This window comes from Novosphingobium chloroacetimidivorans, assembly GCF_014204535.1.
Taxonomy (GTDB): Bacteria; Pseudomonadota; Alphaproteobacteria; order Sphingomonadales; family Sphingomonadaceae; genus Novosphingobium; species Novosphingobium chloroacetimidivorans.
Window position 1 is genome coordinate 1 of sequence record NZ_JACHLR010000025.1, and the last position, 41813, is coordinate 41813.

General features: G+C 64.1%; 37 protein-coding genes and 2 pseudogenes. 21 read left to right on the top strand and 18 right to left on the bottom strand.

The genetic code is table 11. From position 1 onward, the window contains the following. The 5 genes from HNO88_RS19145 to HNO88_RS19165 form a co-directional block, all read right to left on the bottom strand. A partial coding sequence (locus HNO88_RS19145; RefSeq protein WP_184249617.1) for a glycosyltransferase family 4 protein occupies nucleotides 1-1194 on the bottom strand: 1194 nt, incomplete at its 3' end. Beyond that, complete coding sequence (locus tag HNO88_RS19150; RefSeq protein ID WP_184249620.1) at nucleotides 1191-2867, bottom strand: capsular polysaccharide export protein, LipB/KpsS family; 1677 nt, start codon at nucleotides 2865-2867, stop codon at nucleotides 1191-1193. The genes HNO88_RS19150 and HNO88_RS19145, both read right to left, overlap by 4 nt. Then, the gene (locus HNO88_RS19155) at nucleotides 2864-3469 is read right to left on the bottom strand and encodes a histidine phosphatase family protein (protein WP_184249623.1); all 606 of its coding nucleotides are present in this window, start codon (nucleotides 3467-3469) and stop codon (nucleotides 2864-2866) included. Before HNO88_RS19155 ends, HNO88_RS19150 begins: the two co-directional genes overlap by 4 nt. Nucleotides 3470-3512: 43 nt before the next feature. Continuing rightward, complete coding sequence (locus tag HNO88_RS19160) at nucleotides 3513-4334, bottom strand: 3-deoxy-manno-octulosonate cytidylyltransferase (RefSeq protein ID WP_184249626.1); 822 nt, start codon at nucleotides 4332-4334, stop codon at nucleotides 3513-3515. Next, complete coding sequence (locus HNO88_RS19165; protein ID WP_184249629.1) at nucleotides 4327-5319, bottom strand: KpsF/GutQ family sugar-phosphate isomerase; 993 nt, start codon at nucleotides 5317-5319, stop codon at nucleotides 4327-4329. The genes HNO88_RS19160 and HNO88_RS19165 overlap by 8 nt, the downstream gene beginning before the upstream one ends. A gap of 199 nt (nucleotides 5320-5518) precedes the next feature. Here HNO88_RS19165 and kdsA point away from each other — a divergent pair, with 199 nt between their 5' ends. The 3 genes from kdsA (at nucleotide 5519) to HNO88_RS19180 (ending at nucleotide 7810) form a co-directional block, all read left to right on the top strand. Then, nucleotides 5519-6355, top strand: coding sequence for a 3-deoxy-8-phosphooctulonate synthase (gene kdsA / locus HNO88_RS19170; protein WP_184249633.1), 837 nt, complete (start codon nucleotides 5519-5521; stop codon nucleotides 6353-6355). A gap of 60 nt (nucleotides 6356-6415) precedes the next feature. Continuing rightward, nucleotides 6416-7444, top strand: a complete 1029-nt coding sequence (locus HNO88_RS19175) for a phytanoyl-CoA dioxygenase family protein (RefSeq protein WP_184249636.1) — start codon at nucleotides 6416-6418, stop codon at nucleotides 7442-7444. 75 nt (nucleotides 7445-7519) lie between these two features. Continuing rightward, nucleotides 7520-7810, top strand: coding sequence for a hypothetical protein (locus tag HNO88_RS19180; protein WP_184249639.1), 291 nt, complete (start codon nucleotides 7520-7522; stop codon nucleotides 7808-7810). Nucleotides 7811-7855: 45 nt separating this feature from the next. Here the strand turns inward: HNO88_RS19180 and HNO88_RS19185 are convergent, their stop codons facing one another. After that, nucleotides 7856-8482 carry an outer membrane protein gene (locus tag HNO88_RS19185; RefSeq protein ID WP_184249642.1) on the bottom strand — a complete coding sequence of 209 codons (627 nt, stop codon included), beginning with the start codon at nucleotides 8480-8482 and terminating at the stop codon, nucleotides 7856-7858. Nucleotides 8483-8894: 412 nt separating this feature from the next. Between HNO88_RS19185 and HNO88_RS19190 the strand changes: the two genes are divergently transcribed. Together HNO88_RS19190 and HNO88_RS19195 are read left to right on the top strand one after the other, a co-directional pair. After that, nucleotides 8895-9251 carry a type II toxin-antitoxin system TacA family antitoxin gene (locus HNO88_RS19190; RefSeq protein ID WP_246382085.1) on the top strand — a complete coding sequence of 119 codons (357 nt, stop codon included), beginning with the start codon at nucleotides 8895-8897 and terminating at the stop codon, nucleotides 9249-9251. Continuing rightward, nucleotides 9248-9808, top strand: coding sequence for a GNAT family N-acetyltransferase (locus tag HNO88_RS19195; protein ID WP_312857126.1), 561 nt, complete (start codon nucleotides 9248-9250; stop codon nucleotides 9806-9808). Before HNO88_RS19190 ends, HNO88_RS19195 begins: the two co-directional genes overlap by 4 nt. Nucleotides 9809-9981: 173 nt before the next feature. Here the strand turns inward: HNO88_RS19195 and HNO88_RS19200 are convergent, their stop codons facing one another. From HNO88_RS19200 to HNO88_RS19215, 4 genes and pseudogenes are all read right to left on the bottom strand, one after another. Next, on the bottom strand, nucleotides 9982-10380 hold the full coding sequence (locus tag HNO88_RS19200; RefSeq protein WP_221420115.1) for a transposase: 399 nt from the start codon (nucleotides 10378-10380) through the stop codon (nucleotides 9982-9984). Nucleotides 10381-10498: 118 nt separating this feature from the next. Next, a pseudogene (locus HNO88_RS19205) lies at nucleotides 10499-11240 on the bottom strand (IS5 family transposase); the annotation flags it as partial. A 495-nt stretch (nucleotides 11241-11735) separates the two neighbouring features. Further along, nucleotides 11736-11912, bottom strand: a pseudogene (locus tag HNO88_RS19210) (Tn3 family transposase); the annotation flags it as partial. A gap of 223 nt (nucleotides 11913-12135) precedes the next feature. Then, nucleotides 12136-12321, bottom strand: coding sequence for a hypothetical protein (locus tag HNO88_RS19215; protein WP_184249648.1), 186 nt, complete (start codon nucleotides 12319-12321; stop codon nucleotides 12136-12138). Between the two features lie 136 nt (nucleotides 12322-12457). On the opposite strand from HNO88_RS19215, the gene HNO88_RS19220 reads away from it, so the two are divergent. The 3 genes from HNO88_RS19220 to HNO88_RS19230 all read left to right on the top strand — a co-directional run bounded on the left by HNO88_RS19220 (nucleotide 12458) and on the right by HNO88_RS19230 (nucleotide 15557). After that, on the top strand, nucleotides 12458-13090 hold the full coding sequence (locus tag HNO88_RS19220) for a recombinase family protein (protein WP_184249651.1): 633 nt from the start codon (nucleotides 12458-12460) through the stop codon (nucleotides 13088-13090). Between the two features lie 219 nt (nucleotides 13091-13309). Further along, entirely contained in the window at nucleotides 13310-14452 is a 1143-nt protein-coding gene (locus HNO88_RS19225) for a hypothetical protein (RefSeq protein WP_184249654.1), read from the top strand. A gap of 160 nt (nucleotides 14453-14612) precedes the next feature. Continuing rightward, nucleotides 14613-15557, top strand: a complete 945-nt coding sequence (locus tag HNO88_RS19230; protein ID WP_312857127.1) for a phytanoyl-CoA dioxygenase family protein — start codon at nucleotides 14613-14615, stop codon at nucleotides 15555-15557. A 70-nt stretch (nucleotides 15558-15627) separates the two neighbouring features. Here HNO88_RS19230 and HNO88_RS19235 read toward each other — a convergent pair whose 3' ends face one another. Beyond that, nucleotides 15628-18468 carry a glycosyltransferase gene (locus HNO88_RS19235; RefSeq protein WP_184249660.1) on the bottom strand — a complete coding sequence of 947 codons (2841 nt, stop codon included), beginning with the start codon at nucleotides 18466-18468 and terminating at the stop codon, nucleotides 15628-15630. Nucleotides 18469-18645: 177 nt separating this feature from the next. On the opposite strand from HNO88_RS19235, the gene HNO88_RS19240 reads away from it, so the two are divergent. From HNO88_RS19240 to HNO88_RS19250, 3 genes are all read left to right on the top strand, one after another. Further along, a complete protein-coding gene (locus HNO88_RS19240) occupies nucleotides 18646-19917 on the top strand; it encodes a hypothetical protein (protein WP_184249663.1) in 1272 nt (423 codons plus the stop codon). 31 nt (nucleotides 19918-19948) lie between these two features. Next, on the top strand, nucleotides 19949-20902 hold the full coding sequence (locus HNO88_RS19245) for an NAD-dependent epimerase/dehydratase family protein (RefSeq protein ID WP_184249666.1): 954 nt from the start codon (nucleotides 19949-19951) through the stop codon (nucleotides 20900-20902). A gap of 144 nt (nucleotides 20903-21046) precedes the next feature. Beyond that, a complete protein-coding gene (locus HNO88_RS19250; protein WP_184249669.1) occupies nucleotides 21047-22915 on the top strand; it encodes a class I SAM-dependent methyltransferase in 1869 nt (622 codons plus the stop codon). 53 nt (nucleotides 22916-22968) lie between these two features. On the opposite strand, the gene HNO88_RS19255 is transcribed toward HNO88_RS19250, so the two are convergent. The 3 genes from HNO88_RS19255 to HNO88_RS19265 are packed head-to-tail and all read right to left on the bottom strand — an operon-like array spanning nucleotide 22969 to nucleotide 25504. After that, nucleotides 22969-23616, bottom strand: coding sequence for an ABC transporter ATP-binding protein (locus tag HNO88_RS19255; protein ID WP_184249712.1), 648 nt, complete (start codon nucleotides 23614-23616; stop codon nucleotides 22969-22971). Further along, nucleotides 23613-24410: an ABC transporter permease gene (locus tag HNO88_RS19260; RefSeq protein ID WP_184249672.1), complete on the bottom strand. Its 798-nt coding sequence runs from the start codon at nucleotides 24408-24410 to the stop codon at nucleotides 23613-23615. The genes HNO88_RS19255 and HNO88_RS19260 overlap by 4 nt, the downstream gene beginning before the upstream one ends. Nucleotides 24411-24412: 2 nt before the next feature. Then, nucleotides 24413-25504 (bottom strand): KpsE/RkpR family capsule polysaccharide export protein, encoded by a 1092-nt coding sequence (locus HNO88_RS19265; RefSeq protein ID WP_246382087.1) that lies wholly within the window; start codon nucleotides 25502-25504, stop codon nucleotides 24413-24415. A 279-nt stretch (nucleotides 25505-25783) separates the two neighbouring features. On the opposite strand from HNO88_RS19265, the gene HNO88_RS19270 reads away from it, so the two are divergent. The 5 genes from HNO88_RS19270 (at nucleotide 25784) to rfbA (ending at nucleotide 30429) form a co-directional block, all read left to right on the top strand. Next, on the top strand, nucleotides 25784-26959 hold the full coding sequence (locus tag HNO88_RS19270) for a polysaccharide biosynthesis/export family protein (RefSeq protein WP_246382089.1): 1176 nt from the start codon (nucleotides 25784-25786) through the stop codon (nucleotides 26957-26959). A 61-nt stretch (nucleotides 26960-27020) separates the two neighbouring features. After that, nucleotides 27021-27584 (top strand): dTDP-4-dehydrorhamnose 3,5-epimerase, encoded by a 564-nt coding sequence (gene rfbC, locus HNO88_RS19275; RefSeq protein ID WP_184249678.1) that lies wholly within the window; start codon nucleotides 27021-27023, stop codon nucleotides 27582-27584. Between the two features lie 5 nt (nucleotides 27585-27589). Beyond that, entirely contained in the window at nucleotides 27590-28654 is a 1065-nt protein-coding gene (gene rfbB / locus HNO88_RS19280; RefSeq protein WP_184249681.1) for a dTDP-glucose 4,6-dehydratase, read from the top strand. Continuing rightward, nucleotides 28651-29535, top strand: coding sequence for a dTDP-4-dehydrorhamnose reductase (gene rfbD / locus HNO88_RS19285; protein ID WP_184249684.1), 885 nt, complete (start codon nucleotides 28651-28653; stop codon nucleotides 29533-29535). The genes rfbB and rfbD overlap by 4 nt, the downstream gene beginning before the upstream one ends. A gap of 24 nt (nucleotides 29536-29559) precedes the next feature. Further along, a complete protein-coding gene (gene rfbA / locus HNO88_RS19290) occupies nucleotides 29560-30429 on the top strand; it encodes a glucose-1-phosphate thymidylyltransferase RfbA (protein WP_184249687.1) in 870 nt (289 codons plus the stop codon). Here rfbA and HNO88_RS19295 read toward each other — a convergent pair. Together HNO88_RS19295 and HNO88_RS19300 are read right to left on the bottom strand one after the other, a co-directional pair. After that, entirely contained in the window at nucleotides 30399-31238 is an 840-nt protein-coding gene (locus HNO88_RS19295) for a DUF5672 family protein (protein WP_246382090.1), read from the bottom strand. The two genes, rfbA and HNO88_RS19295, sit on opposite strands and share 31 nt — an antisense overlap. A gap of 4 nt (nucleotides 31239-31242) precedes the next feature. Continuing rightward, on the bottom strand, nucleotides 31243-32904 hold the full coding sequence (locus HNO88_RS19300) for a glycosyltransferase family 2 protein (RefSeq protein WP_312857128.1): 1662 nt from the start codon (nucleotides 32902-32904) through the stop codon (nucleotides 31243-31245). 140 nt (nucleotides 32905-33044) lie between these two features. Between HNO88_RS19300 and HNO88_RS19305 the strand changes: the two genes are divergently transcribed. The 3 genes from HNO88_RS19305 to HNO88_RS19315 all read left to right on the top strand — a co-directional run bounded on the left by HNO88_RS19305 (nucleotide 33045) and on the right by HNO88_RS19315 (nucleotide 36811). Then, nucleotides 33045-34244 (top strand): AAA family ATPase, encoded by a 1200-nt coding sequence (locus tag HNO88_RS19305; RefSeq protein WP_184249691.1) that lies wholly within the window; start codon nucleotides 33045-33047, stop codon nucleotides 34242-34244. Between the two features lie 106 nt (nucleotides 34245-34350). Then, the gene (locus HNO88_RS19310) at nucleotides 34351-35415 is read left to right on the top strand and encodes a ParB/RepB/Spo0J family partition protein (RefSeq protein ID WP_184249694.1); all 1065 of its coding nucleotides are present in this window, start codon (nucleotides 34351-34353) and stop codon (nucleotides 35413-35415) included. A gap of 118 nt (nucleotides 35416-35533) precedes the next feature. Beyond that, entirely contained in the window at nucleotides 35534-36811 is a 1278-nt protein-coding gene (locus tag HNO88_RS19315) for a replication initiator protein A (protein ID WP_184249697.1), read from the top strand. A 445-nt stretch (nucleotides 36812-37256) separates the two neighbouring features. Here HNO88_RS19315 and HNO88_RS19320 read toward each other — a convergent pair whose 3' ends face one another. Then, on the bottom strand, nucleotides 37257-38516 hold the full coding sequence (locus HNO88_RS19320; RefSeq protein WP_184249700.1) for a capsule polysaccharide biogenesis protein: 1260 nt from the start codon (nucleotides 38514-38516) through the stop codon (nucleotides 37257-37259). Between the two features lie 243 nt (nucleotides 38517-38759). On the opposite strand from HNO88_RS19320, the gene HNO88_RS19325 reads away from it, so the two are divergent. Further along, a complete protein-coding gene (locus HNO88_RS19325) occupies nucleotides 38760-40256 on the top strand; it encodes an LTA synthase family protein (RefSeq protein ID WP_246382093.1) in 1497 nt (498 codons plus the stop codon). Between the two features lie 17 nt (nucleotides 40257-40273). Here the strand turns inward: HNO88_RS19325 and HNO88_RS19330 are convergent, their stop codons facing one another. Further along, complete coding sequence (locus HNO88_RS19330; protein ID WP_184249703.1) at nucleotides 40274-41083, bottom strand: SDR family NAD(P)-dependent oxidoreductase; 810 nt, start codon at nucleotides 41081-41083, stop codon at nucleotides 40274-40276. 150 nt (nucleotides 41084-41233) lie between these two features. On the opposite strand from HNO88_RS19330, the gene HNO88_RS19335 reads away from it, so the two are divergent. Then, complete coding sequence (locus tag HNO88_RS19335) at nucleotides 41234-41791, top strand: sterol desaturase family protein (RefSeq protein ID WP_246382098.1); 558 nt, start codon at nucleotides 41234-41236, stop codon at nucleotides 41789-41791. Nucleotides 41792-41813: the final 22 nt, after the last annotated feature.

Sequence of the window (41813 nt, forward strand, 5' to 3'; positions counted from 1 at the left end):
GCGACCGTGCAGCCGGGCGATGACGCCAGCGACGATCGCGACGTGCCCTTCCCAGGTCGGCGCTTGCCAACTCTCCAGGCGTGCCTTCTGCTCGCGATGTCCCGGACCCCGCGCGGTGTGATCCAGGATCGCGGCAGTCCACCCCGGCCCGTCGAGCGGATCGCGATAATCTGGCGCGTCGAGACCGACTTCACGATGCGCCGCGATGTCGCTGCAGATCACCGGCGTGCCGACCGACAGCGCCTCGGCCACCGGCATGCCGTAGCCTTCGGCGAAGGAGGGCATGAGCAAGGCCCGCGCGCCGCGCAGCAGGGCGGCCAGGCGTGCGTCGGAACAGCCGCTTAGCTCCTCGACATGATCGGCCAGGGCAGGGCATCGCTCCAGCATGTCGACGACCTGCTCGTTCTCCCACCCACGCCGGCCGACGACGACGAGGCGCGGCACTTCGCTGGGGGGCAGCGTTTTGGCGAACTGGCGCCACAGATGCAGCAGCAGGAGGTGGTTCTTGCGCGGCTCGATCGTGCCGAGGCAGATGAAGTAAGGCCGCCGATCGGCACTGGACGGCGCTTCGCCGGCAGCCAGGAGCTCGGTCCCCAGCAGGGCAACGTCGACGCTGGCTCGCCTCGCACCGCGATCGAGCCAGGGCTGCACCGAGCGGCCGGTCGCCGCCGAGTTGACGATCACCGCATCGGCGGTCACTGCAACCGTCTCGATACGCCGGCGGTGCAGTGCCGCGCCGCCCGGCCGGGCATACTCTGGAAACTCGATCGGGATCAGGTCGTGCACCATGCACAGGAACCGCGCCTGCTCGCGCGCCAGAATGCGCTGCACTTTGGTCAGGTTCGTCAGATGATGCGGCGAGGCCTGCACGTAGACGGCATTGGGCAGCACCGCCTTCCCGCGCGAGGGCAGCAGCCTTGCAAGCTGCGGCAGGATCGATGGCAGCGAGCGCTGGGGCGGATGATCCTCCTGGCTCGACCAGCGACGCTCCAGCTCGTCGAGGTAGGCCAGCGCAGCCTGGCGCGGCAGGCGGCCGTAAAGACCGGTCGGATGTACGGCGGCGAAGGTCAGCGCCTCGCCATAGTGCGCCAGCAATCCGCGCGCATAGGCCATCTCCACGCGGTCCACGCCCGACGGGGTCGAGTAGCGCACGCGCGAGATCAGGCGCGAGATGTCGAGGATGACGGCGCTCATCGCAGCGCTGCCGTGAGCCGGCCCTGCCAGCGGCGCAGGGGTTCGATCCAGCCCAGGCGATTGGGTGCCTGAGCTGTCGCCATGCGGGCGACCAGCACCTCGGGCGGGCAGGGCAGCGTGGTCACAGGGTCGAGATAGCGCGGGTACAGGATGAGCACTCCGGCCACCAAGGCGTCGAGGGACAGCGCGCGGCCGCGCCGGTCGGGTATCTGGCCAAGGTCGCGGGTCAGCCCCCAACCCGCATAGAACGGGGTTCCGTGGCAGGTGACAGCGCAGCCGCGCAGCAGCGCTTCGAAGCCGGTGAGCGAGGTGAGCACGTGCACCGCGTCGACCGCCTCCAGCAGCGCCGCCATGCTCGGCCCGCGCACTATCCGGTCGGCCAGGGTCAGCACCTCGGCGTCGGGCACCGATCCCTTGCGATGCCCTGCATCGACATCGGGGTGCGGGCGGAACCAGATCTCGGCGTTGGGCTCCAGCGCGCGGGCACGGCGCAGGACCTCCAGGTTCGAGGTCAACCCGCCGCCACCTGCCAGCACCGACATGTCGTCCTCCACTTGCGCAGCGACGAGCACGAGGCGACGGCCGGGCTGTCGCTGCGGCACCGGCTCGGTCGCACCGGCGGCGTACTTGCTGATGCCTGCCGTGACGATCGTCTCGCGTAGAGCCCGGGCGCGTTCGAGCAGGCGGTGGGAGAACTGGGTCGTCGCCAGAATCTGCTCGCAATCGCTGGGGCTGCGCGGATCGAAGTGAATGCCGGCGGCATCGACCACCACCGAGGAGGGTGGCACCAGATGCACGCCCAAGCCGACCGAGCGGACGAATCCATCCTCCACCCGCATCAGCGGCACGCGCTTGTCGCGGCTCTGGGCGATCAGCGCGCCCGACACGCGCGAGGGCCAGATCGCCAAGGCGCCGTGGCGACGGTCCGCGGTGGCGAGGGCCCGGCCAGCGCTGCGGAACAGGCGCAGCCGGCGCTGCGGATGCCACAGGAAGCGCCGGATCTCCGCGCGCTTCCACCAGGCCATGCCGCACACGGCGGCGATGGCGCGGTTCGCATCGAGCATCGTGCGCCACATGGCCAGCAACTCGATCGTCGCCTCGATCGAGGAGGGTGCGCCCGTGAACGGATCGCGCCAGTGAGCCGCCATGAGCGCTGCCGCGACGCGCCTGTCGAGTTCCGCGGCATCACTGTCGGGCGTGCCGAAGCGGCCTGGCGAGAGCACGCGGACCTCGATGCCGAGGATGCGGGCGATGGCCACCCACTCGTCATCGCCGTGCGCGACGAGGATCTGCGCTCCCTCCAGCGCGGACCAGGGATCGACGTCGCCGCGCCACGCGCCGTTTTCGGCTCGGACGAATTGGGCGAGCTTGCGGGCCATCCGGCGATCGGACGCAATCCACAGTGCCGATTGGCGCTGCTGCGGGGTCATCCCGGCAAGCTCAGACGCGATCTCGCCGTCGCCGCGTGGCTTCACGACGATGCCGGCCGGCGTCGCCAGCTTCGCGTGATCGGCCCAGAACCGTCCTCCGACGCGAGCCTCGCGCAGAAGTGCGAACAGGTCCGCTGGCGCCATCGGCTGCGGCTCGGGCGGTGTGTCGAGGGGCACGGACACGCGCGCATCGACGCTTGGAAAGGGCGGCGCGCGCAGCAGAGCGACGGGCGTGCCGGTCATGGCCGCAAGCCCCACGACTGCACGTTCAGCAGCCCGGCTGCATCACGCCGGATCACGCCATAGCCGCCGGTGGGCAGCTTCAGCGAGGGCAGCCGCGCGCTGGCCTCCATCAACGCAGGGTCCGCCATGAGCGCGAAGCGCGCCGCCCCGTTGCTGGTGACCACGAGCGTCGCGCCGTGCTGCGGCGCCGCGAACAGAGCGCGCCACGCCGCCAGGCGCGTCGGCGCATCGACGGTCCAGCCTTCCGGGGCGGTGGCGTGCCTGTCCCAAGCGTCGAGGGCGTCCTGGCCGATCCGACCCAAGACCGCCGCCTCGGACCTATCCTCGTCCGGACCATGATCGACCTCGCGCAGCCAGTCGCATGGCTCCGGCACAGGTTTGAGATCGAGATGCTTCAGGATCGCCTCGGCAGTCTGCCGAGTGCGCAGGAGCGGAGAGACCAGCACCCGCGTGAAGCGGTCACCCTGTTCGGCAAAGTGGCGGCCGAGCGCCTCGGCCTGCGTCACTCCGGCTCCGGTCAGCGGCAGGTCCGTGCGCGCGCCGATCCGCCGCGGCGGCTCGCCGGCTTCGAAGGTGTTTCCATGGCGCACGATGACGAACATGCCGCGCCATAGCCGCGCCGGCCCTCGAAAGGCCAGCCTCGGCTTAGCCGGGAAAGGGATCGCCCCATTGCGCGATAGCCGCTTCCGCAAGCGCAAGGTCGGCCGGGGTGTCGATGCCGGACATTGCATGAAGGGGTTGCTCGACCTCGATCGTGGCGATGGTCTTGCCGCCTTCCAGGAAGCGCAGCTGCTCCAGCCCCTCAAGCCGCTCGTACCGGCTCTGCGGAGCGGCAGCGAACCAGTCCAGCGCGCCCATCCGGTAGCCGTAGAGGCCGAGATGCTGCCAGACTGGGGAGAGGGGACCGGCCGCGCGCAGGGCGGCCTCGTCGCGGATCGCCGGCAGGATCGTCTTGGAGAACCACAGCGCCCGGCCATGCTCGTCCCGTACGCAGGTGGTGCCGCTGAACGGCGAGGTCTCCTTGTGCTGCCGCAAGCGGTCGAGCCGCTCCCAGCTGAGCCGATAGACGGGCGTGGCAACGTCGGCATCGCTGCTCCGCAACGTCGTGAGCAAGCCCGAGACCACCGCCGGTGGAACGAACGGTGCGTCGCCCTGCAGGTTGATCACGAATGCCGGAACGCTTGGGCGCGCACGCGCTGCCGCGCAGGCCCGGGCCGAGCCGGAGTTGAGCGCGGCCTCGGTCATGGCGACTTCGGAGCCGATGGCGCGCGCATGTTCGGCAATGCGCGCGTCGTCGGTGGCGACTACGACATCGCAACGGCCCACTTGGTCGGCCGCGGCGCGCGCCACCGCCACCACGCGCTCCAGCAAGCTGCGTCCGGCGATCGGCAGCAAGGGCTTGCCCGGAAGGCGGGTCGATCCGAACCGTGCGGGAACGACGATCAGGTCGTTCGCCACCTCAGGCAACGACACCTGCTCGAATGATGTCGTGCATATGGACGATCCCGGCGAGCCGGCCGCTATCTTCCACGACGAACAGCACCGACACCGCGTTCTCGTTCAGCAGCCGCAGGGCCTCGGACGCGAGCGTGCTCGCGCTCACCGTCACCGGACGAGGCGACATGTGCAGGCCGATCTTGTCGTTGAGGTCATGGACGGCGATGCAGCGGCGCAAGTCGCCGTCGGTGAAGGCGCCGACCAGCACGTCCGCCTCGTCGACCACGGCGGTGCAGCCGTAGCGCTTGAGGCTCATCTCGATCGTCGCGCTTTTGAGCGAGGCATCGCGATCGACACGCGGCACGGCTTCGCCCGTCCCCATGATTTGCCCCACCTCGCACAGCTGCGCGCCCAGGCGGCCGCCGGGATGGAAGGCGCGGAAGTCCGACGGCGTGAACCCGCGCGCCTCGATCAGCGCGACGGCCAGCGCATCGCCGAGAACCAGCTGGAGAGTCGTCGACGAGGTGGGCGCCAACTCGTTCGGGCAGGCTTCGCGCACTTGCGGCATGACCAGGCAGATGTCGGCGGCTCGCCCGGCAGTGCTGTCGACATGGGACGTCGCGACGATCAGCTTGACGCCGCGCTGCCGGCAATAGTGCAGGATGTCGCCCAGCTCGGCCGTCTCGCCAGACCAGGTGATGGCCAGCACGATGTCGTCGTCGGTGATGATGCCCAGATCGCCGTGACTAGCCTCGCTGGGATGGAGGTACAGCGCCGAGGTGCCGGTCGAGCGCATGGTCGCGGCGATCTTGGAGGCGATCTGCCCGCTCTTGCCGATGCCGGTGACGATCACGCGGCCGCGCACTTCGACGATGGCGTGGATGGCGGCTTCGATGGCGCGGCCGAGCTGCGGCGCCCGCATCGCGTCGCGCAACCGCTCCAGAGCCTTCATCTCGATGTCGAGGGTCTTGAGCGCCGATGCGGTCGAGCGGGACGATGACACTTCCGGGGACATTCGCAGGGTTCTTCGTGTTTCTAACAGCTTGCGCAAAGCTTATTACAGCCATCACGGATAATTGAAGGCGATCCTGATTGCCAGTCGTTTCATTTGGTTCCAAGGGGCGCGGCTGCATGCAAAGGTGTGCAGAACTTTGCCGAGGCCGGCAGGTTCTTCCATGTATCAACAACTTAGCCGACTGCGAGGGTGGCGAACGATGATCTTCCGCAACCGCGAAATAAGCGCCGATGCGCCGCTGTTCGTGATCGCCGGTCCCTGCGTCATCGAAAGCGAGCAATTGGTGCTCTCCATCGCGCACACCCTTGCCGAAGTGGCGCGGCGCCTGGACCTGCTGATCGTCTTCAAGAGCTCGTTCGACAAGGCGAACCGCAGTTCCGACCGCTCCTTCCGCGGGCCCGGCATGGACGAAGGCCTGCGCATCCTGGAGAAGGTGCGCGCCGAGACCGGCCTGCCGATCCTGACCGACGTGCACGATGCCTCGCAGGTCGCAGCGGTGGCGCAAGTGGTGGACGTGCTCCAGACCCCCGCGTTCCTGGCCCGCCAGACTGACTTCATCGCCGCGGTCGCCGCCTCCGGCAAGCCGGTGAACATCAAGAAGGCACAGTTCATGGCGCCTGCCGACATGGCGCAAGTCGTCGCCAAGGCACGCAATGCGGCCATCGCCGCGGGCCAGGACCCCGATGCCTTCATGGTCTGCGATCGGGGCACGTCGTTCGGCTACAACAATCTCGTCTCCGACATGCGCGGCCTCGCGATCATGGCGCAGACCGGGTGTCCGGTGGTGTTCGATGCCACGCATTCGGTGCAGCAGCCCGGCGCGCTGGGCGACAGCTCCGGCGGTCAGCGCGAGTTCGTGCCGCTGCTGGCCCGCGCTGCGGTCGCGGCTGGGGTCTCGGGCTTGTTCATGGAGACGCATCCCGATCCGGACACGGCTTTGTCGGACGGACCGAACGCCTTGCCGCTCGACCAGTTCGAGCCTCTCGTCGCGCGGCTCCTAGCGATCGATATGGTGGTGAAGTCTGCGACTTCCTGACGACAGCCGCAGGCGGGCGTGCGCCATCCGGTGCGCGTGGACCTTCGGTGGCGAACCACGATGAACATCAAGACGGCCTTGTTGGCGCCCGTGTGGACGCTGCAGCTGCTCACCTCGGCAAAGAGCTTCCTCGACAATCCCATCCTCGGTTCGCCGCGCTTCAACGCGCTGGGGCTTCATGTCGGCCGAGTCAGAGTGGCGGCGCGGATGACGGCCTGGCGCCGCCGCCGCCTGGCGCGAGCGGTGCCGGTCGCGTGGCGCGAGGCGTTCGATCGCGACGGCTTCGTCGTGATCCCGGACGTGGTCCCGCCTTCGCAGTTTGCCGCTCTGCGCGCGGCCGTCCTCTCCTACCGGGGTCCTGCGCGCGAGATGCGGCAAGGCGATGCGATCACGCGCAGGCTGGCGATCGACCCGGCCATGCTGGCGACCGTTCCGGCCTTGAGGGAGCTGCTCGACCGCAAGGACCTGGTCGCGCTATTCCACTACGTCGCCAGCTTCCGCACGACGCCGCTGCATTATGTGCAGACGATCGTCAGCCACGATGGGCCGCCCGATCCCGATCCGCAGGAAACACTCCATGCGGACAGCTTCCACTCGTCGATGAAGGCATGGCTGTTCCTCAACCCGGTGAGCGAGGAGCAGGGGCCGTTCACTTTCGTGCGCGGATCGCACCGCCTCACGCCCGAGCGGCTCGCCTGGGAGAAGCGACGCAGTCTGGCGGAGCCGGGAACGATCGATCGGCTGTCGGCGCGCGGTTCGCCTCGGGTCTCCGCACAGGATTTGGCGGCAATGAATCTGGCGAGCCCCGAACCTCTGGCGGTGGCGGGCAATACGCTGGTCGTTGCCGATACGCTTGGCTTCCATGCGCGCGGCGCCGCGGTGGAGGCCGGTGAGCGTGTCGAGCTATGGTCCTACGCCCGGCGCAATCCGTTCCTGCCTTGGCTGGGCGGGGACTTGCTCAGCGTTCGGGGTCTTGCCGAGCGGCGCGTCAACTGGCTGTGGAGCTTGCGCGACAGATGGGAGGCGCGGATCGGTCAACCCTGGCGAGCGGTAGGAATCCGTACGCCGGCGGACTTTGGCGCCGGATAGGCCAGGGCGCTGGCCGAACGTGAGCGCGCTCGCACGTACCATGCAGCCCGTGCCTGAGCTGCGGGTTCTATCGCGATGATGTATTTCGAGCATGCGCTTGTCGCGCTGGCGGTGCAGGCGATCGTCGGTCTGCTCACCGGTCGATGGTGGACCGGGGCCGCGCTGGCATCCGGCTACTTCATCGGGCGAGAGGCCGCGCAGGCAGAGTACCGCTGGATCGAAGTCTACGGCGCCGGGCTGCGCGCCAACATGCCATGGTGGGCTGTATTCGATGGCCGTGTCTGGCCGAAGTTGGACCAGACCATCGACTGGCTCGGTCCCGTGCTGGCGACCTGCGGCCTGGCCGCATTCGTCAGTCGGAAGTGAGGAGCCCGGCCGGCACCCTATGGCGCCGGCCGGGATCGACAAGGCTTACTTGAAGCGGATGCCCACGCCGCCCATGACGCGCTGCGCCGACGAGTGACCGTGGAAGTTCGAGTAGACGTACTGCGCGTTCACGTAGACCGGGGCACGGCCCTGCGTAAGGGTGTACTCGGCGCCGGCGCCCAGCTGATAGCCGTCGGCATTGTAGTGGTCATAGACCAGCTGACGGCCGGTCGGGCCGACGATGCGCTTGCGCTGCTCGCGGTTGACGTAGCCGCCCTTGCCGAAGATCAGCAGCTGCGGGCTGACCAGATAGCCCACGCGGAACGCCGCGCCGATTTCCTGGAAACCCTTGTGGCAGATGGAGTTGCGGTCGGCGAGGCCGGTGCAGTTCTCGTTGCCGTTGCCCGGACGCCAGTAGCTGCCCTCGGCGCCGATCACGACGCGCTCGCCGAGCGTACCGTCGAAGCCGAAGGTGCCGCCGTAGCCGAACTTGTCGTTATGCTCGCCTTCCGACATGAAGCGGTCGCCGCCGGCGTTGGCTTCGAGGCGGAAGCCGCGGAACGAGGTGCCGTTGGGTGCGAGATCGACGGTCGACGCGTCCTGCGCGAAAGCCGGCTGCGCGGCGAAGCCTGCGGCGACGATCGCTGCGAGTGTGAGAGCCTTGGTCTTCATAATTCCTCCTTGAACCTCGAATTTCGAGTGTCCGAACGGCCCTTGCACGAGGATGGTTGCTTTGGAAACGTCACAATCGGCCAAATTGCCTCCGCATGTGACCTTCTTGCAACAGCAAGGTCGCGCATCGCAGGGGGTTTCGCTGCCGATCTGGTCGCCGGCTGTCACACCGGCCAGGTTTCTGCAGGACGCCGATCGTGATGGCTCTACCTGGAACGAGAGCCTCCTGCTTGAAGTAGCTGTCCAGTGAGGGGGCACACATCACGCTATGGGTAGCACCGCGACTTCGAGCGGATTGGCGTGTGATATGAACGGCGTATCAGCGTAGCAGCGCCAGCGCGCGCCGCGCCAAAGCTGCCAGGCGACGTGCTACGCGGACGCTACGCGCGTACACCCACGGAGCTCTCTTGATATGTACGCCTATTCGGCGTACATATTGACCGAGCTGGAAGAGGTCGTCATGCTGGGTTTCGAAGATCAGGTCGGCGCGATTGCGGAGCGCAGCAGCGAGCGGATGCACTTTCGCACCAAGCCGCGGATCAAGCAGGCCATCCAGCGGGCGGCCGCGCTTGCGGGCGTGGACGACTCCGTCTTCACGATGAACGCCGCGTATCGCTCGGCCATGGAGACGATCGCGGCGCATGAGCGTACCAGCTTGCAGCCGGTCGACCATGAGGCGTTCTTCGCCGCCCTCGATGTGCCGCCGGCACCGACCGACCGGCTGCGCACGGCGTTCGCGCGCCATCGCGAGACGATCGCCAGCAGGTGACCGAGCCCGAAACCGTCGGGTCTTCGGAGCCGGGGCGCATGATCGTGGAGCCGCTCGATCCCGCCCTGCACGACCGCGCGGGGTTCTCCTGCGGGATCGACCAGGTCGACAACTTTTTCCGCCGCACCGCGAACAAGCTCGCCAAGGCGGACAACATCCGCACTTTCGTGATGACCGGCCCGGAAGGCGAACTGATCGGCTTCTACGCCCTCAACGCGCATGCGGTGGACTACGCCGAACTGCCCGACCGCTTCGCGCGCTCCCGCCCTGCGCACGGCAGTATTCCGGCGGCCTACATCTCGATGATCGGCGTCGATCGCCGGTTTCAGGGCCGCGGCTATGGCGGCGACTTGCTGGTCGACGCCCTGACCCGCCTCGCCCGCGCCGCCGACACCCTCGGCATCGCGGTCGTGATGCTCGACGTGCTCGACTGCGGCGACCCGGAGACAGTGGCCAAGCGCCTGGCGCTCTACACCAGCTACGGCTTCGCCCCCCTGGCGTCCCATCGCCTGCGGCTGTTCCTGCCGATGGCGACGGTCCGAACGCTCATCGGCTAGGGTCAGGATCTGTAATTGCAGAGCTAGGCGGTGCTGATCCCTTGAGGGTTTCATGGGTCTGTCTGTCCGTACTGGCCGAGCCGAAGCATGGTCGTGCTGTATCGGGTCTCACAAAGGCGAACGTTGCATTGACTCGAAGCGGGCGTTCTTGAGACCACGACGCTTGGCAATTCTCATGGCCCATGTCTTAAGGCGAACGTCTCCCGGCTGCGGGTGAGGACCGAGTTGGCGGCTTCGTACAGCAGCTTGCGCACACTCCCGTCGCGTTGTTTGGTGATCCGGCCTGTCCAGTCGAGCTCACCCGAGTTGTGGCGTCTGGGCAATAGGCAGAAATACGCGCCGGCATTGCGCGATTGTCGGAAGCGGCCCGCCTCATCCATTGCCGCGGCGAACGCAGCGGATGTCTGCACACCAACGCCCGGTATGGTCATGAGGATTTCGCAGGCCTGCGACTGGCTGACGATAATATAGCGCTCCAGCATCGCGGCAAACGCCTCCGGAGAGTTCTCGGCCTTTTCCGACACCAGCTTCCGACCGGTTTCGTCAACGATGCAGTCCTGCGTGCTTTCCATCGACAGGTCCAATCCGGCACAGTGCTTCATGGCTGCTTCCTTCCTTCAGGACTCGACAACCAGAAGTGTGCGCCTCAATCGAGGTCCGAGGCAAGCAGTCGCAATTACACAACTCATTGATCCAGAAGATGAAGGCTGCGGCGAAGGCGATAGCTGGCAGGAAGGTGTGAGCACATCGATCGTAGCAGGTGTGGATGCGCCGTCAGTCCTTGAGGCGGACGAACAGATTCTCAATCCTGTAGCGTTGTCGGTAGAGCATGCGATCGTAGGTATGCTGGGTATGGTGCTTGGCATGCGGGGGATGCACGGTGTTATGCCTCGCTCGTTCAATGCGCGGCGGAAGGCGAGAGAGCTGTACGCCTGATCGGCAAGGAGGAAGCGGGCGGGCGGCAGGTCGTTCAGAGCGGCGGCGGCAGTCTTGTGGTCGTGGTCTGTCCTTCCGACAGGTGCACAAGCAAGGGCCGTCCTTTCTCGTCGCACACGACCTGCAGCTTGGTGTTCAGGCCGCCCCGGATGCGCCCGATACATTGGGGTAAAGCCCCTTTTTTTAGCAGGTTGGCTGCCGTGCGATGTGCCTCCAGATGAGTGGCATCGATCATCAGCGTATCGACTTCACCGGCCTGCGCAGACAGTCTAGCCAGAATGCGGTTGAACACACCCCCCCGGCTTCGGTGGATGAAGCGATTGTAGATGGTCTTGTGCGGACCGTAGCCAGTAGGAGCATCCCGCCAGCGCAGGCCATTGCGGATCACGAACAGAATGCCGTTTAGCCCCCGTCAATCATCCGCCCGCGGCACTCTATGTGAAGGCGGAAAGAACGGCTCGATCCGCCGCATCTGCTCCGGCGTCAGCATCAGCATCGGTAGACCACTCAAGACGGCACCTCCTGCCACCTTGAAGCACCAACCGGCCGTCAGTTTAACCAGTTAAATGACGCCAGTGGCCGCATAGAACAGGTTAAGCTAATCGGGATCGTCGATGAACTTATACACTGCATAGCCCGCACCGATGACGAGCAAGATCACGATTGCGAAGATGACCAGCGATCAGAGCCCATATCGGCGGCGATAGAACTGAAGATACGTCACGAACTCTGCCGGGTTCTTGATCCCCATAACCTCGTTCGGCGCGTAGTGACGAGCCAGGATCGGAAGCAGGCCCACCGCGATCTTTCCTCCTTACTGTCGGTACTTGGACGCGCGATGAGTGTCCCCTCGATTTGTGCCCGCGCGGCATGGAAGGGCATTCCGGCCTGGGCGGACAAGGTTAGGACAGCGCCGAGCACTTCGAGCCGCGTGCTTGGCAGCACCAAGTTGTTGCCCTGATGGAAGATCTGCCGTGGCGTCTCAAGAATACCGGGCGAGGGCGTCGTGGGCCTCGCCCTTGTTGAGGTCGGCGATAGTGCGCCAGCGCAGTTCGACATCGTCTGGCCAGTCGAGCATGAACAGAGCGCGCTCCACGGAGTTCTGGCGCAGATAGCCGGGGGACTTGCGCAGCATCACTGATGCCCGAACAGTATCGGCATGGATAGCATCGCAGCACTTGGTCTATGCGGCACCCCGCTGGCGGTCGCAAGGACCACCCGCGATCAGCGCACTCGAAGGTGCGCAATCCGATCCGGCAATCGATCGCGGCGTCATGCTCGCACAGTGTCGTTCGCGTGCGGCATAGTCGGCGAAGGCGTCGGGCACGCAGCCGATCTGGGGCGGCCACAACCGTGGGAATTGCGGCAGGTGGCGCCTAGGGGTTTGATCGCTAGGCCGGCATAAGGGAGTAATTGAGTTGCACCGCATAGCCGATCCGGTTGGCGGAACGCATCGCCGGAACACCTTGACCAGAACGTTGGGGGCCGAACTTGTACAGCCGCTTGATCGTAGCGGGGTCCGATGGCGGATCGAACATTGTGACGCGCTGCGCTGGCGACAGGAACCGCGCAATCATCTTGACCCTGCTCCCTTGCTGTCACACAATCTTGCCATGAGAACGTTGGCGCGACACAGCGGGAGTGACTGGTTAAGTGACAGAAAGGTGCCGACTTGCGGCGCTGCTATCATCTGTCACGTGGACGCACGTTAAAGTGACGGCGCTGATCGGTTATGCGCGCGTATCGAAGGCTGACGGCAGCCAGGCCATCGACCTACAGCGCGACGCGCTGGCGAAGGCCGGGGTCGATCTGGAGCATCACCTCTATACCGATGCCGCATCGGGCAAGCGCGACGATCGGCTGGGGCTAGAGGCGTGTATCAAGGCGTTGCGCCATGGCGACACGCTGATCGTGTGGAAGCTCGACCGGTTGGGGCGCGACCTGCGCCACCTCGTCAACTTGGTCGGCGACCTTACGAAGCGCAATATCGGGCTGAAGGTACTCGCGGGCGAGGGCGCGTCGATCGACACCACCACCGCTAACGGCCGGCTCGTCTTCGCGATCTTCGCCGGTTTGGCCGAGTTCGAGCGCGATCTGATCGTCGAGCGGACCAAGGCGGGTCTCGCCGCCGCCCGCGCCCGTGGGCGGAGCGGCGGTCGCCCGTTCAAGATGACGCCGGCCAAGCTGCGCCTCGCCCAAGCGGCGATGGGCAAACCTGAAACTAAGGTCGCCGAGCTCTGTGCCGAACTCGGGATCACCCGCCAGACGCTCTACCGATTCGTTGGGCCCAAAGGCGAGTTGCGTATCGACGGGCAACGAATGCTCGATCGGCGGAAGGCGAAGTGAACCGCCTGTTCCGCCAGGATCGGCTGATCGCCTCGAACACGATCCGCGCGATGTTAGTGAGTTGGCATGATCGGGCGATTGCCTGCGATCAGGAGCAGCTACGCCGAAGACTTAGCCTACGCTTGGAAAGAGAATCTGCGATGAACCCATTGCCAATCTATATCTTGTACGTATTCCCACGGTAAAACTTAGACATGTGCGAGGCAATTACGATTATTCATGCACTACCTTGAGAAGCGCTGGCGCTTGCGCCATCAGCGAACGATCGTTCTGCACGCCGGGTTGCCCAAGACGGGCACTACCTACATTCAGAATGAGTTATTCGCCTTGCGCAAGGTGCTGCGGCAAGATCACCAGGTCCTGATGCCAAGCATCTCGCCCAACCTTACAGATGCGCTATGCAGCATGTTCCATGACGATCCGATGTTACACATCACGAACAAGATCCAGGGGAAGTCAAACGAGGACCTGCGGGATCAAATTGGCGCTTACTTCGCAAATATCGAAGGCGAACTGGACCGCCACGAGTGGAATATGCTGATCTTGTCGGCCGAAGGGGTGTACAATCTTGGCGAAAGCGAGATGCGAAGACTTCAAGTTTGGGGCAGGCAGTTCGGGCTCAGGTGGAAGATCGTCTTCGGCGTAAGGAATGGTCCCGACTGGGTGCGCAGTGTGATACAAGAAATGGTCAAGGGGGGCGACACCCTGAACCGTCTGTACGACGATCTTCCGATCCCGCTATACCGGGAACGTATCGGCACAGCGATCAAGCTGTTCGGGCGCAGCTCGGTCACGGTCTACTCCTACGAGGACGCGGCCGCCTACCCGCAGGGCATACTGTCGCACTTCCTTTCGGTCCTTGGTCTGCAGATCCCCGTCGGCGAACAGCAAGGTTCGCAGCAACAAAACAAGTGCATGTCGCATGAGGCTCTGACGCTCTTGAGCCGGATCAATGCGATGCGGCCGCTTCTCACCGCCGGCTCCATCCTTCCGGCGAGGCGCAATGGACGAGAAGCGCTCAACCTCCTTGGTGTTCGCGGCCGGCCCTTTCGGCTGCCACCCGGCATTCGCCGCCGGGTCATCGCCGCGGTTGCGGAGCAGGAACAATGGCTCGAGGATAACTTCGGCATTAGTTACCAGTACCCTGCGACTTGTAGGGTGTCGTACGGGTCGTCGGGCAGCAAGTCACGCGGGGACGGCGCAAAGATGGCGCGCAAGGGCGGGAGTGCCGTGCGAGCGGCATTGCCGAGTTCGCAGGGCGGATACGCCGAAAGTCATGGCGCTGCACTCGAATTGTCGTCGGAGGCTTTGGACGACCTTGCCGTCCTGATCTGCGATCTCGTCAATGGCCGCCCACGGTGATGCCGGTGCCCTCGGGGAGCCTGGGCGTTCGAACCGGCCCGGATCATGATCGGAAGATGGCATCCATGCGCCGCGTAAGTTACCATGCTTCGAAATTAGGGCGCTGAATGGCACGAGATCGCGTAGCGCCATGCGACGCAATCAAGGACGCCGCCAACTCGTGACAAACCCTCTCCCCGGCTTGCCGCTCGTCGAATCTCCGCTGCTGCCCGGCCAACTCGGCTCCATGGGCTTGACTGACAAGGAGCAGCGGCTCGCCAGCGAGCTGCATCATCGAGGTTATGGAGTCCTCGATTTCCCCGATGGCGATCTCGATGCCAGAATTGCCAGGATCAAGGCCAATCTGGGTCCCCACTATGGGATCGACTTCGATGATCCGCAAAGCGACAAGACGGCCGGCGAACGGCGCCTGCAGGATGCCTGGAGATACGACGAGGACGTGCGTGCCATCGCCGCGAACGAAATCGTCCTCGATCTGCTCGGGCGACTGTACGGGCGCCGGGCCTTTCCGTTCCAGACGCTGAACTTCCCCGTGGGGACAGAGCAGGAAGCGCACACCGACACCGTTCACTTCTCCAGCCTCCCCGAGCGCTTCATGTGCGGCGTGTGGCTGGCGATGGAGGATATCGGTCCGGAAGCCGGCCCGTTGTTCTACCTGCCCGGATCTCACCGCTGGCCGGTCCTGAGCAATTCCTTGATCGGACGCCGTGGCTTCGGGAGTGCGGCGGCATCGGCGCAGGATCCGTTCGCCCATGCCTGGCGCGCCTTGCGCGAGGCAACCGGCGCAATCGAAGAGCCCTTCCTGGCGCGCAAGGGGCAAGCGCTGATCTGGTCGGCGAACCTTCTCCATGGCGGCAGCCCGCAGAGCGACAACACGCTCACACGCTGGTCGCAGGTAACCCACTATTACTTCGAAGATTGCATCTACTACACGCCTGCCTTTTCCGACGAGGCGCTGGGGCAGCTCGACATGCGCGCCGTATCGTCGATCGCTGATGGCTTGCCGCGCGCCAACAGCTACCTGGGCGACGTGTTGCAATCACCCAGGCGCTCTCGCCCGCTGATGAAGAGATTGCGACAGCGGTGGCAGGGTTCGCGCAGTTGATCGCGGGCACCGGTATGGCGGTAGACGTCCTTGGTGGGGTTGACGCCGTGTTTACCGCGTAAACCTCAGCTCATGCGGCAACCGCGATGGACGCAGGATCAGACTGCACGATGGTCCGTGAGTAAAGGTCGCCGTAGATACCGACGAGTGGCGCCATGTCGTACTTGTGGCCGAGCTCCTGAGCGTTCTGCGCCAAGTCGTGACGCATGCGATCGTCCAGTATGGACTGCATGCCTTCGGCGAAGGCGTCGATGAAACGATCCGTGTCGCGCACCGCCTTGACGATGAGGCCGCCACGTACGCCCGCTTCATTCTCGATCATGTTGCTGATCTCGCCGACATCGGTGGCGACGACCGGAGTGCCGACCTGTAGGGCCTGTATGATGCACAGGGGATAGGATTCTCCTGCGAAGCGGGTGGGCACGATCGCCACGTCGCTCAGGCGATAGAGGCCATGTATCCGCGCCTGGTATCCCAGGAAGCTGATGTCCGGATCGTTGCCATGGACCATGCGATGCGCCGTCGGCTCGTCGCCCTCGCCAACGAGGCACAAGTGCATGGGTCGGCCCGGGTTGCGTTTCCGAAGCTTGCAGAACGCCTCGATCGCCGCGCGCCAGCCCTTGCGCTTGATCCCGCGCGCAACCAGCGTGAAGACGATCGCATCTTCGCTGATGCCCATTTCCTGCCGGGTCTGTGGAAAGGGCAGAGGGTCGATCGGCATTGCATTCGCCATCTTGGTAAAGCGATCGGCCGCGATACCCTGACCTTCAAGTGGCAACAGGTTCTTGTCCGCGGTGTACACGAAATGGTCGACGGATTCCGTGATCCGGACCATCATCTCGGGCGGAATGTCCGAGGCTTCATAAGAGCCGTGGAGGGTCACCAGATAGGGTATCTGGGGATCCAGATTCCACATGTGGTAGAAATGCATTTCGGCGCCAACGGTGTGCGAATGGATCAGCGATACGCCTGTCTCGCGAATGAACCGCTCGCAATTGTATTCGGTAACCCAGGCAGCGTCATAGACCGACACGGCGGGATTGAGCGAAGCGCGCATGTGCTCGTTCATCTCGTCGGACACGAAGATGAGCATGGAGACAATCCATCCGGCCTCGATCAGGCTATTGGCGAGTTGGATTGGGAAGTTCTCGCCACCACCTGGGACAAAGCCCAGCATCGCCAGGAGGATATGCCTGCGCTGGCGCGTGACGGCGAGCATCTTGTTCAGGTTGCAGTGCAGATCAAGGGACCCGTGGACCTCCTCGACACTGAAATAGCGATACTGCTCGAGAATGTTGTTGTAGAACTTGATGACCGTGGAGTGGGGAATGTCCCACGTCTTGCGCATCTCGATCATCACCCGCTCAAGTTCCGAATAGAACCTGGTGCCGTTGAACGAGCTTGACGACGTGTTCGAGCCATGGCGCCGGAAGTACGAGATCGCCTCCGGTTCCCAGGCGATCTGACCGCCGCCGGCAATCTGCAGGTACAGGTACCAATCGCCCACGACGCGGTACGTCGCGGCCTCTTGCCAGACGTGCAAGGGGATCGGGGAACGGCGGAACAGGCACCCGCCGACATTGGCGATCAGGTTGCTGACGCCGAAGCCATGGGCGAACCAGTCTGCTGCGGGGCGAACCAGGTGAGCACCCCAGATCCCTGCTTCGGCATGCTCACGGTAGGTATCCAGCCACAGGTTGGCCGCACCGTCGATGTCGGTTTCCAGGATGCGTCCGAACGCCATCTGCACGCTGTCGTCGGCGAAGTTCGGTACCAGCTTCTCCACGAAGTCAGGCTCGCAGAAATCGTCGCTCTCACAGATCCATACAAGTTCGCCGTCGACGCCGCTCACGCCCTTGCGCCACTGGTTGAAGACCCCGCCTGAGTTGGTCTCGTTGTACATCGTCCGGATACGCCCAGGGTATCGTTCGACATAGCCGTCGATGACCTCCCGGCTGTTGTCGCTCGAGCAGTCGTCCAGGACGGTGATCTCGATATTCGGATAGGTCTGCGAGAGAATGGAATCGAGGCGTTGCGCCAAAAACCGGCCATGGTTGTAGTTGGGGACGATGGCCGAGACCTTGGGCGAATAGTGCCGCTTCGCCATCTTCTGGCGGAAGGAGATCGCTGCGCGCAGTTCCTGCTTGCCATGAAGCGCCCAGTGAACGAACGGGTTCATCCCCGAAGCCGCGATGTCGGTATAAAGATCCAGATAGAACTTCGTCGAAAAGTCTGAGCTGGGATTGCGCCGCTCAAGCCACCCCAGAGTCATGTAGTGCATAAACGGATCGGTTTCCAAGATCCGCACATCGGGATACTGGGCAAGGTAGAACCCTGAGTCAAACTCCGCCTGAAGGCGAGCGATCTCTTCTTGCGACAAGCCGCGAAGTGCTTCTTCTTCGGAAAGAGGCTTGATGGCGCCGACATGCGGTGTCAGCTCGGCCTCTGCCCTGTGATGAGGCTGCGTGAGCACCGGAAGTTGCAGGTCTCCCGTTGCCTCATGCTGCGCCGCGTCGTGCTGCGTCGGCGCGAGGGCCCGGTCAACAACCTCGGCGAGGCTCTCTCCGAACAAATGATGTAGAAAAGGATGCTGGCCGCTGCTGATGAGGTGGGGGTGCGCGATCAGGTAATCTAAAGTACGGAAAAACCCATTGGGGTTGCGGCCCTGCCGCCAGCCTCGCGCCAGGTAGTGTTCAAACGCACTTTGAGATCGCAATTCGAGATCGCAATTGGAACTCAGGTAATAGTCGGTGTCGAAGCTTGCATACGCAGTCTCGATTTGGCGGGGGGTGAGCTGGTTCCATCCACCGTCACTGCGATCAATATGAAATTGCATGAATGCTCTAGGCCTTGTGCGACAGGGCAAGCGGTAGCCGTCCGCTGAACCTTCGTTGAATCTACGTATTTTCAATCGGTTTAACGGTCAACAGTTAGCAACGGCAGGTCGTTTTTGGCCACCTTCGCGGCACCGTGTCTCGCGGAAGGATCAGGTGCAACTGGAAGGCTTCGCAGCCGCAAGCTATCGCCCGCGCGGGTACCGTCCCAACACCCAATTCGCAATCGATTAACCACCAGGAGCGCTTGTTGCATGAAATTGTCCGCCGCGAAGACGTTGCAGAAGCGCTGGAGGGTGGTCTTGGAGGCAGCGGTGATCTGCGGGTTGCTGCTGACGGCACCCGGCGTGCATGCGCAATCGCGCGATGCGCCGCGCCCGCAATCGTCCGCGCCAGTCCAAGCCCCGAAAGATGATGGGCGAACTATGACGGTCGGCTTAGATGTTTTTCCCACCATCTCCAAGGGGACTGATCAGCCGCGCTTCGATCCCTCCAGCAACCTCCTGGTCAACACCTTGGGAGCGAGGACCGGCCTTTTTGGCGCGGCTGCCCGAGAGGGGCTGACATGGGCCAACAAGTACGTGCCAGGCACCGACCAGACCGGAATGGTTCAGCTCTACTCTCTGTCCACGACAGGCAATTACGGAGCATTCTTCGGCGTACGCTCCAGCGACAACCGCGCGCCCGGCGCTCAGAACGTTATCGGCAGCATCGATCTGGTGGTCGCGGATGGCGATCGCCCCCACTTGCATTGGGCGCGGTACGCGGAAGGGTACGTGCCGAAAGGCAGCACGGCGTTTCGGCTCCTCATCAACGACGAGAACTCGATCCAGAACGAAAGCGCCCGGGCGCCCACGGCGGACCCCTATGACTTCAACCCCCAACATCTGGTCAACAACCTGAGGGTGGATTGCGGCATCGGTATCGCAGGTGCGCAAAGCTGCACCAATCCGCTGTCCATCCTCAACAACGGTGCGGACTATCGGATTGGCATCGTATTCGGAGACAAGTCAATCGAGGTCGTGAACGGCACGGCGAGCGCAGTGGCATTTCCGGCGAACTACGCGCTTTCGTGGTTCGGGGCGCCCGGCACGCCGACGTGGCGGGTGTATTCGACAGCCCGCACGCGCGATGCTGGGAGGCTGATCATGGCGGATGATGCGGTATCGATCCAAGTTGGGAAAGGCGACAAGACGCCGGCATTGCGGGTCGAGAAAGACGCCATCGCCGCGCCCGCTGTCATCGCATCTGGGCAACCACCGGCGATGTCGGGCAGCTGCACGGTTCGCGATCAGATCGGGGGCAGCACGGCGGGCGCCTTCGTGCTAGCGCAGGACTGCGCGCAGGGCACTATCGTCATCGGCTTTTCCGCGGCCGCCCCCAATGGGTGGTCATGTTTCGGATCGGATCTGACGCGAAGCGAAGGGCTGGTGCGAGAGACGAAATACGACAGCAAAAGCGCCACTTTTGCCGTATCTGACGTTCGCCGATCAGACCGGATAGTGTTCTCTTGCACCGGCTTCTGAAATTGTCTTTGACGCGATTGATTGTGAGGGAATGATGGTAGTTGCAGGAGTATTCGGGGCCAACGGCTTCATCGGCCGCCATCTCACTCGATCCTTGGTAGCGCGGGGCCATCAGACGGTATGTTTCGGCCGCCACTTCCCGCTCGATTTCCAGAAGGAATTCGGCGACCAAGTGGAAATGCGGTTGGTAGATCTACAAGATGATATCGAGACGCACCGCAAGCTATTTGGCATCACTCACGTCATACAGCTCATTAACTCGTCCAATGCAGCGGTTGGCAACAATAAAGTTATTGCCGACATACATAGCAACATTATTCCGCATGTCAGCTTTATCAACTCGTGCATCCTGTCGGGCGTGCAGTCCTTCACCTTCCTGTCATCGGGCGGAACGGTATACGGGCAGCCACAGGCGGCTCTGCTTTCGGAGGATCACCCCACCTTCCCTCTTAACTCCTATGGCCTGACGAAGCTTTTCACCGAGCAGTATCTGCGCATGCTATGTCGCGGCTCCGCGATGGGCTTCAACATCCTGCGGGTGGCCAACCCCTTCGGCCCCGGGCAACTTGGCACCGGCGGGCAGGGGCTGGTGGGCACGATCCTGCAGAAGTTCAAGCAGCGTGAGCCCGTCACCATCTTCGGGGACGGTCTGAACCAACGCGATTACCTCTACGTCGACGACACCATCGACGCGATCGTGCGGGCCGTGGAACATGTGCCACTGAATGATGTGGTGAATATCGGTAGCGGTGAAGGACGCTCGATCCTGGCGGTCCTGGAGGCCATGGAAGAAGCACTAGGCCGCCCGATCGCCCGCGAGCATGTGCCTGATAGGGCGACGGACACACCGTCCAACGTCCTCGACCCTGCAAAGGCCGAAAAGCTTTTGGGCTGGAAGACGGTCACGCCATTCCCGATCGGAGTGTCGAAGACGGTGGAATGGAATCTGCAGCACGGCAGGCAGCAAACCGTGCCTAGCAAATGATCCGATTGCGTAGCGGCGCGGCGGTCCGATCTGCTCCATCGGGATCGCGGAGCCTTGCAAGATGAGGACGATTGGGCAAAGCGGCAAACGACTCTATACCGGCCCATCGACGCCGGCGGATGCTGACACTGGAGAGCGACATACATGCACGATTCTGCGTATCGGATCGGGGAACTGGTCATGCGCACGTACAGCGATCTTCCGAACGCGAAGATCCTGGAAGTGGGTTCGCTCAACGTCAACGGCTGCCTGCGCGATGCTGCATCACCAACAACGCACTTCGTCGGCCTCGATCTGGAGGAAGGGCCGTCCGTCGATTTCGTCATAGCGCCCGGCGGTGACTTGCCCGTCGAAGAAGCAAGCTTCGATCTCGTCATGGCATCCTCCGTCTTCGAGCACGACGTGCGTTTCTGGGATACCTTCGTGCGGATGTGCCGTGCGGCGCGTCCTGGTGGACACGTCTACGTAAATGCTCCTTCCAACGGCACGGTCCACCGCTACCCCATGGACTGCTGGCGGTTCTATCCCGATGCAGGCCTGGCTCTGGCCGAACACGCCCGGTCCGAAGGGATCGAGATCGACTTGGTGGAAAGCTTTATCGGCGACCGGCACAGCGACGTCTGGAACGATTTCGTGGCAGTGTTCCGGAAGGGACCAAGCGCGGAACCGCTGAACACGGCCTTCGTGTACCTCCGTTACCCCTCGCTCAATGCCCGGACGTGGCAATCGCGGACAATCTACAACGAGAGCGAGCAAACCGAAGACATGACGCTCATCGCCGACCTGCGGCGGCAGTGCGAGACGCTGTCGAACCAGGAAACAGCGGCTGAACTCGAGCAGGCTCAGGCTGCGCTCGCGGCCGAACATACACAGCGAGCCGCGCTGACACAAGAAGTGGACCGCCTTTCGAAGGCGGTGGCGGACTCGGAACTGCATAGCAGTCGTACCCGTACCGACAACGAGGCGCTGGCGGGTGAGGTGGCTTCGCTCGAAAGCAATCTGCGTCAGCGTCAGGAGGAAATCGAGCAGGCCTGGGCTCGGTCGGCGGAACTGACCGCGGAGCGTGATGAACTGTCCGAGCACATTGACAGACTGGAGACGGAGAAGGGACGTCTCGCGACCCGGCTTGTGGAAGCCGACGGATGGGTGTTCGATCTCGCAGGCGAACGGCGCAAGCTCCAGACGCGTCTGACAGCCGTCGAAGCGGACTTGTCGCGAACCAGGCAGATGGCCACGAAGGTCAAGGCGGCGGCCGAGGCCCAGCAGCGGCAGCTACAAGAATACCGCACCGTCCTTGGCGCGATCCGCGATGGCGTGGCGCGGTTGAAACGGCTCGAACTGTCGCCTGCGCGGCTCCGCGCCGAGACGGAACGGCTTCACGCCGAATGGAGCGAGGGAGCTCATCCCCTGGCCGACTTGGCGGTTCAACTTCATGCGATCGCGGGACTGCTGGTTCACCAGCATGAGGGAGAGGAACGGGAGAAATCCTCGCTCGGCGCGATGACTTCGCTGATCGAGCAGAAGGCGGCCCTGCATAAGGATGTCGAGATGCTGATGGGCAGCATCGAGGATCGCGAACGCGCGGCGGCCGGGGCGCAGGAGCGAATCGCGAGTCTGACCCAGACCGTGGCATCTCTGCGTTCCGAGGCGCTGAACTACCACGCGAAAGCGGCGTCGGCATTGGAGCAGTTGGAGCTGCTGCGTGCCGAGAACAAGCAGCAAGCCCGTACGGTGCGGTCGCTTGAAGATCGTGTCGCGCAAAAGGACCGTCAGCTCAGTTGGCTGCGGCGCCTCTATCAAGTCCTCGGCCGAACCGATGCGGGGTGGAACGGCGTGCTGCCCCCACAGATCCGACGCCAGAAACTGTCGCAGACCCTTAAACGCAACGGCCACTTCGACGGCGATGCCTACTTAGCCAAATACCAGGATGTCGCAGAGGCCGGCATGGACCCGCTGCGTCATTATGTCCTACACGGAATGGCGGAAGGGCGCTTCGTCGACAGTCAGGCCTAAACCGGACATCTTGTCGGGACTTGCGCGCAACAAGAGGCGGATCGCCGGTCGGCTCAAAGCGCGCTGTAGATCTCCACAGCCTGACCAACGTCATCGTAGGCAGTGCCTATGCCTTGGTCGATGATGTATGCGGCGGTGCAGAAGTGCCGCACCAGCTCGGTGCTGTGTGATGCCAGGATCATGGTGCGATCTTTGCGTTTTTCGAACAGCTCATGCTGGCATTTGCGCTGAAAATTCTGATCTCCGACCAGGATGATCTCGTCGATCAGGTAGCAATCGAATTCGATCGACAAGGAAAGTGCAAAGGCCAGGCGCGCGCGCATACCCGAGGAGTAGGTCTTGACCGGCATGGCAAGCTGCCGGCCCATCTCGGTGAAATCCTCGACGAAGGCCTTCGTGTCCTTGTAGTCCCGATCGTAAATCCGGGCGATGAAGCGGGCATTGTCGTACCCGGTCAGGCTGCCTTGGAAACCACCGGCGAAACCTAACGGCCAGGAGAGCGACATGCTGCGCGTGATCCGGCCGGACGTCGGCATCTCTACACCACCGATCAGCTTGATCAGCGTGCTCTTGCCCGCACCGTTGCGGCCAAGCAGCGCGATCCGATCGCCCCGCTCGACCGTGAGATTGACGTTCCTGAGAACCTCCTTGCGCGACGACCCGTGCTTGTACGATTTGCAGACGTTCTTGCAGATTATCATTCGACAGCCAGAATCCGCCGTACGTGGCGGCACAGGGCAAGCCCGAGAACCGTCGCCAACAACGAACATGCCAGCGGGTTCCAGATATTGTAGTAAGCCGTGATCTGGTCGCCCCAAATGCCTTTACGCATCATCTCCATGGCGTTCACGAAGGGAGACCATAGCAGGTATTCGCGCAGCTTAGGGGTCAGCCAGGAGGCCATCGTAAAAAGTCCCGAAAACGGGATCATCACGTAGGTCACCACCGGCATAAACTTTTCCAGCACTTCCGACATTTCGGAAAGCGGTGCGATCATGAAGCACAGCGATAGCACGAACAACGCATAGAGCCCCCAACCCGCAAGCAGCAGCCCCGGGTTCGCCGGTATGGGAAACTCGTCGAACAGGATCAGCACGGTGGCGATGAAGACATAGGCCATCATGCTGCCAAGAAGCTCGATCAGAAAGCGCACGAACACGAAATCGATGATCTTGACCTGGCGATGGTACATCAGGCTGCTGTTCGCCACGAAGATGCTCACGCTGCGCGATACACCGTGGCGAAACAGCGTGATGGGAATATAGCCGGTGATCACGAAGGCGATGATGCCGATCCCGTGTTCTTCAGGTCCTTTCATGAACCGCCAGATTATCGCCACCAGCCCGGCGAACAGCAGCGGCTCGACCATGATCCACAAGAATCCGATATTCTCGCGCCCGAACCGCGTGTGAAGCTCGCGGATCATCAAGGCATGGATCACCCGAAGTTGGATGCGCCATCCCTCTCGCAGCTTGCGCAAGGACGTGTCGAACATCGTCAATCTTCCGGCGCGTGCTCGAGTATGCCCACGATGAGCATCCACCCGACGAAGTACAGGCAGGTGAGGGCCGCGGCGATCACGATGACGCTCAGCAGGCGGCGTGGCAGCACCGGTGTATCAGGCTTGTTGGCCTCGACGATCCGCTCCAAGTAGAATTGCTGGCGCTGCGCCTCGTTGCGGGCCTGCACGAGAGCAGCGTTGGCGGCGTTGAGGTTTTCAGTCGCGAATTCCTGCTCGACGTACAGGTCCTCGTACCCGCCCATCTTCGAGGCGATGCCCTGGCCGGAGCCGACGACACGGCTATCCTGCGAAGCGATCTGGACCGAGATGGCGTTGATCTGGTTACGCAGAGCCGGGATTGAGGGGTTCTGCGGCGTCACTCGCTGCATGTTGTCGAGCTGCGCCTGTAGGGCTGCCCGTGTCGCGACCATGTTGTTCGAGATGTCGAGCACGCCGGCGGCTTGCTTGGCCGGGTCGATCACCTCCTGCGACGTCCGGAAACCGCCCAGCGCCGTGCGCGCCCGCCTGGCCCGATCGCTTGCGAGTTCGACTTGCTTCTGAGCCTCGGCGATAGCCTTGTTCTGGGCGCGGCTGTTGAGCCTGTTGACCAGGCCTTCGCTCAAGTTCAGCAAGGCATCGTTGATGACGAACGCGTCGTCGGGCGTGAATGCCTTTACCGTCAGGATCGCAGTGCCACTCTCGCTGTCGAGACGAGCATCCACCATCTTGCCGTAGTACTTGTAGAACTCCTCGAACGAATTGTCAGCGAACAGACCGGGAAACCGGGACAGCGGGTCACCATTTTCCGCGAACCGGCTACGAGCGCCGGCATTCTTCTCCAAAGCTCGCAATGCGTCGCGCGAACGGACGAATTCGAGCACTTCGTTGGCCTGCTCCTGGCCACTCGACAGGCCCGTGGTCTGGATGAGGTTGGCCAGTGTCGAGAGCTGAGGGCGCTTCTGGTCCGGGCTCTTGATCACGAAGCGGGCTTCGGACACATAGATGTCAGAGGCAATAAACCCGTAGTAGAGCGCCGCCAGCAGTGTCGGCAGAACAACGACGAGGACGAACCATCGGCGTTTTCTCAACCAAGCCGCCAGACCGAGTCCGCGGGTCCTTGTTTCTGCCTCTACCGGGAACGATTGCTCGACGTTCATATCTCTTCGTAGCGCCCGATAATCACAAGATCGTGGCCGTGTTCGACCGTGCCGTTCCGCTAGGCCAACACGGCGAGGCACGCAAGTGCGCCGCGGGTCCGCCTCCAGCGCCCTCACCGCCCACGCCCTTTCCGCGTGGCTGTTGCCCGCGTGGAGCGATGCTATTGTTCATTCCGAAAGCGCAATGCTAAGGCGGCGCCCGTCAGCCGTATGGCCTCCCGAGTTCGATCAGCGATGCAGTTCAGAAAACGTGTTTGTGTGTTGCTGCTCGCAGGTCTTGCCGGCTGTGCCTCTCTTCCCGCAAGCGGTCCGACCGGCAAGCAGATCGTAAGATCGGCCCTAGATCCGGAGGCGAGCACGCCAATCCGAGTGATCGAGCTTTCGGCCCTGGCCGATGTCCCCCAGTCCACCATCAGCGCGCTGCCAGCGGCTCTGAACGTGGATCTCGCTCCTCCGCCGACTGACATGATCGGCCCTGGAGATATCCTGGACATCAACATCTACGAAGCGGGGGTCACGCTTTTTTCTAGCGGCAGCCCTGCTGGCGAGAAGGCTGGGTCGATCGCGGTAAACGCCGGCGTGCAGGCGCAGAAGTTGCCGCCGACCCGCGTCAACGACGATGGCGACATCGCCATTCCCTATGCCGGCAAGCTTCACGTTGTCGGCCATACGATCGGCGAGGCGGAACAGATGATCCGGCGATCGCTGCGCGGACTGTCGCAGAACCCGCAGGTGATCGTGACGTTAAGCCAGGCGATTACCAACACCGTGATCGTCAGCGGCGAAGTAACGCGGCCAGGTCGCCTGGTGCTCCAGACCAATCGCGAGACCTTGTCCGACGTGGTTGCGTTGGCTGGAGGATACCGGGGCAGCGCGCGGGACCTCACCTTGCGCTTGGTGCGCCGGAACGAGAATATCGACTTGCGTCTGGAAGATCTGATCGATCAACCATCGCTCGATGTGCGGGCCTATCCCGGCGACCGGCTGATGCTGATCAATGCCCCTCGTTCGTTCTCAGTGATGGGCGCCCCGGGCAGGGTCGAACAGGTCCCGTTCAGCCGATCCAGAACATCGCTCGCTGCAGCAGTTGCTGCAGCCGGAGGGGTCAACCCTGGACTTGGAGATCCCGCAGCGATCTTCGTGTTCCGGTTCGTCGTCGACGCCAAAGGAAATCAAGAGCCAGTGGTGTATCACCTGAACATGATGCGGGCCGGCGCCTACTTCGTGGCGCAGCGATTCGACATGCGGGACGGTGACGTGCTTTACGTTGGCAATGCCGCGGCGAACCAGCCAAGCAAGGTCCTGCAGCTGGTCAGTCAGCTGTTCTCGCCGCTGATGACCGTGACCGCTGCAGTCCAGACGGTTCAGAACAGCAACAACAACTGATGCTCATCGTCGCGTCTGCTCTCCGAACCTGCGGCGATAGAGATTGTTGGAAAGGCACCTCATGGAGGTAGACACCTACCCTATCTCTGACCTTAAGCTGTTCACGCCGTCTCGCATCGGCGATGAGCGCGGCTATTTTGCAGAGACCTTCCGCGCCGATGTCTTTGCAAAGGCATGTGGCCCGCAGGTCTTCGTGCAGGACAACGAGTCTCTCAGCGCTCGCCCTGGCACGGTTCGCGGGCTTCATTTTCAGTCGGAGCCGAACGTGCAAGGCAAGCTGGTGCGCTGCACCGCCGGAGCCTTGTTCGACGTAGCCGTCGATATCCGGCATGGCTCTCCCACCTTTGGACAATGGATAGGGGAGATGCTAACGGCCCAGAATGGCCGACAGCTGTGGGTGCCGCCCGGCTTTGCGCACGGCTTCTGCTCGGTCGAGCCTCACACGGTCATCTCGTACAAGGTTACCGGATACTACAGCCCGGAATGCGACAAGGGTCTGGCGTGGGACGATCCGGAAATCGGCATCGTCTGGCCCGAGATCGCCACACCAGAGACTCTGTCGAACAAGGATCGTGCCCAACCACGTCTGGCCGATCTCCCCGCCTATTTCAGCTGGAGCGAGTAGACCTGATGCGCGTAATCGTGACCGGCGGCGCCGGATTTATCGGCTCTGCCCTAGTACGCTACCTGGTGCTGGAAAAGGGCTACGAGGTTCTGACCCTCGATGCCCTGACCTATGCCGGATGCGAGGCGTCGCTGAAGGCGGTGGAGGGCCGCTCCAACCATCGCTTCCTCAAGGCGGACATCTGCGATCGAGCAAGCATGGATGCCGCGATCGCCGAGTTCCGGCCGGATCGCATCATGCATCTGGCCGCAGAGAGCCACGTCGATCGCTCCATCACCGGAGCGGCAGACTTCATCCAGACCAACATCGTGGGCAGCTTCACTCTTCTGGAGGCGACGCGAGGCTATTGGAGTGCGCTGGAGTCCGAAGCCAAGGCCGCATTCCGGTTCCTGCACGTCTCGACCGACGAGGTCTATGGATCGCTTGGCGACGAGGGGCTGTTCGAGGAAACCACACCCTACGATCCCAGTTCACCCTACTCGGCCTCCAAAGCCGCCTCCGACCACCTCGCGAAGGCTTGGGAGCGGACCTACGGCTTGCCGATCGTGGTCTCGAACTGCTCGAACAACTATGGGCCTTATCACTTTCCCGAGAAGCTGATTCCGCTCACGATCCTCAACGCACTCGAAGGCCGCGCATTGCCCGTCTACGGCAAGGGTGAAAACGTGCGGGATTGGCTCTTTGTGGACGACCATGCCCGCGCGCTGGACATCATCGCCGAAAAGGGCCGCGTGGGCGAGACCTACAACGTCGGCGGGCGCAACGAGCGGCGCAACATCGACGTGGTGCGCCGGATCTGCGCCGTTCTCGACGAACTGGCACCGGGCACGACACCGCGCGAAAACCTGATCGAGTTCGTCACCGACCGGCCCGGCCACGATGCGCGTTATGCCATCGATGCCACCAAGCTGGAGGATGAGCTGCGATGGCGCGCGGCTGAGACTTTCGAGACCGGCATCGAAAAGACCGTGCGCTGGTATCTCGAGAACGAGTGGTGGTGGCGGCCGCTGCGCGACCGCTACGATGGCGAACGTCTCGGCCTTGCTAGTGCAGTCAAGGCTCTCGCGTGAAAATCGCGGTCACCGGCAACACAGGGCAAGTCGTCTCCGGCCTGATCGAGCGCGGAGCGATCGCCGGACACGTGGTGATCCCGCTGGGCCGGCCCGACCTGGATCTTGCCGATCCGAATACGGTGCTGCGTGTGCTTCAGGATGCCTCGCCGGACGCCATCGTCTCGGCCGCGGCCTACACCGCCGTCGACAAGGCTGAGGCTGAAGTCGAGCTTGCCCACGCCGTGAATGCCGAGGGCGCGGGCGCCGTCGCCCGGGCAGCCAAGGCGCTTGGCGTTCCGCTGGTGCACATCTCGACCGACTACGTCTTTAGCGGAACGCTGAACCGGCCCTACGTGGAGACCGATCCCACAGGGCCGACCGGCGTCTATGGCACGTCCAAGCTGGCGGGGGAGCAGGCGGTACTTGACGCCCACCCTACGGGCACCGCGGTGCTGCGGACTGCCTGGGTATACAGCCCGTTTGGCGGCAACTTCGTCAAGACCATGCTGCGCCTGGCGGAAGACCGCGACGAGGTGTCCGTGGTCGCCGACCAGGTGGGCAATCCGACTAGCGCGCTCGACATCGCCGATGGCGTGCTCAAGGTAGTTTCCAATCTCAAAGCTGATCGCGATGTGGCGCTTCGCGGCGTGTTTCACATGACCGCCCAAGGCACCGCCAGTTGGGCCGATCTTGCCACTGCCATCTTCTCGATTTCCACGGAAAAAGGCGGACCTTCGGCTAGGGTCAGACGTATCGCGACTGTCGACTATCCGACTCCTGCTACCAGACCGGCAAACTCGCGGCTCGACTGCAGCCTGATCCAACGCACTCACGGTATCACCCTGCCGCCATGGCAAAGCGCATTGGAAACGGTGATCGCGCGACTGCAGTCCGCCTGAACTCCGCCATAAGGACGACGACACATGAAGGGCATCATTCTTGCGGGCGGCAGCGGCTCGCGCCTTTACCCAATGACGCTTGCGACCTCCAAGCAGCTAATGTCCGTCTACGACAAGCCGATGATCTACTATCCGCTCAGCACCCTGATGCTGGCGGGCGTCCGTGAGGTTCTGATCATCTCCACGCCGCGCGACCTGCCTGCCTTCCGCTCGTTGCTCGGCGATGGCGCGCAATGGGGCATGCGCTTCGAATATGGCGAGCAGCCCAGCCCCGACGGGCTCGCGCAGGCTTACATCATCGGCGCTGACTTTGTGGGCGACCAGCCCTCGGCCCTGATCCTGGGCGACAACATCTTCCACGGCCATGGACTGCCAGAGCTTCTGGCGAGCGCGCGTGCCCGAACGACGGGTGCGAGCGTCTTCGCCTACCACGTCACTGACCCCGAGCGGTACGGCGTGGTCGCGTTCGATGCGGACAAGCGGGCGATCTCCATCGAGGAGAAGCCCGAGAACCCGCAGTCGAACAGTGCCGTGACCGGCCTGTACTTCTACGATGCCCAAGTGGTCGATATCGCCGCCAATCTCAAGCCTTCACCCCGTGGCGAGTTGGAGATTACCGACGTAAATCGCGTTTACCTTGAGCGTGGCCAGCTTTCGGTAGAGACGATGGGGCGCGGCTTTGCCTGGCTCGATACCGGAACTCCGGACAGTCTGCTGGATGCCGCAGTGTTCGTCCGCGTGCTGGAAAAACGTCAGGGCTTTAAGATCGCCAGCCCGGAAGAGATTGCCTATCGCCAGGGCTTCATCGATGCCAACCAACTCGAGCAGGTCATCGGCCGCCTCGGGAAGTCCGACTATGGCCGCTATCTACGCGGCATCCTGACGGAGGACTGAGCGTCTTCGACAGCTTTGCGGCGACGGGACGACACGTGATCAGCGAGCAAGCGTATGATCCGGGGGGACCGTCCACGTTCGCGTGACACGTCCTTGAGGATGCGTAGAAAATCGACTCGAATGGTGGAGCGGTCATCAAGACCGCGATAGACATGCCAGAACGCATCCACTCCGATCGCCTTGGGCATGAGCCAGGCGCCGTGATACCCGAGAGTGGCCTGCACATCCCCTGCCCTCTCGGCCGCAAAGCTATCCGCCAGTTCGCGGGGGGCGAAGCGCAGGCCTTGTCCTTCTAGCCAGGCGCGGTTGGTGCGGCCGATGGCGAGGTCTTCGGGGTGGATGGGACGGAACTGGGGTGCGCGGCAGGCTTCCATCAAGCGGCGGCTGCGTAGTGAAAAGCCGCCGTTGCCGACGTCATGGCCGTCGTCGAACTGGGGCCAGCTTGCGCCGATGTAGTCGTAGTCCAGGAACTCCGGCCGCCAGCGCGCGGCGTCGAGCACGTGGCCGTCCCATTGCGCGACGAGGCAATGCGAGGTGCGCACATGGTCGACTAGGCGCGACAGCAGGAACTCGCTGTATGCGGCGGACGATCCGAGCCGGTCGATCGGCACCACGCGGATTTCGGAATGGGCAGGTTGCACGTCGGCATCGGTCAGCAGCAGGCATTCGGCGAATGCGATCTGGTCGAGGCATGCCTCCAGCGCCCGCACCGTCGCCGCCACGTTCACCGAAGTCACCGCGCACAAGGTCACCTGCGGCAGGTGCAGCCGGTCGGGCCGTGTCGGATCGTCGGAAGCCGGCATCGCCATGCAGCTACAACCGCAACGCGAAACGTTCGCTGAACCGGTTGAGCTGGGGATGGTGGAACGGGTCGACGCACTCCAGGGTGCCATATGTCGCCTGCAGCGCCGCCATCTCGCCAGCGAAGCGCGCGGCGCCCACCGGGTCGCGGTCGAGCCCGCGGGAGACGGACTCGTGATGGACTAACGTGGCGCGCGGCTCGTACAGGGACTGCCAGCCCCGCGCGTTCAGGCGCATGCACAAGTCGACGTCGTTGAAGGCGACCGCGAAGTTCTTCTCGTCGAGCCCTCCAACTGCCTCAAACCGCTCACGCTGGACCACCAGGCAGGCGGCGGTCACCGCCGAGACGAACTGCGGCAGCGCATGGCGGCGGAAGTAGCCTTTTTCGTCCGGACGGAGCAGGCGGTGCGCGTGTGCGGCCCCTCCCCCGACACCCAGGACGACGCCGGCGTGCTGGATGCGTCCGTCGGGATAGAGCAGGCGAGCGCCAACGGCGCCGATGTCTTCGCGCAAGGACTGGCGGGCCATGATCGCCAGCCAGTCGGGCGCGAGCACCTCGATGTCGTTGTTGAGCAGGCACAGCAGTGCGCCCCTGGCCTGCGCTACGGCCTGGTTGTTCAGCGTGGAAAAATTGAACGGTCCAGGCCTGCGCAGCACACGATGGCGCGCCGGTTCCAGGGCATCGAGGTAGGCAAGCGTCGCCGGATCGTCGCTGCCGTTGTCGACGACGATCACCTCGACCTCCGGGTACTCGGTGCGGGCCAGGCCATCGAGGCAGGTACGAAGCAGATCCACCCGGTTGCGCGTGGGGACGATCACGCTGACGAGCGGAAGCGGACCCTCGGATGGCAGCGCGGCCGCGACCCGAGGGAGGGGGCGGCTCGCGCGGTGGTGCAGGATTTTGGGCACGTGCAGGGGCGCGGCACTGCCCGGCGCCTGCACGACCCGCTCGACAAGCCTCTTTGCCCAGGCAGGGCCGGACGTTTCCTCCAGGTCGCGCGCGTCCGCCCGCACGATGCACGATCCGGTCAGATAGTCGAAGTGACGCAGCAGCTCTGCATTCCATCCTGGCTTGAAATGGGGAGTGTGACGGTGGCCCTTGGCGTTCATCAGATCGTCGTCGGCGTAGATCACTCTCGCTTGCGTCGCTGCGGCAGTCTGGCGGTAGGCGGAGGCCGCGCCTGGCGCGAGCACGTCACCCGCGGCGATCGGCATCAGCAAGGGTGTTTCTTGCCACGGGATGAGCGGCACCGCATCAGCCAGCGTGGGTGCCTCTGCGGTCCCGATGGTGAGGGATGGTACCTGCTCGGCAGCCAGGCTGCGGAGCGTCGCAGCCAGCCTTGCTTGCCCATGCGCTCCGGTGTCGTCGCCGGGATCGACCAGGGCCAGGATCGGCGGCCCATCCGCGTCCTCAACTCCAACGGGCTCCTCGCTGCGCATCCACATATGGTATGCGAGCGGCGAGGCTGCGAGCAGCGGAGCGAAGTGGGCGCGCGCCCTCACCCGCTTGCGGCGAAAGCGCCACCATGCGGCTAGCAGGTAAGGCCGGGGCGCGTAGCGGAACGCATCGTAGTGGACCCGCAGCGTGATCCAGGCGTTGCCGGCCCAGCCCACGGGTCGTGGTTCTGGCGGGACGCTCTTGCGGCTTAGATCCATCGGGATGCCGATACGCACTCCTCGCGCCGACGCCAAGGTCACAGATGCGCGCGTTCGCACCGAGGCGGCTGAGACTTGCCGTGCATTCACCTTGCCTCTTGAATCGCAATCGCGCATCATGGGCGTAGAAAGCTTCAATCATGCTCAAAGGCTCGGCTGTGAATTCAATCGTTTCGCAGATCGGCGATCTGGCTTCCTCTGGGGAGAAGATGATCGAGCGGCTCCGGCGCAAGGCGTTCCTGCCGGAAAGCCGCAAGGGGCTCAACGTGCGGTTCGGGATTGCCGAGGCGGCGCAGTTGCTGGGGTGCTCGACCAATCGCATCCGCATGGCCGAAGAGGATGGGCGCCTCCCCCCTCCCCCACCGTCCGAGAACGGACGCCGTCCCGGCTACACGGTCGAGCAGATGCTGAGCATGCGCGAGGTGCTGGGGGCCTCGCCGGCGCGGGCGCCGATGGACGTGCCCGCGGTGATCGCGGTCCAGAACTTCAAGGGCGGCGTCGGCAAATCGACCGTCACCATCCACCTCGCGCATTACTTCGCGGTTCAGGGCTATCGCGTGCTGGTGGTCGATTGCGACAGCCAGGCGACCACGACGACGCTGTTCGGGTTCAATCCGCACTTCAACATCACGCGTGAAGAGACGCTGTACCCCTACCTGTCGATCGACCCGACACAGGCCGACCTGAACTATGCGGTGAAGCCGACGCCCTGGCCCAACGTCGACCTGATCCCGTCCAATCTCGAGCTGTTCGATGTCGAGTACGAGCTCGCCGCATCGGGTGCCGATGGGCAGTCGGTGCTGGCGGCGCGCTTCCGCAAGCTCAAGGCGGGGTTGATGGATCTCGCCTGCGACTACGACATCGTCATTCTCGACCCACCCCCTGCCCTGGGCACGATTTCGCTGGCAGTGATGCAGGCGGCCAACGCGCTGCTGGTGCCGCTGGCGGCAACGACGCCGGACTTCTGCTCGACCGTGCAGTTCCTGTCGATGATGGACCAGGTGATCGGCCAGCTGGTCGAGGCGGGGATCGAGGTGAACTACAACTTCGTGCGGCTGCTCTGCTCAAAGTTCGACGGCAACGACCCGAGCCACGCGATGGTGCGCAGCATCATGGAGCAGTCGTTCGGCCCTGCCCTGCTGCCGATCCCGATCCTGGAAAGCGCGGAGATCAGCCACGCGGCGTTGCGGATGATGTCGGTCTACGAGCTGGAGCGGCCGATCGGCACGCCCAAGACGCACAAGCGCTGCAAGGCCAACCTCGACGATGCGCTTGGCCAGATCGAACAGCTGGTCCGCCAAGGCTGGGGACGGGTCGCCCCGGCCAGCGAGGAGGACGTGATCTATGCTACGGCCTGACGCCGACGCTCCAATGCAGAGCCAAATAGGCGAAATTGCTTTCCTACAGCCTTTTGTTCTGCATATGTTCCGAGCACCACTCTCGCCCCAACCTGAGTCCTGAGCCATGGCCCGCAAGCAATCCGACTACTTGGCCGACCTCCTGAACGAGGATAGCGATGCTTCGGCCGACGCTGAGTCGCCCCCGTCGCCCGCGCCCGTGAATGCAGTGGCGCGCCTGGACCGGGCGCGGGGTACGACGCTGCTCGGCCGCGAGAGCGCCCTTGCCCGTGTCGCCAGCGGTGAAGTGCGTCAGGTCACGCAACTCATGCTCGACCCAGCGCGTGTTCGCGTCTGGCCTGGCAATGCCCGTTCCTACGCGCACCTGTCGGAGGAAAGCTGCCGCGAGTTGATCGATTCGCTGGTCTCCGAGGGTGGGCAGAAGGTGCCGGCCGTGGTGCGCCGCGTCGAGGGCGATCCGCAACACGACTACGAGGTGATCGCCGGCACGCGTCGGCACTGGTCGGTGTCGTGGCTGCGGGCACACTCGTATCCGGACATGCAGTTCATTGCCCAAGTCGCGCAACTCGACGACGAGGCGGCCTTCCGTCTCGCCGACCTCGAGAATCGTGCGCGCAAGGACGTTTCCGATCTGGAGCGCGCCCGCAACTACGCGGCTGCACTGAAGGCACACTACGGCAATCACCTGACGCGAATGGCCGAGCGGCTGAAGGTCTCCAAGGGCTGGCTGTCGAAGATGCTCAAGGTGGCGGCGCTGCCCGACAGCGTAGTGGCCGCCTTTGCTTCGCCAGGCGACGTACAGCTGAAACCGGCTTACGCCTTAGCCCAAGCGATGGACGATAAGGACAAGGCGCCGGCGATCCTCAAGGAAGCCAAGGCGCTGGCGCGGGAACAGGCGACGCGGCGGGACAGCGGGGACCCTGCCCTGCCCGCCTCCGACGTGCTGGCACGGCTGCTGGCGGCACCGCTTGCGGACGCATCGGTGAAGTCCGAGCTCTACAGCTGGACTTCGCACCATGGACGCAAGGGTCTTTCGGTGCTCTCCGCCAACAGGCAGGGCATGACGCTCCGCGTGCATGCGGGTTCTGGCGTGCAGATCGACGACCTGGTCAACGCCTTTCGCAACGCGCTGATCGTGCTCGAGGGCGAGGGTAAGGGCGTGTGGCCGTGAACTGTCCGATGTTTCCCCGGGGAAACATGCCGCACTCTCGCGCGGCGGCTGCCCTTTCCCGCGGTACCCCTCCCGGTGATGTTTCCCCGGGGAAACATCGCGGCGGACGTGCCAGCAGATGAGCCAGTCGCGCAAGGGGTCGAGCGAGCAGTTCGACTTGTTCCTGCCCTACATCGCCGACTTGCCCTTTCGCGACCAGCGCGAGGTGATGGAGCGGCCGTTCTTCAGCCTCGCCAAGTCGAAACGGGTCAAGCCGATTGACTACACTAGCCCCGATGGCAAGCTGTGGGTCCACGTCTCGGCCAATCCGGATTACGGCATGGCAACGATCTGGGACGCCGACATCCTGATCTACTGCGCCAGCATGCTCGCCGACATGGCGCGGCGCGGCGTCAACGACGTACCCAGCAAGCTGCACCTGATGCCCTACGACTTGCTGCGGGCAATCCACCGGCCGACGACGGGCCGCGCCTACGAGCTGCTCGGCCAGGCTCTCGACCGCCTGGTGGCAACGACTATCAAGACCAACATCCGCGCCGAGAACCGGCGCGAGGCGACCTTCTCCTGGCTCGATGGCTGGACGCAGCTGGTGGACGAGAAGACCGAGCGCTCGCGCGGGATGACGATCGAGCTGTCGAACTGGTTTTGGGAAGGCGTGATGATGAAGGGTGGCGTGCTCTCCATCGACCGCGCCTACTTCGACATCACGGGCGGGCGCGAGCGCTGGCTCTACCGCGTCGTGCGCAAGCATGCCGGCGGCGCGGGCGAGGACGGCTTCGCGATCTCCATGCCGGTGCTGTTCGAAAAGAGCGGGGCCGAGGGCGAGTACCGCCGTTTCAAGTTCGAGATCCTCAAGCTGATCGAAAAGAACGCCCTCCCCGGCTTCACGCTCTCCGCAGAGGACGGCAAGGGCGGCGACATCCTGGTCCGCATGCGGCGGATCGATCCAGGGAGTGGAAAAGTCGATACCGCCCTGCCCGCTCCTGCTGCACAGCTGCCCAGCCCCGAGGATGTTTCCCCGGGGAAACGCCGTGCCAAAAGCCCGCACCTTAGCGACAGTGTCAGCTCCGAACCGCGGCCGGCCAAGTCACTGCCTGTCGCTGAACAGGCCACAAAGGTCTCTACGCCAGCGCCTGAAGCACCGCTGTTCGATGCACGCAGGCTGATTCGGTCCGCTGTCGCCGGCCTCTCCGATGCAGCGACCCGCGGCTTCATGACCGACGCCACGATCGATCACTTGCGCGAGACGTGCCCTGGTTGGGATCTCTACGCGCTCCACGCCGAGTTCGAGCGCTGGGTGGCGGCGGCTCCGGAGCGTACCCCCGCCGACTGGCAGCGGGCCTTCGTGGGATGGGTCAAGCGCCACCATGCGAAGCACCGACACGAGCTGCGTTGACGCTAGCGACCAACGCCTGCGTTCCCGATGTGACGGGTCGCCGCTCGAGACCCTGTCCGACCTGGCCTGCGCCTACCAGACCTGCCTGACATTTGAAGCTCGTTATGTCGGCTCACCGCGAAAGTGATTCAATCTGCGCCCCATGACGCCCATACGAGACGGAGCATCGACACTCCAGGAACACGTATGACGCGATCACCGTCACATCAGGAACGTTCCGACGATCCATCGGGAACGTAGCGACGGCACATCGGGAACGCGGCAACGGACTTTCAGGAACACGACCAGCGCGCGACTCGCCAAGTTCCGCTGGATTGACACCCTGATCGGCGGCTTAACTTGTCTAACCTACCTGTAAGGCATTCTAAGGTAACGGATGTCTCTTAGGAGACTCGGAAGATGGGAGAAGAGTGGAGGTCGAACGCTCGTACCCTTCCCTACACCCTTACTCAGGCAACAGCGCATGCCCTTCGAAGCGTGCGACGGCATGGCGCACCACTTTGTCCAGCGCCTCGTCCGAGAAGAACCCGCCGGGGATCAGGCATCGCTCGATCAGCACGCGGCGCAGGGCGGCGAAAGTCTCCGCATCCGGGGGCACCGGGTTGCTCCAGAACGCGTCGATCCCGTCCTGGAAAGTGATGTCCGGGATGTCGTAGATCGCATGGCCCAATGCGACGACGGGCACGCCCTCGACCAAGGCGAGGGTTCCGCTAGTGCTGTTGATGGTGACCATGCCCAGCGAGCGCCGGGTTACCGGGACGATGTCGCCGGCCGGAAGGTAGTCGACCCGGTCCGCCACGCCGTAGAGCGCGGCGATGTCACCTGCTTCCTGGCACCAGTCACGCACGCCGTTGTCGAGCGGGTGTTCCTTGACGACCAGGCGGGTGTGCGCGGGCGCATGGGCGGCGAATGAGCCGATCACCAGCTTGAGCGCGTCGGCGATCCCCGCGAAAGGCGAATGCAGGCGGATCTGCGCGTCAGAGTCCAGCTGCAGCGGGAAGATGAAATAGGCCGCCGCGCTGTCCTGCAGATGGTCCAGCAGGGCCTCGCTGCGCTTCTGGTTGTCCTTGCGCCGGCGCAGCTTGCGGGCCCAGCCCATTCCTTCGACCAAGGGGTGCCAAGGGCGATGGTTGGTCCAGTGCGGATAGTACCAGCGCGTCAGCACGTCTGCGGTGTTGTAGAGCAGGCCCTCCAGCGCACGGCGGCGGAAGGAGGAGGGGACTTGCGCGTGCGGCGGCACTGGGGGCAAGGCGGCCGCGGTCTGGCGGTACCACACCGGGTCGCGCGGCAGCGAGGAGTGGCCGTTCACCCCACCCAGCTCCAGCGTCACCCAGTCGGGGCGGATGTAGCCTTCCTCGAAGACATGGACCAGTACGCCCAGCTCGCGGCAGAGGCGGATGGCGGGCATGTGATGGTCGCGGCAATCGCCGAACAGGGTGACATCGGTGACCTGATGCTCGCGGATCACGCCTTCGAGCCAGGCGGGCCAGTCCTCCAGCGAACCGCGGTAGTCGATGCCGCCCGGCAAGCGCCAGAACAGCCGGTCGCCGCCGTTGAAGTTGATCTTGTGCACCGTGTGCCCGGCGCGCATCAGTTCCTCACCCAGGCGGCGGAACAGCGGCCCCATTAGCCCTTGCAGCAGCAGCACCGACTTGCGGCCCGGGGCAGGGCCGGGGTGCGGGGCGCTCGCGGGAAGATCTGGCATTGGCGAGGCAGGATCCGGAGGAGGGCGGCCAGACGATCGGCCGCCGACACGTGGCACAGGCCGCTGCCGTTACTGCCAGGCCGGCCGGATCGCAAGCCCGCCACATCATCCTAAGTTGCCCCCGTTCACGAGTATCCCGCGAGGTGACAGTTCGCGACGGCGTCGTTATGGGCCTTGTCCGTCTGCGTGTGACGAACACCGAAGGCTATCCACACGACAGGATATCGAGGCTCCGGAGTGATATTGGCAGCGACGTCGCAGATTGCAGCCTGTCTGGGCGGCCTGGTCGCAACGGTGGTGGTGGACGCGCTCGCGCGGCCGCAGGCCACCGGCATGCGCGCCTGGCGCAGCGCAGCGGGGCTGTGGTTGCTCGCCTGCCAGGCCGCAGCCCTGTTCGGCGCGTTCCTGGCGCTGTGCGGCAGCCTGATCGTCTCGAGCGCGCTGACCCTTGCCGTCCTGGTGCTGCTGGTGATCGCCTCCAACGCCAAGCATGCCATGCTGGGTGAGCCGTTGGTGTTTTCCGACCTCGCGCTGATCGGCTCGATCTTCCGCCATCCGCAGTTCTACCTCTCGGCGGTTCCGGCCTGGCAGCGCACCGTGGCGGCGGTCGCAACGACGGCCTTGCTGGCAACGATCGCGTGGCTGTTCGTGCCCGATCTTGCCGCGCATGGCGCCGGCCTGGCCATCATGGTGATTGCACTCGGGCTTCTGGCAGTGAGCTTGCGCATGCCCCCGTTCCGAGGCCTGGCGCGCACGCCGAGCAACGAGGCCGACGTCCGCGCGCTGGGGCTGACGCCTACGCTGATGCTGTACTGGCTGCGGTGGCGCCAGAGTCGCGACCCGGCGCCGTGCCCGTCCGTCGTGCGGCACCAGGCCCGGGACGAAGCGGAGCTGCTGCCCGAACTGCTGCCCGAACTTCTGGTGGTGATCCAGTGCGAGAGCTTCGCCGACCCAGTCGAGCTGTTCGGTGATACAGCCCTCGACCTCCCGAGTCTCGCCGCCGCGCGCGAGAACGCCTGGCAATACGGCGAGCTGCACGTCAGCGGCTTTGGCGCCTATACGATGCGCACCGAGTACGCGGTGCTGTTCGGACGCGAGGAGGAGGAGCTCGGTTTCCGGCGCTACGACCCGTTCCTCACGGCTCTGGGCGAAGCGAGCTACGCGCTGCCGGCGCGGCTCGGGCCCGAATGGCGCAGCCTGTTCATCCACCCCCACGACATGCGCTTCTATGGTCGCGATGCGATCATGCCGGCGGCGGGCTTTCGCCAGCTGGTGGGCGAGGACCGGTTTGTGCCCCCTGGGCCGGGGGAGGGGCGCTACGTCACCGATGCCGCCATGGCCTACCAGATCCTGGAACTGGCAGAGGCGGCGCGCGGGCCGACGCTGCTCTACGCGGTGACGATCGAGAACCACGGTCCCTGGGCGCCCGACGCTGCAACGGGCGCGAGCAATCTGGTAGACAGCTACATGCAGCTGGTGCGGAACAGCGATGCCATGCTGGAGCGCCTGATCGGTGGCCTCGCCGCGCTGCGTCGCCCGGCCATGCTGGTCTTCTTCGGAGATCATCGCCCGAGCATTCCCGGAGCAACCGATCCTGCCGGCCCGCGGCATACACCCTACGTCCTGGTGCGGCTCGACGCCGAGGGCCGGTTCGTGCGCGGGGACAACCGCCGCGTAGACCTGACGCCGGCCGGGCTGCACCATGCCATGCTGGACATCGTACTCGGCAAGCCGGCCTGACGCTGGTTCCTCCGCTTCTACGCAGGCGGTGTCAGCGATAACAGCAGGCGGTCGCGCAAGGGGGCGGGCAGGGCCCTGTCGAAAAGCCGCAGCAGCGCGAAAGGCCAGGGCAGGATCAGGTGGGCCTGCCGTCGCTGCACCGCCCGCATGATCCTGTGCGCCACCACATCGGGCGAAAGCGCGAAAGGCCGCGTTCCGGCTTGAGACCCTGCCTGGCGCCGACCTGCCGCCGTATCGATGAAGCCCGGTGAGACCAGCGTCACCGTCACGCCGTGCGGGCGCAGGTTCAGGCGCAAGGCATCGGCGAAGCGGGCAAGTCCGGCCTTGGTGCCCGAGTAGGCCGCGGCGAAGGGAAGGGCATGGAAGGCGGCCGCCGAGCCGATGAACACCAGCGCGCCGCGTCTACGCGCCGCCATGCGCTCCCCCAAGGCCGCTCCGATGGCCGCGGGCGCGGTGAAGTTCACAGTGCCGAGCCGGGCCACGAGTTCGGCCGCCTCGACCAGATCGCCCGGCGCGCGGGTTTCGCCCAGGCCGGCCACGAGCAGGGCCAGATCGAACGGCGCGGCCATGTCTTCGGACCGCGCGGCTGCGATCGCGGCATCTACATCGGCGATGTCGAGCGATCGCGTCTCGACTTTCGCGCCTGCGGCAAGACAGGCCTCGGCGATCGCGGCAAGCCGATCCGGATCGCGCCCCCACAAGGACAGCTGGACGTCCGGGCCCGCACAGGCCCGCGCAAGTGCCCCGCCCAAGTCGCCCGATGCCCCGGTTATCAGGATTCGCGACCCTGCCGCGGCGTGTCGAGGAGGATCATCACGTGCCGGCATATCTATGGCTCTTTTGCTGCAACTGCTGTCTATTCATCCGATCGCAAGCCATTGCTGCTTGACAGGGCGGCCATGCTCCTCTCCACGGTTATCGCAATGCCTTCCAGTACTTCCAGCTTGCAACGAGCCCGTTTGTTCAAGAGCGCGTACTTGGAAAAGCTGACCTTGATGTCGCCGCGTACCTTCGTGGCGAGCTGGTCGCTGCTCCTGCCGACGATCGCATGGGCAGGCTGGGGCTTTGCCGGGGCATGGCAGGGGGCAGGCCTCGTGATGGCCGGTCTGCTGGTGTGGACCTTGTTCGAATATGCGATGCATCGCTATCCGTTCCACTTCACCACACAGCAGCCAGTGTTGCGTCGCCTGGTGTTCCTCACTCATGGCAATCACCATGAGAACCCGAACGACCCTCTGCGCAACCTGATGCCGCTGTTGGTCAGCCTGCCGGTTTCCGCGGTGGCCTGGGCCTCGAGCCTGGCCTTGCTGGGATCTGCGGGAACCTGGTTGTTCCTGGGCTGGATGACCGGTTACGTGATCTACGACCTGCTGCACTACGCCTGTCACCAATGGCCCATGTCCGGCCGCCTGGGCATCGCGCTCAAGCGCCACCATATGCGCCACCACCACTTCGACGAGACCGGCAACTTCGCCATCTCCGCGATCTTCTGGGACCGTGTGTTCGGAACGCGGATCAGCTCACTTAAGCGCTGAGCGGTCGCGCCTGCGCCGGGCG

Coding starts and splice junctions, on each gene's coding strand:
- HNO88_RS19255 (WP_184249712.1), bottom strand. CDS start 23,616: ATGATAATCTGCAAGAACGTCTGCAAATCGTACAAGCACGGGTCGTCG.
- HNO88_RS19215 (WP_184249648.1), bottom strand. CDS start 12,321: ATGATTGCGCGGTTCCTGTCGCCAGCGCAGCGCGTCACAATGTTCGAT.
- kdsA (WP_184249633.1), top strand. CDS start 5,519: ATGATCTTCCGCAACCGCGAAATAAGCGCCGATGCGCCGCTGTTCGTG.
- HNO88_RS19150 (WP_184249620.1), bottom strand. CDS start 2,867: ATGACCGGCACGCCCGTCGCTCTGCTGCGCGCGCCGCCCTTTCCAAGC.
- HNO88_RS19180 (WP_184249639.1), top strand. CDS start 7,520: ATGATGTATTTCGAGCATGCGCTTGTCGCGCTGGCGGTGCAGGCGATC.
- HNO88_RS19250 (WP_184249669.1), top strand. CDS start 21,047: ATGCACGATTCTGCGTATCGGATCGGGGAACTGGTCATGCGCACGTAC.
- HNO88_RS19165 (WP_184249629.1), bottom strand. CDS start 5,319: ATGTCCCCGGAAGTGTCATCGTCCCGCTCGACCGCATCGGCGCTCAAG.
- HNO88_RS19310 (WP_184249694.1), top strand. CDS start 34,351: ATGGCCCGCAAGCAATCCGACTACTTGGCCGACCTCCTGAACGAGGAT.
- HNO88_RS19185 (WP_184249642.1), bottom strand. CDS start 8,482: ATGAAGACCAAGGCTCTCACACTCGCAGCGATCGTCGCCGCAGGCTTC.
- HNO88_RS19225 (WP_184249654.1), top strand. CDS start 13,310: ATGCACTACCTTGAGAAGCGCTGGCGCTTGCGCCATCAGCGAACGATC.
- HNO88_RS19270 (WP_246382089.1), top strand. CDS start 25,784: ATGGCCTCCCGAGTTCGATCAGCGATGCAGTTCAGAAAACGTGTTTGT.
- HNO88_RS19175 (WP_184249636.1), top strand. CDS start 6,416: ATGAACATCAAGACGGCCTTGTTGGCGCCCGTGTGGACGCTGCAGCTG.
- HNO88_RS19190 (WP_246382085.1), top strand. CDS start 8,895: ATGTACGCCTATTCGGCGTACATATTGACCGAGCTGGAAGAGGTCGTC.
- rfbA (WP_184249687.1), top strand. CDS start 29,560: ATGAAGGGCATCATTCTTGCGGGCGGCAGCGGCTCGCGCCTTTACCCA.
- HNO88_RS19240 (WP_184249663.1), top strand. CDS start 18,646: ATGAAATTGTCCGCCGCGAAGACGTTGCAGAAGCGCTGGAGGGTGGTC.
- HNO88_RS19155 (WP_184249623.1), bottom strand. CDS start 3,469: ATGTTCGTCATCGTGCGCCATGGAAACACCTTCGAAGCCGGCGAGCCG.
- rfbC (WP_184249678.1), top strand. CDS start 27,021: ATGGAGGTAGACACCTACCCTATCTCTGACCTTAAGCTGTTCACGCCG.
- rfbB (WP_184249681.1), top strand. CDS start 27,590: ATGCGCGTAATCGTGACCGGCGGCGCCGGATTTATCGGCTCTGCCCTA.
- HNO88_RS19260 (WP_184249672.1), bottom strand. CDS start 24,410: ATGTTCGACACGTCCTTGCGCAAGCTGCGAGAGGGATGGCGCATCCAA.
- HNO88_RS19320 (WP_184249700.1), bottom strand. CDS start 38,516: ATGCCAGATCTTCCCGCGAGCGCCCCGCACCCCGGCCCTGCCCCGGGC.
- HNO88_RS19330 (WP_184249703.1), bottom strand. CDS start 41,083: ATGCCGGCACGTGATGATCCTCCTCGACACGCCGCGGCAGGGTCGCGA.
- HNO88_RS19315 (WP_184249697.1), top strand. CDS start 35,534: ATGAGCCAGTCGCGCAAGGGGTCGAGCGAGCAGTTCGACTTGTTCCTG.
- HNO88_RS19295 (WP_246382090.1), bottom strand. CDS start 31,238: ATGGCGATGCCGGCTTCCGACGATCCGACACGGCCCGACCGGCTGCAC.
- HNO88_RS19200 (WP_221420115.1), bottom strand. CDS start 10,380: ATGGAAAGCACGCAGGACTGCATCGTTGACGAAACCGGTCGGAAGCTG.
- HNO88_RS19245 (WP_184249666.1), top strand. CDS start 19,949: ATGATGGTAGTTGCAGGAGTATTCGGGGCCAACGGCTTCATCGGCCGC.